Genomic DNA, 56,543 nt, shown 5'->3' with positions numbered 1-56,543 from the left:
GACCACCAGCCCAGGCGCGTGGCCTGGCGCTTGAAGAATTCGTCTCGATTCGTCGCGATCACGAGCGGAAAGCGGCGGGACTGGTCGATGGCCAGAGCTACGAGGCACATGCGTCGAACACCTCCACGTGCCGCTCGCCGACGATCCAGCCCGAGAGGGCGGCCCGGGCTTCGTGCTCGATCTGCGTGCGCAAGGCATCGCCGATTCCGTTCGAAGCCGCGCCGTTCGCGGGCAAGGGGGGCAGGGCGTAGGTTTCCATCCAGGTGTGCATTCCATCCACCACATCGGGCCGGCGCAACAAGCGCGCCTGAAGACCGACGAAGCGACTCTGCAAACGGTGTTGCAGCGCGGTCGCGGCGGCCTGCAAAGCAGGCGCGTCCACGACCTTCGCTCGATAGTAGATGAACAACTCACGCACTGGGATGCCGCCGGCGGGGTGGTGTGAACTGTTGCCGTGACGGGCGACGCTTACTTCGTGGCGGCGTGCGCGGCGGGTGGTTTTCTCGCGCCCGCGGGGGTCATGCAGAGACTTCCGTCGGCACCTCGTAAGGCAGATCGACCTGCCTGAGCACGGGCCCGTCGGCCGCGCCCAGGTGCAGGCTGCCCTCGTGCAGCGCCGCGAGCTTCACCTCGACCAGCAGCGCGCAGCCTGCAGGGCCGAGGCTCGGTGCGGCGTTGGCCACGAGGCCGGCGGGCTGGCCCGGGTCACCGCTGTGGAAGACCTCTTGCCCGGCCTGCGCCGGCACGCCGCTCTCGAACAGGAACACGCGCCGCTTCGTCGTGCCCCGGTACTGGCTGCGGGCGACGATTTCCTGGCCGGGGTAGCAGCCCTTCTTGAAGTCCACGCCGCCGATCAGCTCGTAATTCACCATCTGAGGCACAAACTGGTCGGCCGTGGCCGCTTCGATGCTGACCACGCCGCTGTGCACTTCGCCCCACTGCCAGGCCTCGGGCGACAGCGCCTGGATGGGCGGCGCGGCGACCGAGGCATCGGCCAGCCACAGGTAGCGCTGGGTGCCGGCCGCGTCGGGCAGGCGGACCACGGTGGCCTCGCCCAGCTCGGTCTTGCCCCACACCGAGAGTTCGTCGGCCAGGTGGCCCAAGAGGCCGCGGGCCGAGGCGCCGGCCAGGCCGTAGAGGCGCACTTCGCCGCTCGCGTCGCTCAGCTTGCACTTGGCGCGCAGCACGAACATCGACAGGCGCTTCAATGTTGCTGCCAGCACGTCGCTGCGGCAGGCAAGCAGCACTTCTTCGGCGCCTCGCTTGCAGCCGATGAAGCTCGCGAGCAATCGGCCCTTGGGTGAGCAGTAGCCGGCCAGCCGCGCGCGGTCGGTGCCGAGCAGGGCGAAGTCGTTGGTGAGCTGGCCGTGAAGGAAGGCCGCGGCGTCTGCGCCTTGTGCGCGAATCACGCCCCAGTGAGGCAGCGCCACGGCGCCGTCGAGCAGGTTTTGCGTCGTCATGCGGCGATTATCATCAGCGCCCATGTTCGCGTTCACCCCAGGGGCGTTGCCGCACCCGCTCAACCCGTGAGAGCCCTGCGCCGCCTGATCCTGCTGGCCGTGCTGGTGCTGGCGGCGCTGGCCGGCGCCACGGCCTGGTGGTTGCAACGGCCGCTGCCGCTGGCGGCTACCTCGGTCGAAGTCTCGATCGAAGCCGGCGCCACGCCACGCGATGTCGCGCTGCTGTGGACGCAGGCCGGTGTGCAGACCCACCCGCGCCTGCTGTTCGAGTGGTTTCGCTGGTCGGGCCAGGACCGAAAGATTCGCGCCGGCAGCTACCAGATCGGCCAGGGCGCCACACCGCGTGACCTGCTCGACAAAATGGTGCGCGGCGATGCCCTCATGGCCCGCGTGCAACTCATCGAAGGCTGGACCTTCCGGCAGTTTCGCGCCGCACTCGCCAACGCCGACAGCCTGAAGCAGACCACCGCCGCTTTGAGCGATGCCGAGTTGATGGCCGCCATCGGCGCGCAGGGCCTGTCGCCCGAGGGGCGCTTCTTCCCCGACACCTACGCCTACAGCAAGGGCGCGAGCGACCTGGTTGTGCTCAAGCGCGCCTTCCACACCATGCAGCGTCAGCTCGAAGACGCCTGGGCGCAGCGCGCGCGAGACCTGCCGCTCAAGTCGCCCGACGAGGCCTTGATCCTGGCGTCCATCGTCGAGAAGGAAACCGGCACGCCGAGCGACCGCGCCATGATCGCCGGCGTGTTCATCAACCGCCTGCGCATCGGCATGCCCTTGCAGACCGACCCGACGGTCATCTATGGCCTGGGCACGGCCTTCGACGGCAACCTGCGCAAGCGCGACCTGCAAACCGACGGCCCCTACAACACCTACACCCGGGGCGGGCTGCCGCCCACGCCGATTGCGATGCCCGGAAAGGCCGCGCTGCGGGCCGCGGTGCAGCCGCAAGCCACGCGGGCGCTGTACTTCGTGGCGCGGGGCGACGGCAGCAGCCAGTTCAGCGACACGCTGGACCAGCACAACCGTGCGGTCAACCAATACCAGCGCTGAATGGCAATGAGCGGACGTTTCATCAGCTTCGAAGGCATCGACGGCGCCGGCAAGTCCACGCACATCGAGGCGCTGGTCGAACGGCTGCGCCAGCGCGGGGCCGAGGTCGTGTCCACCCGCGAGCCGGGCGGCACGCCGCTGGCCGAGTCGCTGCGCGAGCTGGTGCTGCACCGGCCCATGGACGCGCTGACCGAGGCGCTGCTGGTCTTTGCCGCACGGCGCGACCACATCCAGGCCGTGATTGCGCCAGCGCTGGCGCGCGGGGCGACGGTCGTGTCTGACCGCTTCACCGATGCCAGCTTCGCCTACCAGGGCGGGGGCCGGGGCTTCGATGCCCAGGTGCTGGGCACGCTCGAAACCTGGGTGCAGGCCGGCCTGCAGCCGCACCTGACCTTCTGGTTCGACCTGCCCGCCGAGGTGGCGGCCGAGCGCCGCGCCGCCGTGCGTGCGCCCGACCGCTTCGAGCAGCAAGACACCGCCTTCTTCGAGCGCGTGCGCGCCGGCTACCAGGCGCGTTGCGACGCCGCCCCGCAGCGCTTCGCGCGCATCGACGCCCTTCAAGCGCGCGAGGCCGTGTGGGCCCAGGTGCTGGCCGTGCTGGAGCAGCGCGGGTGGTAGCCGTGCCAGGCGTGGTCCACGCCGACGGCCAATTGCCGCTGCCCTGGCTCGCCGAGCCGCTGGCGCGTGCGCTGCACACGCAGCGTGGCCATGCGCTGCTGGTGCACGGGCCGCAAGGCATCGGCCAATTCGAGCTGGCGCTGACGCTCGCGCAAGCCTGGCTGTGCGAAACCCAGGCTGAAACCCAGGCGAGCCGACAGCCCTGCGGCCAGTGCGCGAGCTGCAAGCTGGTACAGGCCCGCTCGCACCCCGACCTGCTGGTGCTGCTGCCCGAGGCCTTGCGCGCGACGCTGGGCTGGGGCGAAGAAGCCGAAGCCAGCAGTGACGGCGAAGGCAAGTCGAGCAAGGCCAAGCCCAGCAAAGAGATCAAGGTCGAGGCCGTGCGCGCGGCCGTGCTGTTTGCGCAGACGACCTCGGCGCGTGGGCGCGGCAAGGTGGTGTTGATCCACCCGGCCGAGCGCATGAACGCCATCGCCGCCAACACCTTGCTGAAGACGCTCGAGGAGCCGCCCGGCGAAGCCCGCTTCGTGCTCAGCTGCGGCGCACCCGATGGCCTGCTGCCGACCATCCGCAGCCGTTGCCAGGCCGTTCCGCTGGGCCTGCCGCCGGTCGAGGCCGCCACGGCGTGGCTCGCCTCGCACCAGGTGGCACAGCCCGAGGTGATGCTGGCCGCAGCCGGCGGGCAGCCGCTCGATGCACTCGACTGCGTGCAAGAGGGCATCGACGCGGTGGCATGGTTGCGCTTTCCGAAGCAGGTGGCGGCCGGTGACGCCAGCGGGCTGGCGGCCTGGGCCTTGCCGCGCCTGCTCGATGCCTTGCACAAGCTCTGCCACGACGCGATGTGCGTGGCCTGCGGGGCGGCGCCGCGCTACTTTCCGGCGACGGTTGTGCCCACCGGCGCGTCGCTGGCCGATCTGAACAACTGGGCCCGGGCGCTCGCGCGCACCAGCCGCCACGCCGAGCACTCGTGGAATCTGCCGTTGATGGCCGAGTCGCTGGTGCAGCAGGCGCGCGCAGCGTTGAATCCTCCTCGTCAACCCGGGTCTTTGGGCAAAAGGCTGCCGGTACACTCGCGCGAATGAGCGAACCCACGGCACCCAGTACGCGGACACCGAGCCTGACCCCCGCCGCTTCGACGCCCCGGCCCAGCGTCATCCAACTGGTGTTTCGTGAGAAGGGGGCGCTCTACGCGGCCTACATCCCGCTCTTCTCCGACGGTGGCCTGTTCGTGCCGACCACGCGCGAATACCGGCTGGGCGAAGACATCTACCTGCTGCTTTCGCTGCCCGAAGACCCGCAGCGTTACCCCGTGGCCGGCAAGGTCGCGTGGATCACCCCGGTGAACGCCTCGGGCGGCCGCACGCAGGGCGTCGGGGTGCGCTTTCCGGCCGACGAGAAGACCCGGCTGCTGAAGATCCGCATCGAAGAAATCTTGGGCACGTCGATCTCGTCGTCCAAGCCCACGCAAACGATCTGAGCTGATCACTTCGATCGCTGTTCGATCACCACCGGCAACTTGGCCGGTGAGGCCTGGGCCGGCACGGCCCTTGATACGCTGCTTTCCATGTACGTCGATTCGCATTGCCACCTGAGCTTTCCTGAACTGCGCGCGCGCCTGAGCGAGATCCGCGCCGACATGGCCGCTGCCAAGGTGGACCGCGCGCTGTGCATCTGCACCACGCTCGAAGAGTTCGACGACGTGCATGGGCTCGCGATGGCGCACGACAACTTATGGGCCAGCGTGGGCGTGCACCCCGACAACGAAGGCGTGCGCGAGCCCGGCGAAGACGAACTGGTGGCGCTCTCGCAGCGCCCGCGCGTGGTGGCCCTGGGCGAGACCGGGCTCGACTACTACCGGCTCAACGGCCGCACGGTGGCCGACATGGAATGGCAGCGCGAGCGCTTCCGGGTGCACATTCGCGCAGCGCGGCGCACCGGGCTGCCGTTGGTGATCCACACCCGCAGCGCGTCGGGCGACACAGTGGGCATCTTGCGCGACGAAGGGCAGGGCCGCGTGGGCGGTGTCTTCCACTGCTTCACCGAAACCATGGACGTCGCGCGCCAGGCGCTCGACCTGGGCTTCTACATCTCGTTCTCGGGCATCCTGACCTTCAAGAACGCAGCCGACCTGCGCGAGGTCGCGCGCTTCGTGCCACTCGACCGTTGCCTGATCGAGACCGACAGCCCCTACCTCGCGCCCGTGCCCTATCGCGGCAAGACCAACAACCCTTCGTACGTGCCCTTCGTGGCCAAGCAGATCGCCGAGCTGAAGGGCTGCGAGGTCGAGGCCGTGGCCCGCCACACCAGCGACAACTTCGAGCGCTTGTTCGCCCGCGTGCTGGCGGCTTGAACTCGCGGTCGGGCGTAAAAAGCGCGGCCTCAGGGTTCACCCGAAAGGCGTGAGCAAAGGTGTCCCGGGGATGACATCCTGACCTGTGGCGACGGGCACAAACGCGGGCAAACCTCACGAACCGCGCGTTTTGTCCGACAGTCGTGTCAGTGAACTTCTGATGCCGCTTATGGCGCGGCCCCGACTGTCGGCCTTGAAGGTCGGCTCCTACAGTGCAACGCATCGACAGCTTCTTCTGGAGACCGACATGCAAAGCACCGAGACCGTCGTCAACAACCCGTTTGCGTTGATGCTGAACCCGGACCAGGTCTTCCAGGCCATCGGGCGTTCTGAGCGCCTGGAGCGTCTGCAGCGCCGCGTGTGCCGCCCGCTCGACAAGCCGGTGCTGCCGCGTACGCCGGCCGACCTGAGTGACTTCGACAAGGCGCTCGACGGCGAAGCCGACTCGCTCGAATAAGACATCGCAGAAGCCTTCGGCTTCTGAGCGACCGGCCCCCTCGGCTCGTCGCTACTTCAAGCCTTCTCTCACCCGCACCCGCAAGGGCGCCGCAATGGCGCCTTCGTCCGCGGGGGTATTCACCGGGGCAGCGGTCGGTCTCACCGAGACACCGCCTGCCGCAGGTGCCGCGCCGCCACCGTTCGATGTGGCCAGGCGCTCCAGCAAACGATCGAGTTCCACGCGTGCCTGCGCTTGCGCCGGATCGGTGGGCCCTTGCGCCATCTCCATCGGGTCGGTCGTGTCGACGGGCTCGTCGCTAGGCACGGCGTTCGGCGGTTCTTGCGGCAGGGGCCGTTCGTCGGCTGTGTCTTCATCGACCCAATCTTGGGGAGGCGGTGCATCGAAGCGCCGCGTGGGCGACAGGGCCGACTGCGGGAAGCTCGCATTGGCATCGACCGCCTTCGACTTGAGCGCGTCGCGGAAGAAGTCGCCCACCAGCAGCACTGCGTTGTGCCCGCCCTGGCCCCAGTGGTTGCTGCGCATCGTGACGCGCGAGTCGTTGAAGCCCACCCACGCGCCCACCACCAGTTGTGGGTGCATCAGGATGAACCACCCATCGGTGTTGTTTTGCGTGGTGCCGGTCTTGCCGGCGATGTCGGCCACGATGCCGAAGCGCGAGCGCACCTGCGCGCCGGTGCCGCGCTGAACCACGCCTCGCATCATGTCGGTCAGCTCGATGGCCGAGCCGGGTGACAGGGCCCGCTGGCTCTTACCGCCGAAGACCGCGAGCGCATGGCCGTGGCGGTCGCTGATCTTGTTGACGAAGATCGGGGGGTGGTAGGTGCCTTGCCGCGCGATGGTGGCGTAGCTGCTGGTCATCTCGAGCAGGGTGACGGGGCTGGTGCCCAGCGCGAGCGAGGGCACGGGGTCGAGCTTGCTGAGGTTCACACCCATCGCCTGCGCGAGCGTGGCGACGCGGTGGATGCCCACCTCTTGCATCACCTGCGCGGTGATGGTGTTCTTTGAATGCACGAGCCCGTCCCGCAGGCTCATGGGCTGGCCACTGAAGCCCTGCATGTCGGTCGGCTTCCAGGTCTTCCCGCCGCCCAGGGCCACCTCGACCGGTTCATCGACGTAGGTGCGCAGGGGCCCGATGCCCGCTTCGAGCGCGGCGCCATAGACGAAGGGCTTGAAGGTCGAGCCCGGCTGGCGCTGGGCGCGGGCCACGTGGTCGTACTGGCCTTGCGCGAAGTCGCGGCTGCCCACCCACACGCGCACTTCGCCGGTGGCGGGGTCGATGGCCACGAGTCCGGCTTCGAGCCGCGTCTTGCGGGCCTTGGCCGCGGCCAGCGATTCGGGCTGTGCGGCCACCTGGCGCAGGGCGTCGTCCGGTGCCGTGCCTTGTTCGACGAGCTGGCGGTAAGGCGTGCTGTCGCGCAGTGCGGCTTCGAGCAGCCGGGGCCGCTGCCGCCACCAGTGGGCAAAGGGCTCGATGCGCGGATGTGCCGCCGCGTACGCCGCGATCGAGCGGCTGGCCACGGGCATCGACGCGGCACTCCATTCCACGTCGGCCACGCGCTGCAGTGCGAGCGTCTGTTCTTCGACCGCGCGCGTGGCGGCCTGCTGCAGGCCGGCATCGAGCGTCGTGTGGATCACCAGACCGTCGGCGTAGAGGTCGTGGCCGTGGGCCTCGGCCCAGTCGATGAGCCAGCGCCGCGCGTGGGCCGCGAAGTGCGGCGCCATGCCCAGACTCTCGCTCTCGCGGTTGAACTGCACGCGCAGCGGCGTTTGCGACAGGCGCTCGACCTCGTCGCGCGTGAGCAGGTCTTGTTTGGCCATCTGCGCGAGCACCACATTGCGCCGCTCGCGCGCCCGCTCGGGAAAGCGCACCGGGTTGTAGTAGTGCGTGCCCTTGAGCATGCCCACGAGCGTGGCCGCTTCCAGCGTGTCCAGTTCGGCCGCGCTCTTGTCGCAGTAGGTCCGTGCGGCCATCTCGATGCCCACCACGTTGTAGAGGAAGGGCACGGTGTTGAGGTAGGTTTCGACGATCTGCTGCTTGCTGTAGACGCGCTCAATGCGCATCGCCGTGAACAGCTCTTTCAGCTTGCGGTGCACCGAGCGCGCGCGGCCGATCTCTTCAGGAAAGAGGTTGCGCGCGAGTTGCTGTGTGATCGTCGAGCCGCCTTGCGTGTTGCCCTGCAAGGTGTGCACGACCGCACCCAGCGTGCGGTAGACGTCCACGCCCTTGTGCTCGAAGAAGCGGTGGTCTTCGGTGGCGATCAGCGCTTCGACCACGCGCGGCGAGATGCGGTCGAGCGGCACAGGCTCTTGCTGGTCGCGGCGAAAGGTGGTGAGCGTCTGGCCGTCGCGCGAGAGCATCACGCTCGGCTGCGCCGATTGCATGGCGCGCAGTTCGCCAAGGCTCGGCGTTTGCAGGTAGACGGTGCCCACATAGCCCGCAAGCCCCAGCACCCCGAGCACGCTGGCGCCCAGCAGCCACAACAAAGCGCGCCGCAGGCGCCAGCGCCTGGGGCTGGGTGGCACGGCCGGCTCAGCCACCGAAGCCGTCGTTGCGCTTGACCACCCACTCGTTGCCGACCTCGGCCTGCACTTCGAGCACCAGGTCTTCGATCACCTCTGGCGGCACGCAGCCCGCGAAGCGCTCGGCGAGGATGTGATCGGCCAGGCAGGGCCCGTCCTCGGGGAAGAGGTAGTTGCCTTCGTCGTCGTGCGGGACCAGGTCTTCGGGATCGGCATAACGCGTGGCGAACCACCGCCACATGGCGAGCTTTTGCAGGCGCGGCGCCGCCGTGCGCAGCCAGCGCTCGTTGGGCTCGAAGCGCGGGGCGTTGACGTCGCCGGCCTCGGCAGGCAGGGGCACGAGCTTTCCATCGGTGATGCGATCGGCCACGGTCATGACAGCCTCCTGGTGGGGTGGTCGTGTCTCTGGCAAGCGGCGTGCCCTGGTGCCCCAGCCGACACGCCCGTCCGGCCCGACCTTCTTGCAGCAAAAACTACCTGTCGTGAAGGGTTATTGGCGGGCCGCAGTGCGCGCGCCCGGCGGCGCCTGCGCGGGCTTGGGCACGGCGATTGCCACCCCAGTGGGGCTGTCGCCGGCACCCGGAGTACGTACCAATGACGAACCGCAGGATGAGTTGGGGAACGATGTGCGTGCGGCCTTGAGCACCGGTGCGATGGGCGCCGTGTCTTGGCGAGAACTCGCGGTGCACGACCCGCACCGCGTGGTGGACGCTGCCACGGGCTGCACCCGCGACGATTTGCGCCATTTCGCTGAGCTGGCCGCCCCCTGGTTGATGCCTCAACTGGCCGGGCGCGCACTCGCCCTGGTGCGCGCGCCGGGCTCACCTCTGGGCCCGGCCACCGAAGTGCACACGGCGTGGTCCGGCGAACTGCTCGGGGTGCGACGCCGCCCGGGGCCCGGCGTAGGGCTCGAGATCGACGCCGAAGAAGGCCTGCTGCATGCACTGTTCAACGACTTCGTCGAATTTCGAACCGGCCACGGCCTGCCCGACCCGGAGGCGCGCGCAGCCGGCGAGGCCCAGCCCGACCGCATGGTCTTGAGCCTGGCGCCCGGTGCACGTGGCGGCTGGGACGACGTCGCCGAGGCGGCGTTGCTTGCGCGCCAGGCCTTGCTCGACCTGGGGCTGGCGTGCCACGCCAAGACCAGCGGCGCCGAGGGTCTGCACCTGCAACTGCCCCTCTTGCCGCGCTGGCCTTGGCCGGTGGTGCACGCCGCCGCCGAAGCGCTGGCGGCGCACCTGTGCCGGCAAGGGGCAGGGCGGCTCGGCTTGCACGCCGATGCGCCGGGGGTGCGTGTGGACTGGCGCGCCAATGGTCGCGGGTCACGCCTCACGGCTGCGTACTCACCCTGTGCGCAGCCCGGTCTGGGCGTGTCAGTGCCGATCGCTTGGTCTGAGCTGGCGCACCTCAACGGCGGTGACCACTGGAACGTGTTTTCCCTCGCGCATCGACTGACCGCGCTCGAGGGGGCGGACCCGTGGGCCGCGCCGGCCTTGGCGGGGCAGCGGCTCGACGACGCGCTGCGGGCCTTGGGCTTTCCGCTGCCCTGCGCGGGCTGACACGCCGCTGCGCAGGCGGCGCGGCCTCGGGGCTTCAGGCCGCCCGGCGGCGGGCGCCTTTGGGGCTGGCCGGTGCTTTGGTCGTGGCCTTGGCGGACGGCTTGCTGCTGCCCTTGCGCGAGGCTGGCGGGGCATTGCCGCGGGCAACGCGCGGCTCGGTCGCTGCTGCTGCGCGCGAGTCCGAGGCCTGGCCTTTGACGCGGGCGGTCGCACCGCGCGGACGATCGGCGCTGCCGCGGTCGGCGACCTCGTTGGCGGCCGCACCGGTGCGGCCCTTGCCCTTGAGGCTACGGCGCAGCAGGTCGGTCAGGTCCACGATCTCGGCGCTTTGGGGGGCGTCTTGCGGGGTCGTCGTGACGTTGAGTGTCTGCGTCTCGCCCGCTTCGATCTTGTGTTTCGCCAGCGCCATGATCTCGTCGCGGAACGAGTCTCGGTGCTCATCGGGCTTCCAGTCGCTGCGCATGTCGGCCACCAGCTCGGCGGCCATATGGCGTTCTTTGGCCGACAGCTTGGTGCCGCTGGGCAGGCTCAGCTCGTCGGGCGAGCGGATCTCATTCGCCCAGCGCAAGGTGTTGACCATCAACATCGGCCCCACGGGAACGAGCGCCGCGAGGTGTTGCTTGGTCTGGATCACGAGCTTGGCCACACCCACCACGCCGGCTTCGACGAGCGTGTCGCGCAGGAGCGCGTAGACCTTCTGGCCTCGGCCCACCGGGGCCAGAAAGTAGGGCGTGTCGAAATAGAAGAACGGGATCTGGTCTGCCGGCACGAAGCTCTCGATCTCGAGGGTCTGCGTGCTCTTGGGCAGTGAGGCCTTGATCTCGTCCTCGCTCAGCAGAACGTAGGTGTCGTCTTCGCCCTTGATGCCCTTGACGATGTTGTCCTGGTTGATGGCTTTGCCGGTCTCTTTGTTGATGCGGCGGTAGCCGACCGGTTGCATCGACCGCTTGTCGAGCCAGTCGAAGTCGATGTGGTCCTGCCGCGCGGCGGGGTACAGCGCCACGGGAATGTGCACCAGCCCGAAGCTGATGGCGCCTTTCCAGAGGGCTCGCGGTGTGGCCATGGCGGCCGTTTGGCAAGTGACGTGCCGGCCCGGCTCAATCGCGCTAGACCATGTCGCCCGGCCGCACCCAGCGGTCGAAGTCGTCGCCGCTCACGTGGCCGAGCGCGAGCGCCGCTTCGCGCAGCGAGCTGCCCTCGGCATGGGCCTTCAGCGCGATCTTGGCCGCCTTGTCGTAGCCGATGTGCGGCGCCAGCGCGGTCACCAGCATCAGCGAGCGCTCGACCAGCTCGCCGATGCGCGCGGCATTGGCCGTCATGCCGCGCACACAGTGCTCGTCGAAGCTCATGGCGGCATCGGCCAGCAGGCGGATGCTCTGCAGCAGGTTGTGCGCGATCAGCGGCTTGAACACGTTCAGCTCGAAGTGCCCCTGCGCTGCGCCCATGGTCACCGCCACGTCGTTGCCGATGACCTGGCAGCACGCCATGGTGAGCGCTTCGCTCTGTGTCGGGTTGACCTTGCCCGGCATGATCGAACTGCCCGGCTCGTTGGCCGGCAGCGTCAGCTCGCCCAGGCCGCTGCGCGGCCCCGAGGCCAGCCAGCGGATGTCGTTGCCGATCTTCATCAGCCCGACCGCGGCCGACTTGATCGCCCCATGCAGCGTGACCAGCACGTCGTGCGCGGCGAGTGCCGCGAACTTGTTGGCCGCGCTCGTGAAGGGCAGACCGAGTTGCTGCGCCAGCGCCGCCGCCGCGCGCGCGCCGAACTCGGGGTGGGTGTTGAGCCCGGTGCCCACCGCCGTGCCGCCCACGGCCAGCTCGAACACCGGCTGGCGTGCAGCCTCGATGGCGTGCTCGGCCTGCGACAGCTGCGCGACGTAGCCCGACAGCTCTTGCCCCAGGGTTAGCGGCGTGGCGTCTTGCAAGTGGGTGCGGCCGATCTTCACGAGCTGCGCGTACTCGGCCGACTTGGCCGCCAGCGACTCGCGCAACGCGGCCAGCGCGGGCAGCAGCCGCGTGCTCACCGCCACGGCCGCGGCCACGTGCATCGCGGTCGGAAAGATGTCGTTCGACGACTGCCCGAGGTTCACGTGGTCGTTCGGGTGCACGCGCCGCGCCATGCCGCGTGCGCCGCCCAGGCGTTCAGACGCCAGGTTGGCCAGCACTTCGTTCATGTTCATGTTCGTCTGCGTGCCCGAGCCGGTCTGCCACACCGACAGCGGAAAGTGCTCGGCCCATTCGCCTGCCGCAATTTCAGCAGCGCACTGCGCAATGGCCTGGCCCACGTCGGCCGGCAGCAGCCCGAGCGCCACGTTGACCTCGGCGCACGCACGCTTCACGCTGGCCAGCGCGCGGATCAGCTCGGCCGGCATGCGCTCGGTCGAGATGCGAAAGTGCGCCAGCGAGCGCTGTGTCTGCGCGCCCCAGAGCCGGTCGTCGGCGACCTGCACGGCGCCCATCGAATCGCGCTCTTCGCGGCTGCCTGCGGCGGGTGTAACGGGTGCGAGGGTCACGGTGCCGTCCTTTCGAGCTGTGGTGTCGGGCGCTGTTTTTTTGCAAGTGGTGCCGGGTTCATTTGTAAAACTTGCCGACCAGATGAGCCTTGAGGCGGCCGAAAGGCGCAAAAAGTCCTGGCGAGCCCCGTGCCTGAAGGGGCGTTCGATCGCGGGCCTGGGCATGCCGATTGCCCGAATTCGAGATCGGAGCTTTGCACGCACACACCATGACTGCCTCGGCCGCCCCACTCGACCCGCACCCCATGCGCGTGTTGTACGTCGAAGACCAGGAAATCAACATCCTCGTCATGCAAGCCCTTGTCGCGATGCGGCCCGGCGTCGAATTGCGCATCGCCATGAACGGCGAGGAGGGCCTGCGCGTGGCGGCCGATGGCAGCTATCGCCTGCTGCTGCTGGACCTGCGCCTGCCCGATTGCCACGGCACCGACTTGCTGTCGCGGCTGCGTGCGCTGCCCGCGTTGGCGCACGTGCCGGCCGTGGCGGTGACGGCCGACGTCTCGACCGACATCGCGGGCTCAGGCTTCGTCGAGCTGTGGCCCAAGCCGCTGCATGTGCCTGACACGCTGCGTGCCCTCGACCGGCTGCTGAGCGGTCCGCCCGGGGCGACGACCTGCGAGCCCGGTGGTTCCTTGCGCGAGACCGACACCGACTTCGGCCACTTCCCGGGGGCGAGCTCGTTGCGGCGGTCTTTGGCGCGAGGCGCCTCGATGTCGATCGCTCAGATCGCCTGACACGCCAGGCCCGAGACGCTGCCTGAGCCAACGCCTCCGACATGACTTGAACCGCGCAGACCTGCTGCCGCGCAACGCGACCGCCATGCCCGTCATCTTCGATATCACCCACACCACGCATTACCGCTACGCCACGCCCGTCCAACTGGGCGAACACACCTTGCTGTTTCGACCGCGGGGCAGCCACGACCTGCGGGTGCTCGCCAGCGACCTGCAAGTCACCCCGCCTGCGCAGGACATCCGGCTCATCCAGGACGTGTACTCGAACTCGGTCGCCATCGTGCGCCCGCAGCCCGAAGCGAGCGAACTCAAGTTCGTTGCCAGCTTCACCGTCGAGCACACCGGCACGCGGGCGCTCGACCTGCCGCTCGATGCCGCGGCCGAGAAGTACCCGTTCGACTATTCCCCCGAAGACCGCATCGCGCTGCAGCACTACCTCATGCCGTTCTACGACGACCCGCAAGGGCGACTGGCCGAATGGGCGCAGCAGTTCATGTCGGCACCCGGCGAGACCGGCAGCCGCGACCTGCTGGTGAAGATGAACGCCTTCATTCGCGACACGATGCGCTACGAGGTGCGCAACCAAGAGGGCGTGCAGACGCCCTACGAAACGCTCGACCGCCAATGCGGCTCGTGCCGCGACTACGCGACGCTGATGATCGAAGCGGCACGCTGCCTGGGCTACGCCGCGCGTTTCGTCTCGGGCTATGTGCACACCCCGTGGCTCGATGACGACAACGCGCCGGGCGCAGGGGCCACCCATGCCTGGCTGCAGGTGTACCTCCCGGGGGCCGGGTGGATTCCCTTCGACCCCACCAACAACCTCGTCGGTGGCACCGACCTCATCCGTGTCGGCGTGGCTCGGCATGCGAGCCTCGCGTCACCGGTCACCGGCACTTGGACGGGGCGGCCCGGGGATTTTTTGGGGATGGAGGTGGATGTGCAGGTGAGGAAGACCTGAGGCTCGCGCGCCCCAATCCGTTCACCTTGTGGCGCTCACCCGCTCCTCAGGGGGCACACGTGGGTTCGTTCTTCGCCTCACGGGAGTCGGCGCCGGGTGTGCGCCCGGCCGCGCACCTGAATGCGGATGGGGCTTTGCCCCTTGCCCCCAAGTTGCGCGGACTCGATCAGCCCACCAGACGCGCGAGCCGCTGCTGAATGATCCCGTGCGCTTCGGCCATGATCCGGTCGATCAGTTCCTTCACCGTCGGCACGTCGTGGATCAAGCCCGCGACCATGCCGCACGACCAGGCGCCGGCGTCCATGGCGCCTTCTTTCATGATCTTCGGGTAGACGCCGGCGACCTCGGGGAGGATGTCTTCGAACTTGATGTTCGCGCCCAAGGCCTTCTCTTTTTCGAGCAGGCGCTCGACGGCCGCGTTGGTCAGCACGCGTTCGGTGTTGCGCAGCGGGCGCATCACGAGGCGGGTGTCGAGTTCGCTGGCGGCGACGATGGCGTCTTTCACGTTCTGGTGAACGGGCGCTTCTTGGGTGGCGATGAAGCGCGTGCCCATGTTCATGCCGTCGGCGCCCAGCGCGAGCGCGGCGACGAGCGAGCGGCCGTCGGCCATGCCGCCCGAGGCCACGAACGGGATCTTCAGCTCTTCGGCCGCGCGCGGCAGCAAGATGAAGTTGGGCACATCGTCTTCACCGGGGTGGCCGCCGCACTCGAAGCCGTCTACGCTGACCGCGTCGCAGCCGATGGCTTCGGCCTTCAGTGCGTGGCGCACCGAGGTGCATTTGTGGATGACCTTGATGCCGGCTTCTTTCAGCGCGGGCATCCACTTCTGCGGGTTGTTGCCGGCGGTCTCGACCGCCTTCACGCCGCCGTCGATGATGGCTTTCACATAGCCGGGGTAGTCGGGCGGCGTCACCGAGGGCAGGAAAGTCAGGTTCACGCCGAAGGGCTTGTCGGTCATCTCGCGGCAGCGGGCGATCTCTTGGGCCAGCAACTCGGGCGTGCGCTGCGTGAGGCCGGTGATGATGCCCAGGCCCCCGGCGTTCGACACGGCGGCGGCCAGCTCGGCGAAGCCGACGAAGTGCATGCCGCCTTGGATGATGGGGTGCTCGATGCCGAAGAGTTCGGTGATGCGGGTCTTCATGGGGTGGGTCCTGTTTCGACTGTTGGAATGAGAGCGGTTGCAAGGTGATGAAGGGCGGGTATGGCAGGCCATCGCACACCCTCATCCGGTCCTCGGTCCACAAGGCGCGAGGGCGGGTTGGCTTCGGTTGGCTGGGGTCAGGCCGGTGGCTTCATCGCCGCCACGGCCGCGGCGCGAATCTGCCGCTTGAATATCTTGCCCGATGGCGTGCGCGGCAGGGGCGCGTCGGCCTTCACCAGGTAGCGTGGCATCTCGAAGCGTGCGAGGTGGCCCTCGAGAAAGCGGCGCAGCTCGTCGAGGTCGAGCGTGGGGCTGCCGTGCACGGTGGCGCCGACCTCTTCGCCCAGGCGCTCGTCGGGCACGGCGTAGACCGCGGCCTCGTGCACGTCGGGGTGCAGCAGCAGGGCGGCTTCGACCTGGCCGCAGCCGATGTTCTCGCCGCCGCGAATGATGATGTCCTTGAGGCGGTCGACGATGTACACGTAGCCCTCGGCGTCGATGATGGCCCCGTCGCCCGTGCGAAACCAGTCGCCGTCGAAGACCTGGGCGTTGGCTTCGGGCTGGTTCCAGTAGCCGGTGAACACCGCGGTGCCGCGGACCCACAACTCGCCTTGTTCGCCCGGGGGCAGGGTTCGGCCGCGCTCGTCGGTGACCTTCAGTTCGAGCACCTGCGAGCAGCGGCCTGAGCTGGTGGGGTGGGCCAGGTAGTCGGGACCGGCAATGCCGGTGCCGATGGCGTTGGTCTCGGTCATGCCCCACCCAATGTTGGGCGCGGCCTGCGGGAAGCTGGCGTCGATTTGGCGCACCTGCTCGGGCGCGCGCGGGGCCCCGCCGCCGCCCACGATGAGCAGTGTGGCGAGGCTGTACTTGCCCGACTGCGCCACGCGCACCAGGTCGCCCGTCACCGCGGCCGGGCCCGCCACCGAGGTGAGGCGTTGCCGGTCGATCAGCTCGGCGGCGCGCTCGGCGTCCCAGCGGTACATGCTCACCAGGCGGCGCTGCCCACGGTAGCTCGCGAGGTACGAGTTGTGCAGCCCGGTCACGTGAAAGAGCGGCACGGCGAGCAAGGTGCCGGGTTGCTCGGCCGGCACCGGCGGTGTGGTGCCATCGACGGTGTTGCGGATGGTGATGTCGAGTTCCCACGAGAGCAGGGCCGACAGCACCATGCGGTGCGTCGAAGGCACGCCCTTGGGCCGGCCGCTGGAGCCCGAGGTGTACAGCATGATGGCCAGATCGTCGGGGGCGATGCCGACCGGCGGCATGGGCACGTCGCCGATGGCGTCGGTCAATGCACGCAGCGACCGTGCGCCCTCGGGCAGCTTGTCTGCGCGCACCGCCAGCACCTGCAGGCCTTCGATCGGCGGGCGCTGCGTCAGGCGGTCGAGCCGTTCGGCGTCGGCGATCAGCACTTTCGCGCCGCAGTCGGCCAGGCCGTGGGCCATCTCGTCGGCTTGCCAGTGCGCGTTCATCGCGACGGCGACGGCGCCGACCGAGGTGGCCGCGCAGAACGACAGCATCCACTCGGGGTAGTTGCGCATGGCGATGGCCACGCGGTCGCCGGGGCGCACGCCGCAGTCGTGCACCAGCACATGGCCGATACGCGAGGCCGCCTGCCACGCCTGCCGGTAGGTGTAGCGCGTGTCGTCCTCGCTGTAGGCGAGGAAGGGCAGGTCGCTCAGCGTCGATTCGAACAGCCCACGCAGCGAGGCCGGCGCGTTCTTGAAGGCGCGCAGGCGGCGGCCTTGCACCACCACGTCTTCCAGCTCGAAGGGCTGGCCGGGGGCGGTGAGGAGGGCAACCGCCTCGGGTCGGGTCATGGCTTGCATCGGCGCCTCGGCGTGGGTGAACGGGACGGTCGGCGGCTGGGGCGGGGCGCTTCAGCGGCCGGTGAACACCGGCTCGCGCTTCTCGACGAAGGCGCGCGCGGCGTTGCGGTGGTCTTCGGTCTGCGCGCAATGGATGTGGTGCGTGGCTTCGAGGTCGAGGCACTCGTCCACCCCGCCGGCCATCGCGCGGTTGAGGTTTTCTTTCATGTAGCGGTAGGCCACGGCCGCGCCCTTGGCCAGGCGCTGGGTGATTTCGCACGTGCGCTCGGCCAGTTGCTCGGGCTCGGCCACCCAGTTGGTCAGGCCCAGGCGCAGGGCTTCGTCGGCGCTGACGCGGTCGCTCAGCATGTACAGCTCGCGGGCCTTGGCGGCGCCGATGAGTTGCGTCATGAAGTAGGTGCCGCCGTAGTCGCCCGCGAAGCCGACCTTGGCGAAGGCCGTGGTCAGGATGGCGCTGCTGGCCATCAGCCGCAGGTCGCAGGCCATGGCGAGCGACAGGCCCGCACCCGCCGCCGGGCCGGGAATGACGGCCACGGTGGGCTTGGGCATCTTGAAGAGGCGGCCCGCCGTTTCGCGCTGGCTGTGGCGCTGCTGGTGGATGGCTTCGTCGATGGTGCGGTTGCTGGCTGCGCCGCCGGCCATCGCCTTCACGTCGCCGCCGGCGCAGAAGGCCTTGCCGGTGCCGGTGAGCACGATGCAGCGCACGGCCGGGTCGAACTCGGCTTCGACCAGTTGCTTCTGCATGGCCTGCAGCATGGGCCGCGACAGCGCATTGCGTGCCTCGGGGCGGTTCATCGTGAGCGTGAGCACGCCGTCTTCAAGCGAGGCGAGCAGGTCAGGGGTGCCGGTGTCGAGGGGGGTCATGGGTGAGTCTCTTGAGAAATTGGATTCGTGGGGCTGCGTCGATGGGGAAGGTGACCGCACCCGGTTTGGGCCGGCGTCGCCGCCACCGGTGGCGCAGCTCAGGCGAGCAAGCCCAGCTCGCGTGCTTCTTTTTCGTAGTGGGCGTACGAGTTCTTCAGCGTCGCGCCGTTCAGGATCATTTCGGCCGCCAGCGTCTTCGTGCCCGCTTCATAAACCCGCGTGCGCACCCAGACCGACTCGGTGCGGGCGCTTTCGCTCAGCGCGACGATTTCGCGTTCAAGGTCGTAGCTCTGGCCGACGAAGAGCGGGCCCTTCACCAAGCGGATCTGCTGCCCCGCGAACAGGCCCACGGCCGGTCCGCGGCCTTTGAGCGCCGCGCGGTTGACGGTGCTGCCGAGCAGCACGCTGATCATCTCGATCGGGATGATCGCGCGGCCCCAGGGCGACGAGGCACCGCCTTCGGGCGTGTACCAGGGCGAGGGCTCGGTGATCACCTTCAGCTTCGAACCCAGCGTGAACGGGTAATAGTCGCCCATGTGCTGCTCGTGGCCCATCGAAATGGTCTCGGGCGCGGCGCCGCGCTGGCCGACCTTGAGGTCGCGGTTGATCACGAGGCCGGTGGTCGGGCGCAGCTTGGCGATGCGTTGCGGAATCTCATGCGCCGAGTCGGGCACGTCGCCCACCGACGCGGTACCGGTCAATACCGGCGTGCCGTCGCGCTTTTCAGCCCAGATTCGCACCACGCGTTGGCCGTTGGCAGGCGGCTGCACGAAGGCCCGCACCTCTTCGCCTTCGACCACCATGTTCTGGTAGTGCGCGCTGATGCAGCCGGTCTCGAACCAGTCTTTCCCGAAGAGCTTGAACAGCAGCGGGTCGAACTGGCTGAAGTGCGTGGGGCCTTCGATGGGGCCGGCCTTCAGGCCCAGCTCTCCGGCGGTCTTGTCGTCGTGGATCGACAGGTGGCCGTCGTAGGTCTGCTCGGCCAGCATCTGGCGCGGCTGGCGCAGCGGGCCACAGAGCGCCGGGACGGGAAAGTCGGGAAACGCAACGGTCATCAAGGGCCTTTCGGTCGAAGAACGGGCGAACACAGCGCCCGGCGAGAGGCAAGGCACGGGCGACAGTGGAGCGGCAGCATAGCCCCGAGTCCCGGGTGACGCAGTCGCGTTGGGGGCAGCATTTCGTGGCGCGCTGAGAGATGATCCGCAGTGGTTCGGCCGGCACATTCGCCACCCGGCTTCTTCACATCCACACGACGCACAAGACCATGCAAATCAACGTCACCACGCCCCCGCCCGAAGGTTGCATCGAGACGCAAGTCGTCGGCCACGTGCTGCTGATCGGCCTCAACCGACCCGCCAAGCGCAACGGCTGGACGCCGCAGATGTTTTTGCAACTCGCCGAGGCCTACACCCGCCTCGAAGACGACCCCGAACTGCGCGTGGGCGTGCTGCATGCCTTCGGCGACCACTTCACCGCCGGCCTCGACATGCCCTCGGTGCAGGCGCACCTGGAAAAGGGCCTGAAGATGATCCCCGAGGGCCTGGTCGAGCCGCACGACTTCGGCAAGCCCGGCTACCGCCGCCGCAGCAAGCCCGTGGTCGCCGCGGTCAAGGGCATCTGCTTCACGGTCGGCATCGAGCTGATGCTCGGCGCCGACATCGTGGTCGCGGGTGAAGACTGCCGCTTCAGCCAGAAAGAGGTGCAACGCGGCCTGATGCCCGGTGGCGGTGCCACGCTGCGCATGTCCGAGCGCGCGGGCCTGGGCAACGCGATGCTGCTGCTGCTGACCGGCGACGAGTTCGACGCACCCACGGCCTATCGCCTCAACTTCGTGCAAAAGCTCGTGCCCAACGCCCAGGTGCTCGACGAGGCCCTGGCCATCGCGCAGCGCATCGCCGAGCAGGCCCCGCTGGCCGTGACGGCCACGCGCCTGAACGCGATCAAGGCCGTCGAAGAAGGCCCGGCCGCGGCGGTGGCCGATTTCGCCGCCATTCAAAAGAAGATCTACGCCAGCGAAGACTGGGCCGAAGGCGTGCGCTCGTTCGTCGAGAAGCGCGCGGCGGTGTTCAAGGGCCGCTGAGCGGGCCCCGGGCGGGTGGAGCGCGAGGGCCGGGAGGTTACTTGCGCGCCCGCACCACGTTTCGCGCCTGCACGAACTCGAACGCGTACTTGACCGCCTGCGCGAGCTGAACGGTGTTCACCTCGCGCTCTTGTTCGGTCAGGTAGAAGGCGTAATCGACCTCGTGGCGGATGTACCTCGGCGGCAGCCGGTTCAAGGCCACGCAGGCCACGTCGGCCAGCAGGTCGGTGGGCACGCTCGGGTAGTCGGCCCGCGCGGCGAGCACGGCTTCGAAGACCGCCCGCTCGTGGTGGTTGTGGATGGTTTCGAACTCGGCACTCATGGGTGGGCTCCCGCACTGACGCGTGCCCTGCCACTTTAGGCTTCTGCCGCTGCGGCGGGGCGTGCGAATTTCGCACCCCACCACGCCGCGTTCACGTTCAGTCCTCGATCAGGGCCCCATCGTACATCTCGACGGCGTGGCTGACCATCTTGAAGACATCGGCGTTTTCGAGGCTCAGGTACAGCATGATGCTGATGCGGTCTTGCGTGCTCGGGTTGAACACGTTGTGAAAGTGGTAGCTGTTGAAGCACGTCGCCCGACCGACTGGGTAATGCAGGATGTGCTGGTCGCTCGCCTTGGGCTCATAGCCGTTCAGCAGGTCGGGGTGCACCACGTTGTAGGTGAAGCCTGGCGGCATCACGATCGGCACGTGCACCGTCAACACGTGCTTGGGCTGGTGGTGCTGCCGCACGTGCGAGTGCCAGATCAGCGACTTGCCACCCTTGATGCGCATCACGCGGGCGCGGTGGTTGCTGCCGCGCAGGGCCTTGACCGTGTCGAGGATGTACGGGCACTGCTCGCCCAGTTCGGTGGGCACGATCTGCCGCTTCTCTGCGCGGATCATCTGCTCGTACTCGCGGGTGTGCTCGTGCATGCCCTCACGGCTGTCCGTCCCGTAGCCCAGCAGGGCGCGCCCGCCCCAGGCTTCGGCGTAGCGGCGGCGCACCTCGCCATCGGCGTACTTGGTCTGGTAGGGCTCGAAGTCGGTGATCAGCCCGGCCTCGGCACGGAGTCGTTCGATGTCGAAGCCCATCTGCAGGTCGAGGTGCGGGATCTGCAACACGCGTTGCATCAGGGCGTCGTAGCTGGTGGTCATGGCGGGCGTTGCGTGGTGCGAAATCAGAAGCAGGTGTCGGGGCCGGTGGGCGTCAGTTCAGAGCCGCTCGAGCACCCGCATCGAGTAGTCCACGGCCTTCACGTCCTTGGTGAGCCGGCCGATCGAGATGCGGTCCACGCCAGTGGCCGCGATGGTTTGAATCTGGTCGAGCTTCACGTTGCCCGAGACCTCCAGCAGCGCACGGCCCTGCGTCACGGCGACGGCCTCGCGCATCAGCGGGGGTGTGAAGTTGTCGAGCAGCACGCTCTTGGCGCCGGCCCCGAGGGCTTCTTTCAGTTGCTCGATGGTTTCGACCTCGATCTGGATGTCCACGCCCGCATTCAAGGCTTGGGCGTTGCGCAGCGCTTGGGCCACGCCCCCCGCGGCGGCGATGTGGTTCTCTTTGATGAGGATGCCGTCCCACAGCGCCATGCGCTGGTTCTTGCCGCCGCCCACGCGCACGGCGTACTTCTGCGCCTGGCGCAGGCCGGGGATGGTCTTGCGCGTGTCGAGCACGGCGCAGCCGTTCGGATTGGGTGATGCGCCACCGATCGCATCGACGTGCCGGCGTGTGAGGGTGGCGGTGGCCGACAGCAACTGCAGGTAGTTGAGCGCCGGGCGCTCGGCCGAGAGCAGGGCGCGGGCGTTGGCTTCGATGTGGCACACCAGGGTGTCGGGGGCCATCTTCGCGCCTTCGTCCACATGCCAGTCGATGCGGGCGCTGGCGTCGAGCGCGCGGATGCAGCCGTCGAACCACTCGCGCCCGCACAGCACGGCCTCTTCGCGCACCAGCACGCGGGCTTTGACGCGCTGTTCGCCGGGCACCAGCAGGGCCGTCCAGTCGGCGCGGCCGATGTCTTCCATCAGCGCGTCGCGGATGTTGCGTTCGCGGGCTTGGGCGAGGGTTTCGTTGTACTCGTACATGGCGTCGGTGGGCAGCAAGGCGGGTCGATCGGGCCCGCGATTGTCGCGCCACCGGCTGGGGCGGTTCAGCGCGGCTTCACCTGGTATGTCGCCCGGGCCTCACTTGGGCATCCACACCCGGCACAGCGAGACCAGCTTGTCGATGTCGATGGGCTTCGCGACGTAGTCGTTCGCGCCGGCTTCGAGGCAGCGCGAGCGGTCGTCGGACATCGCCTTGGCGGTGAGGGCGATGATGGGCAGCGCGCTCCAGTGGGGCTTCTCGCGGATGCGCTGCATCGCGGTGATGCCGTCCATCTCCGGCATCATGATGTCCATCAGCACGAGGTCGATGTTGGCAGTCTGGTCGAGCCGTTCGAGCGCTTCGCGGCCGTTGCGCGCGATCTCGAGCTTGGCGCCCAACGGCTCGAACACGCTGCTGAGCGCGAAGATGTTGCGCACGTCGTCTTCGACCAGCAGGATGCGGCGCCCGTCGAGCACCGCGTCGCGCTGGCGGCCTTGCAACAGCAGGCGCTGCTGCTCGGGCGGCAGGCTCGATTCGACGCTGTGCAAGAAGAGCGTCACCTCGTCGAGCAGGCGTTCGGGCGAGCGTGCACCCTTGACGATGATCGACTTCGAATAGCGCCGCAGCCGGTGCTCTTCGTCGCGCGTCAGCGCACGGCCGGTGTACACCACCACCGGTGGGAAGGCGTACTGCTCATTGGCCGACATCTTCTCCAGCAGCTCGTAGCCCGAGCCGTCCGAGAGCGACAGGTCCATCACCATGCAGTCGAAGGTGTGGGTGGCCAGGCACTCCAGCGCCTCGGCCACACCGCCCACGGCATCGATCGCGACATGCTCGCCCTTGAGCAGCAGCACGAGGTTCTGGCGCAGGGCTTCGTCGTCTTCGACCACCAGCACGCGGCGCATTTCGCGCTGCAGCCTGTCTTGCAGGCGCTCGATGGCGGCGACCAGCTCTTCGCGCGCGGCCGGCTTGAGCACATAGCCCACCGCGCCGAGTTCGAGTGCCGTCTGCGTGCGTTCGTGCGCCGACATCATGTGCACGGGGATGTGCCGCGTCTCGGGATCGCGCTTGAGGCGTTCGAGCACCGTGAGGCCCGACTGGTCGGGCAGCCCCACGTCGAGGAGGATGCCGTTCGGCCGCAGTTCTCGCGCGAGCTGCAGCGCTTCGGCGCCCGAGCTTGCGATCGCGCAGTCGAAGCCCAGCTCGTCAGCCAGGTCGCACAGCACCTTGGCGAAACGGGTGTCGTCTTCGACGGCGAGGATCAAGCGCCCCGGGTAGCGGCCCGAGGGGCGGGCGGGCGGTGGGGCTGCGGCCGGTTCGCCTGCAACGGGGGCCGGTGCCGCTGCCGGCATGGCCCGTGCGGGTGTGGCGTGCACGCTCGCCGGCGGCGCGACCGGCGCCTGCGGCAACTGGGCCGGGTCCAGCTCGGTGGGCAGCTCGACGGTGAAGGTGCTGCCGCGGCCGGGCTCGCTGTCCACGCGAATTTCACCGCCCAGGCGGTGTGTCAGCTCGCGCGAGATCGACAGCCCCAGGCCTGTGCCGCCGAAGCGCCGGCTGGTGCTGCCATCGGCCTGGCGAAACGCCTCGAAGATGACCTCTTGCTGGTGCTGCGGAATGCCCACGCCACTGTCGATCACCTCGAACAGCACCCGGCCGCGTGCGCCGGGGCGGATGCGCAACTGCACGCTGCCGCGCTCGGTGAACTTCACCGCATTGGCCAGCAAGTTCTTCAGCACCTGCTGCAGGCGCTGCGCGTCGGTGCCCAGGTGCGCGGGCACGGCCTCATCGACGACGATGTCGAAGGCGAGGGCCTTGTGTTTCGCCAGCGGCTCGAAGGTCGCGCGCAGGCGCTCGACCACCTCGTGCAGCGCCACCGGCTCGATGTGCAAATCCACATGGCCAGCCTCGATCTTCGACAGGTCGAGGATGTCGTTGATGAGTGTCAGCAGGTCGTTGTTCGAGGCCTGGATCGCCATCGCGTACTTGACCTGCTCGCCGTTCAGGTTGCCCTCGCGGTTGTCGGCCAGCAGCTTCGACAGGATCAACGAGCTGTTCAGCGGCGTGCGCAGCTCGTGCGACATGTTGGCGAGAAATTCCGACTTGTAGCGGCTCGCGGTCTCGAGCCGGTCGGCGTTGTCCTTGAGTGCCTGCTGGGCGGCGAGCAGGTCGAGCTTTTGCCGCTCCAGCGTCTGCGTCTGCTCTTCGAGGCGCACGTTGGTCTGTTCCAGCTCGACCTGCTGCGTTTCGAGTCGGGCCTGCGATTCACGCAGCACACGGCTTTGTTCTTCGAGTTCTTCGTTCGACACGCGCAGCTCTTCTTGCTGCTGCTGAAGCACCTCGCTTTGCTGCTGCGTCTCTTCGAGCAACTGCTGCAGCCGCTCGCGGTACAGCGCCGCGCGCAGCGCCACGCCGATGCTTTCGTTGACGAGCTCGAGCAAGGCCAACAGTTGCTCGAAATCGGCCTCGGTGCCCAGAAAGCCCAGTTCGACGACGCCGGCCACGGTGCCGTCGATGCGCAGCGGCGCCACCACCACGTGCCGGGACGCGCTGCCGCCAAGCGCAGAGCGCACGGGAAGGTGCGCTGCGTCCACGCCGCTCAGCACCTGCGCCTTGCCATCGCGCGCCACCTGGCCCGCCACGCCGTGGCGCAAGGCAATGCGCGCCGGCGACGCCTCGGGGTCGAAGGCGTAGCCGCCATCGCGCACCAGCTCGTCGCGTTCGAGCCGATAGATCACGGCCACTTGTGCGCCGACGAACTCACACAAGGCGTGCGCCGCGTTGCCGGCGATCTCGACCAGCGATTGCTCGCCCAGCAGCCGCTGCGCCACGGCCGATTCACCGCGCTGCAGCCACAGCACGCCGTGCAGGTGCCCGCGCGTGGCCAGCACCTGGCGAATCACCGCCGCCAGCACCCAGACCGAAACCGCGCCGGTCGAGCGGTTGAGCGCGGCGATGGCCGGTGTGATGCCTGGGGGTGACAGCAGGTGCCCGAAGACGGTCAGCACCGTCGCGATCGCGGCCACCGCCACCGGCACCCAAGGCCGAGTCTGAAACAGGCCCAGCGCCACCGGCACCAGGTACAGCGCCCACTCGGCGTAGCCCAGCGGCGTCTGGATGTCGATCAGAAAGATCAGCGCCAGCAGCGACAGGCTGGCAAACAGCATGGAAAGCTCGCGCGGTTCGCGGGGAATGACGTTCTGCATGGGCAGTGATGAGGCGCAACAGGCCACTGCAGCTCACCGAACGGTGCGGCGGCTCGTGGACCGGGGACATGCGGCGATGGCTCGACGCGACGGGCCGCGAATGGTAGTGGCCCCCGGCCCAGGACGGCGGATAGCACGGGAACAGGCCCGGCGCTTGTGCGGGAAGGGTGCGTGCATTCCCTCTTCGAAGGGGGCTCGTTCCGTCGGCAGACTTCGCCCGCACGCCGTGCTCGTCGTTGCCTTCAGCGCCGCCGGGCAGCCGTGCGACATAAACCTGGAGACAAACATGGACATCCGCAGCTTGACCTGCACCTCGATTCGAACCCTCGCCGCCTGCCTGGCCTTGGCAGGAGCCTTTGGCACGGCACAGGCGCAGCTCGCCGCGGGCAAGCCGAAGTTCCTGGGCAACATCATCGCGGGCAGCGTGCCCTCGAACTTCAGCGCCTATTGGAACCAGGTCACGCCTGAGAACTCGGGCAAATGGGGCTCGGTCGAGTCCACGCGCAACCAGATGAACTGGAGCCAGCTCGACACGGCCTACAACTACGCGCGGGCCAACGGCTTCCCGTTCAAGCAGCACACCTTCGTGTGGGGCGCGCAAGAGCCGGGGTGGATCGGCTCGCTCAGCAGCTCGCAACAAGCCTACGAGGTCGAGGAGTTCATTCGCCTGTACTGCCAGCGTTACCCGCAGACGCAGTACATCGATGTGGTCAACGAACCGCTGAGCCAGCCCGCGAGCTTCCGCAACGCGCTGGGCGGATCGGGCTCGACCGGCTGGGACTGGATCGTCTGGTCGTTCCAGAAGGCGCGCCAGCACTGTCCCAGCTCGAAGCTGCTGCTCAACGAGTACGGAATCATCAACGACATCAACAAGCTCAACCGCTACAAGGGCATCGTCAACATCCTCAAGGCCCGCGGGCTGATCGACGGCGTGGGCATCCAGGCCCACCACTTCAGCATGGACAACCTGTCGGCTGCCACGATGAAGTCGAACCTCGACGCGCTGGCGCAGACGGGTGTGCCGATCTACGTGTCCGAGCTCGACATGACCGGCGACGACTCGACCCAGCTCGCGCGCTACCAGCGCCTGTTCCCGGGCCTGTGGACGCACCCTGGCGTGGCCCACGTCACCCTGTGGGGCTACATCGAGGGCCAGACCTGGGTCAACAACACCCACCTGGTGCGGCGCGACGGCAGCGAGCGCCCGGCGATGACCTGGCTGAAGACCTACGTGCGCAACACGCAGCTCGGCGGCGGCACCGGCACCAGCAAGAACATCGTCGTGCGCGCCCGCGGCACCACCGGCCAAGAGAGCGTCACGCTGCGCATCGGCAACACCACCGTGCGCACGTGGACGCTGAGCACCACGATGACCAACTACACGATCAGCACCACCGCTGCGGGCGGGGCCACCGTGTCGTTCACGAACGACGCCACCGGCCGCGACGTGCAGATCGACTACTTGAGCGTCAACGGCTCGGTGCGCCAGGCCGAAGCCCAGGCCTACAACACCGGCGTCTGGCAGAACAGCGCCTGCGGCGGCGGCAGCGGTCTGAGCGAATGGCTGCACTGCAACGGCGCCATCGGCTTCGGCGACCTGTGACCGCCCAGAGGTGAAGGAACCCACATGAACACCACCCTCTGGCTGCGCCGCGCGATCTCGGCGCTGGCGACCCTGGCCCTCGCCCTCGGCGCCCTCACGACGGTTGGCGTGCGCTCGGCGCACGCGGCCATCACCATCGACACCAACGCCTGGTACGTCCTCGTCAACGCCAACAGCGGCAAGGCGCTCGACCTGTACAACTGGGTCACCACCGATGGCGGGGAATTCCGCCAATGGACCCGCGCCGACGGCAACAACCAGCAGTTCCAGTTCGTGGCCTCGGGCAACGGCTACTACCGGCTGAAGAACCGCCATTCGGGCAAGGTGGCGGGCGTGGCCAACGCGTCGACCGCCAACGGCGCGGCCATCAACCAGTACACCGACCAGAACACGAGCAGTCAGCAGTTTCGCCTGGTCGGCAACGACAACAGCGCGGTGCGCGTCGTCAATGCCAACTCGGGCAAGGCGCTCGACGTGGTGGGAGCGTCCACGGCCGACGGCGGCGACATCCAGCAATACACCGATTGGGCGGGCAGCAACCAGACCTGGCGGCTGGTGCCGGTGACCACCACCTCCACGCCGCCGCCCACCGGCACGGTGCGGCTGCCCACCAGCTTCCGCTGGACATCGAGCGCCCCGCTGATGGTCGCCAAGCCCTCGACGCAGTATCCCGAGGTGGCCATCAAAGACCCGACGGTGGTGTTCCACAACGGCCGCTGGCATGTCTTCTCGACGCAGGCCAAGGGCAACGGCTGGGGTCTCGAATACCGCTCGTTCACCGACTGGTCGAACGCCGGCTCGGCCAACCCGTACTTCCTCGACTCGACCCGGATCGGCGCGGGTTACCGGGCGGCGCCGTTCGTCTTCTTCCACACGCCTTCGCAGCTCTGGTACCTCGTGTTCCAGAACGGCAACGCGGCCTACTCGACCAACCCCGACATCAGCAACCCCGGCGGCTGGAGCGCGGTGAAGACGTTCTACAGCAGCGTGCCGAGCAACATCCAGGCGGACATCCGCGCGGGCGCCAACTGGCTCGACTTCGCGGTCGCGTGCGACACGGTGAACTGCCACCTGTACTCGGCCGGAGACAACGGCAAGATCTACCGCTCGCAGACCACGCTGGCGAACTTCCCGAACGGTTTCGGCAGCACGGTGGTGATGCTTCAGGACTCGAACCGCAACAACCTCTTCGAGGCGCCGCAGGTCTACAAGGTGCGCGAGACGGGTCAGTACCTGATGATCGTCGAGGCCATCGGCAGCAGCGGGCGCTACTTCCGCTCGTTCACGTCGAGCAGCCTCAGCGGCCCGTGGACGGTCAACGCCGGCACCGAGAGCAACCCCTTCGCGGGCGACGCCAACGTCACCTTCCCGACCGGCAAGTGGAGCCAGGGCATCAGCCACGGCGAGATCCTGCGCACCGGCTACGACCAGAACCTCGAGATCAGCGCCTGCAACATGCGCCTGCTGTACCAGGGGTTGACGCCCGGAGCCAGCGGCAGCTACGACCGGCTGCCGTATCGGCTGGGCCTGCTGACGCAGACCAACTCGCCCTGCTGAGCGGTCCCTGCCGCACGGGCCGTCTGCGCCCGTGCGGCCCAAGGTTGGGGGCCGGATAGCGACCGCTGCGCGCACCGCAGCGGTCGATGCACGCCCGCACCTCACGACTGAGGCGCGGGCGTTCGCCGTACGTCGGCAAATTCCGACAACACGACGAGACAGGCGATGCTGGTGTTTGCGTCGCCGACCTGCCAGTATTGCTGCGCCGCAACAACGGAGGCCGCAATGCTCCCCAAACCCACTGAGCTTTCCGCGCTGCCCCTGGTGAGCGAACGCGCGGGCGCGCCGGCGTGGTCGCTGCTCGGCGTCGAGCCGATGCGTGCGGCGATGGAATACGCCAGCATGAAGCTGATGGACAGCGACGCGCTGCCCCGCGGCGACGGCCACCCGGTGGTGATCTTCCCGGGCCTGGCCACCGACAAGGCCAGCATCCGCCCGCTCAAGGGCCTGTGCCGCCGCCTTGGCTACCGCGCCACCGACTGGGGCCGGGGCCTCAACACCGGCCCCACGGGCGACGTCGATGCCTGGCTGGCCGAACTGGCCGAGCACGTGCACCAACGCACCCGCCACCACCGCCGCCCGGTCAGCCTGGTAGGTTGGAGCCTCGGCGGCATCTACGCCCGTGAACTGGCGCGTCTGATGCCCGAAGGTGTGCGGCAGGTCATCACGATCGGCACGCCCTTTGCAAGCCAGGGCGACGACACGAACGCCGCGTGGCTGTTTCGCTGGCTCAATGGCGGCGAGCCGGTGGTCGATGAGGCGCTGGCCTCGCGGCTGCGCGAAACGCCGCCGGTGCCCACCACGTCGATCTACAGCCGAAGCGACGGCGTCGTGGCCTGGCGGGCCTGCCAGGAGCGCGGAGATTGCGCGCACGCCGAAAACGTCGAAGTCGAAGGCAGCCACATGGGCCTGGTCTGGAACCCCATGGTGATGGCCGTCGTGGCCGATCGATTGGCCCAGCCCGAGCGGGGCTGGCGACCGTTCAGCCCGAAGCAGCCCCAGGACGGCTGGTTCGGCACCGCCCGCTGGGCGGCTTGATGGCTGCCTGCGGCCACGCCCGGCAGTCCCAATTCATTTCTTGCACAGGAGCGAGCAGACCATGACTTCACCGAACGAACATGCAGTCGATGTCGAATCGGCCGGCCCGTCCGCGGCACGCGAGTCCAGCGGCGACCAGCCCGCCTCGCAACCGGCCCCCCGTGCGGGCGACTACTGGACGCGCACCTGCGGCGTGCCCTGGGAGCGCATCTCGAAGGCCGTGCAGGCTGTGGGAAAGCGCAACCTCAGAACGCCCCGCGACGGGGCCTCTTGAAGGGGCGATCCGAGGGGCGAGCCCCAGGGTGAACCGCGGCTCGTGCTTTCAGGTGCCTGGTCAGCGCAGCCGGCGCTGAGAAGAGGGTAGGCTCCACGCGGCTTTGACGGCGTGGTGCGTCACGCTGCGCGCCGCGCGCACGGCGGCGCTCGGGTCGGCCGTTTCGCGCGCGATCTGGTAGATCCACTCGGCCAGCAGCGGGTTGCGATGCGCCAGGGCGTCCCAGCTCGTGCGCCAGCAACGCGTGAGGTCGGCGTAGGGCAGCAGTTGCGGGCGGGTGCCGCGCGGGCGGTCTTTGCCGCTGCGCGGCGAATACACCTTGCCCATGTCGAACAGAAAGGCCACGGCGGAGCAGACCTGCTGCAACTCGTCCACACGCCGCGGCAGCGGCTCGAACGCGTGCGCGTCGTGGTCGGCGTCGAGCGCCAACTCGGCGGCGGTGATGCTCGCTTCGAGCAGGCCGTGGGCGTGGTTGTGGTGGTCGGACGCCGCGGGCTGCGTCAGGAAGTGGTCGAGGTTGTGGGTGCGCTCCAGCGCCTGCGCCACGAACATCTGCAGGTCGGGCGACCACCGGCTGCACAGCACCGCCCAGCGGTACACGAGCGGTGAAGGCACCTTCAGGTGCGCGAGGTTGCCGCCATTCACCCGGGCGATCAGGTCGGTGAGCAGATCGCGGGCGTAGCGCCCGCGCCCCATGAAGCCCTTGGTCGGCAGTTGCGCGGCCGGCACGGCACGGCGGAAACGGTCGGTCGAGTCAGAGTTCACGGCGGTCTCGCATCCAGGCATGAGGGGCCCGGTCGAATCCATTCTGCGAGCACAGGGTTGCGCCCAATGCCCGGAAAAACGCTTCCAATGGCCTGCCAGTTCGATGGATCGAGGCATCCGTCACGATTTGCAGCCTGCCTTGACTTTGCCTCGAGGGGCGTCGGAGATGTCCGACCGTCGATCCGGCCATTGGCTGCTTCACCGACGATCGGGTGCGTGTGACGCTCCCGGGCATCGACGCATGGAGGATTGCTATGAGCAAGCGAATGACCAAGGCCGATCTGCCCACCTCGCTGGGTGCCTTCAAGCCGGTGGACCACGTGATGCTGGCGGTGGCCGACGACCAGCAGGCCGAGCAGACCGTGCGGGCGTTGCACGAAGCAGGCTTCCGCGAGGCCGACGTGCTGCGATTCAGCCCCAACGAGGGCGGGTCCGAGATGGCCCACATGATCGAGCGCAGCAGCGAGTTCGCTGGCTTCGGCTACGAGATCACGCTGATGCGGCGTTACCTCGACCTCGCGCGCCAGGGCTACCAGTGGGTGCTGGTCTATGCACCCGACGACACCCGCGCGACCCGCGTGCGCGAAGTGGCCGAGCAGATCGGCCTGCCGATGGCCGTGCGCTACCACCTGCTGGCGGTCGAAGACCTGGTGTGAGCGCCCGGCCGGCGGCCCTGTGGCGCCGCCGCGCGCTGCGTGATCTGGCGGTGTACGCGGATTTGTTCGCGCTCTTCGTGCGATGAAGCGGCGGCATCCCCGATCCAATCGGGGGCATGTGGAAAGCATTGCCTGGGTCTTCGGCGTGCGTCGGCGTGGCGCTCGTCACCGCCGCGTGTTCGGCTCTTGCCGATGGGGGGCTCACGCCGCTTGAAAACCAGTGGCTGCAGGCCGGCTCGCCGGTCATCCACTACGCACGCCTGCAGAAATTGCCGCTCGATGTGGTCGTGCAGCCCACCGACCAGCCCGGCCGCGCGCCCCTGGCCATGGCTTACGTCGAGGGGCGCTGCAAGCTGGTCTTCTCGATGCGCGGCAACCCCCAGGCCGAGACCACCTTGAGTGGCGTGCCGCCCGAGTTGGTTCAGCCGGTGATCGAGGCGGTGACCGCACACGAAATCGGCCACTGCTGGCGCTACGTGCAAGGCGCCTGGCACCGGTTGCCCTCGGGCGTCAGCGAAGCGGCGTTCGCTGCCAGCGGCGACCGCGAGCTGGACGACGCGCAGCGCAGCATGCGCGACACCCGGCATGAAGAAGGCTTCGCCGACCTCGTGGGCCTTGCCTGGGCGCTGAACCGCCACCCGGCGCACTACGCGCGCGTGCACGCCTGGTTCACCCAGGTGCGCGACGACCCGCACGGCAACGGCCACCACGACACCCGGGTGTGGCTGCGCCTGGTGCGCGACCCGTCCGCTTTTGCCGAGGGCGCCACGCCCTTCGAACAGGTCATCGCGCTGTGGCAGCGCGGGCTCGCCGCCAGCGCGCGTCACACCGAGCCCTGATGGCGCCGCCGGCCCGAGCGCCGGCGAGCATCTCAACCGCGCCATGGGAACGCGGCTTGCCGGTTTCGACCACCAGTCGAACCGCGTGTGAGCAACCCATTTGGCGAGGTGGCCATGACCAAACCCGAAAGCAAGAACCCACGCCGCGCGGCCGATTCGGCGACCGGCGAGCGCACCGCCGAGAAGCACCGCAGCCTTCAGCGCGAGCAGGACGCCCGCGACGCGCAACGGCCCGCGCCTGCGGCCGGCGAATCCCGCACCGCGGTGCAGGCCGGGGCGCGCCCGCAGCCGAGCGAGTTGCCCGCCCAGCACATTGAAAAGCCGGGCTTCGAGCACGTGCTCGACCTCGAACCCCGCTTCATGGCGCCCGACTACCGGGGCAGCGGCAAGTTGGACGGCATGAGCGCGCTGATCACCGGTGGCGACTCGGGCATCGGCCGGGCGGTCGCGGTGCTCTATGCGCGCGAAGGCGCCGACGTGGCCATCGTCTACCTCAGCGAGCACGAAGACGCACAAGCCACCCAGCGCTGCGTCGAGGCCGAGGGCCGGCGCTGCGAGCTCATCCCCGGCGATGTGAAGGACAGCGCCTTCTGCAAGCAGGCGGTCGAGCAGACGGTGAATGCCTTCGGCCGGCTCGACATCCTCGTCAACAACGCCGCCTTCCAGGAGCACGTGGCCTCGCTCGAAGACGTCTCGGACGAGCGCTTTGACGAGACCTTTCGCACCAACGTCTACGGCTATTTCCACATGGCGCGCGCGGCCCTGCCGCACCTGAAGCCGGGCGGCTCGATCATCAACACCGGCTCGGTGGTGGGCCTGCAGGGCAGCCCGCAACTGCTCGACTACTCGACCACCAAGGGTGCGATCCACGCCTTCACCAAGTCGCTTGCGCACAACCTCATCGACAAGGGCATCCGCGTCAACGCGGTCGCGCCCGGGCCGGTGTGGACGCCCCTCAACCCGGCCGACGCGCCGGCCGAGAAGGTTGCCGAGTTCGGCAAGAAGACCCACATGAAGCGCGCCGCCCAGCCCGAAGAGCTGTCGCCGGCGTATGTGTTTCTCGCCGCGCCGAGCTGCGCGGGCTACATCACAGGCATCGTGCTGCCGGTCACCGGCAGCGTGGGTGCGATCTGATTGAAAGGGACATCGACATGAGGACCGACACCCACCACCCGGCTGCCCGGGCCCAAGCGATCGAAGACGTCTACCGCCAACTTGTGAAGGGCCTCGGGCACGAGCACGTCAACGACGACAACGTGTCCGAACTGATCCGCAGGGCCGAGATGGATGGCCACACCGTGCTCGCACAAGAGCTGCGCGAGTGGCAGGCGTCCTGCGGCGCCGAAGCCCCCAGCACCATCGCCCCCACGCCGGGCTTTAACCGAGGCAACGTCAAGCACCGCTGAGCCATCCCGACATGCGGGGTGAGTGATCGGCGCCGGTGACGATTGGCAGTTCAGCCCGCGAACAGCTTCGCGGTGATCTGCGCCACCCGCCGGCCCTGCACGCGTGCGATGCCCAGCTCGGCGCTGCTCGGCTGGCGTTTGCCGTCGCCGCCGGCAATGGTGGTCGCCCCGTAGGGCGTGCCGCCCATCACTTCGGAGATGTCGTTCAGGCGCTGCTCCGAGTAGGGCACCCCGACGATGACCATGCCGAAGTGCAGCAGCGTGGTGTGAAAGCTCGTGATCGTGGTTTCCTGCCCGCCGTGCTGGGTGGCCGTGCTGACGAACACGCTGCCCACCTTGCCTTCGAGGGCACCCTTGGCCCACAGGCCGCCGGTCTGGTCGAGGAAGTTGCGCATCTGCGAGGCCATGTTGCCGTAGCGTGTGGGCGTGCCGAAGATGATCGCGTCGTAGTTCACCAGTTCGGCCACGGTGGCCACCGGTGCTGGCTGGTCGAGCTTGTAGTGCGACTTGCGCGCCACCTCGTCGGGCACGAGTTCGGGCACGCGTTTGATGTCCACCGTGGCGCCGGTTTCACGCGCACCTTCGGCAACCGCCTGCGCCATCTGCTCGACGTGGCCGTAGGTCGAGTAGTAGAGAACCAGAACTTTTGCCATGTGTCGCTCCTGTGTGGACGGGAGTTCGCAGAAGCAGGCATTGTTCGGCGGCTCGCCGGCCTTGCCCGGGCGGGGCCATTCGCCCCTGCACCGATCAGGGTGTCATGGTCGTGCGCGTGGCGCGGCCGGGGTCGGACGGCGCGACCCCGTGGCTGGCCATCGATTCGCCCAGCCGCACGCCGAGCTCGGCACGCCACGACGGGTTGAAACGCAGGTCGCCCTTCGGAAAGAGCATCACCACGGTCGAGCCGAGCAGAAAGCGGCCCATCTCGTCACCCTGCTTCAGCTGCACGGGCGAGTCGGCGTATGTCCATTCGCGCAGCGTGCCCGGGCGCGGCGGGTTGACGACGCCATGCCACACAGTGGCCATGCTGCCGACGATGGTTGCGCCGACCAGCGCCAGCACGAAAGGTCCGCTCGGCCCGTCGAACACGCAGACGACCCGCTCGTTGCGCGCAAACAGACCCGGCACGCCGCGCGCGGTGGTCGGGTTCACCGAGAACAGCGCGCCTGGCACGTGGATCATCCGCCGCAGCCGGCCGTCGCAGGGCATGTGGATGCGGTGGTAATCGCGCGGGCTGAGGTAGATGGTGGCGAAGTGGCCGTCGTCGAATTGCTTGGCGAGTTGGGCGTCGCCGCCGACCAGGGCGGTGGTCGAGTAGTGGTGGCCCTTGGCCTGGAAGATCTGGTCGCGCTCGATGCGGCCGAACTGGCTGATCGCGCCATCGACCGGGCACACCAGGTCGGCTTGCGCCAGCGGCCGCAAGCCGGCGCGCAGCGGGCGCGTGAAGAACTCGTTGAAGCTCTTGTAGGCCGTGATGTCGGGGTTGGCCGCTTCGTCCATCGCCACGCGATAGCGCTTGACGAAGGCGCGGATGACGCTCGTCGTGAGTGCACCGCCTTCGAGCGATGCAGCCCAGCCCGCAAGTTGCGTCAGCGCCTGCTTGGGCAAGAGGTATTGGGGCAGGACGGCAAGGCGCGACACGGCAGGGCAGGGGAGTCCAAAGGGCCGTGAGTGTAGCCAGCGGGCTTTGCCCGCCGAAGCGGCTGCGGATTTCACGCCAGCGCGTCGGGCAGAATCCCGACCCTCATGTTGACCCTCCACGAGCTCGCCTGCATGAAAGGTGAGCGGCTCCTCTTTCGCGGCGTGCAATGCACCTTGGACCGTGGCGCCTGGCTGCACGTCACGGGTGCCAACGGCCGGGGCAAGACGAGCCTGCTGCGCATCGTCTGCGGCCTGTCCCCCGCGGCGTCGGGCGAGGTGCGCTGGGGGGGCGAGCCGATCCAGCGCTTGCGTGAGGCCTACCGCCGCGAGCTGCTGTACGTCGGTCACGACAGCGGCCTGCAGGCCATGCTGAGTGCGCGTGAAAACCTTGCCACGGCCGCCGCGCTGTCGGGCGTTCGCCTGTCGCCCGAGGCCATCGACGACGCGCTGGGCCAGATGGGCCTCGCGGGCCGCGAAGACCTGCCCACGCGCTACCTCTCGCAAGGCCAGAAGCGCCGCGTCGCGTTGGCCCGGCTGGTGTTCAGCCCGGCCGCGCTGTGGGTGCTCGATGAACCCTTCGTCGCCATGGACGCCCATGCGCTGGGCGTCTTGTCGGGCCTGATCGCCGCGCACCTGGCGCGGGGCGGCCTGGCCGTGATGACCAGCCACCAGGCGGTGGACATCGGCGGCATCGCGCCGCGCACGCTGGAGTTGGGTGCATGAATTCGCCCACCTCGCTTGCCGCAAGTGCCGCGCCTGCTATCGGCGCACAGCCGGCCGTCGGTGACTGGGCGGTGTTCGTCGCCGTGCTGCGCCGCGACCTGCGCGTGGCCATGCGCCAGAAGAGCGAGGTGCTGCTGTCGCTGGTGTTCTTCGTGATCGTCGCGGCGCTCTTTCCGCTGGGCATCGGCCCCGAGTCGGCTTTGTTGCAGCGCATCGCGCCGGGCATCCTGTGGGTGGGGGCCCTCCTGGCGGCGGTGTTGTCACTGCAGCGCATGTTCGCCACCGACCACGCCGACGGCAGCCTGGAGCAGATGATCCTGTCGCCCGCACCGCTGTGGGTGTCGGTCGCCGCCAAGGTGCTCGCGCACTGGCTGCTGACCGGCCTGCCGCTGGTGCTGGTGGCGCCGCTCCTGGGGCTGCAGTTTCACCTCGATGGACGCGCGCTGGCGATCCTGTGCGGCTCGCTGCTGCTGGGCACGCCGGTGCTCAGCCTCATCGGTGCCATCGGCGCGGCACTCACGCTGGGCGTGCGCGGCGCGGGGGTGCTGATGTCGCTGCTGGTGCTGCCGCTGTACGTGCCGGTGCTGATCTTCGGCGCCGGGGCGGTCGAGGCCGACGGGGCGGGGCTCGACCCCTCGGGGCACCTGTCGCTGCTGGGGGCCATGCTGGCCGTGTCGCTGGTGTTCGCGCCCTGGTCCACGACGGCTGCGCTGCGGATTTCGGTCGAGTAAGCCGGCCGCGCAGCACTGTTACGGCCTGACAAACCTATGGCGTTTCCACCCAGATTCGCCCCTTCCCGGTGCTTGTACAGTGCCGGGTTGGCCTTTTTGCACGCAAGTGCGTCGAGCCGAACGGCCCGTTTCACGCAATCCGCATGACCTCCCGCTCGATCAACTGGTTCAAGTTCGCGTCGCCCCAGACCTTCTACCCGCTCGCGGGCAGGCTGTGGCCGCTGTTCGCCGTGCTGGCGCTCGCGCTCACGCTCGTCGGTCTGTGGATCGGCTTCTTCGTCGCGCCCACCGACGCGCAGCAGGGCGAGGGCTACCGCATCATCTTCGTGCACGTGCCGGCAGCGTGGATGGCGATGTTCATCTACGTCGTGATGGCCTTCTGGGCCGGCATTGGCCTCGTCTTCAACAGCCGGCTGTCGGGCATGATGGCCTCGGCCCTGGCGCCGACCGGTGCGATGTTCGCCTTCTTGTCGCTGTGGACCGGCGCGCTGTGGGGCAAGCCGATGTGGGGCGCCTGGTGGGTGTGGGACGCACGGCTCACCTCCACGCTGATCCTCTTCTTCCTGTACCTCGGCTTCATGGCCTTGCAGGCGGCCATCGACGACCCGCGCCGCGCTGACCGCGCCGGTGCCGTGCTGGCGCTGGTGGGCGTGATCAACGTGCCGATCATCTATTTTTCGGTCAAGTGGTGGAACACATTGCACCAAGGCGCCTCTGTGTCTCTGACCAAGTCGCCTTCGATGGCGACGACCATGCTCTGGGGCATGCTGATCATGGCGCTGGCGTTCTGGATGTACGCCATCGCCGCCGCGTTCTCGCGCGTGCGCAGCATCATCCTCGAGCGCGAACGACACACCGAATGGGTTCGACATGCAGTGGCACAGTCTCAATGATTTCTTGGCGATGGGCGGCTACGGCGGCTACGTCTGGGGCAGTTTCGGCGTGACCGCCGTGGCGATGGCCGGTGAAGCCTGGCTGTTGCGGCGCCGCCGCGCGCAGGCGCTGGCGCAGGTTCGCCGGCAGGCGCTGATCGACGGGCGCGATGAAGTGCGCGGGGTGCAGGCATGAAGCCGCGTCACAAACGGCTGGCGATCATCGTCGGCGGCGTCGCCGCGCTGGGCGTCGCCGCGGCCCTGGTGCTCAATGCCTTCCAGAGCAACCTCGTCTTCTTCTTCACGCCCTCGCAGATCGTCGCCGGCGAGGCGCCGAAGGACCGCACCTTCCGCATCGGCGGCATGGTGAAAGAGGGCAGCGTCAAGCGCCACGACATGACTGTGAGCTTTGTCGTCACCGACACGGCGCGCGAGATCCCGGTGTCGTACACGGGCATCCTGCCCGACCTGTTTCGTGAAGCGAAAGGCGTGGTCGCGCAGGGCAAGCTCGACGCGCGCGGGCATTTCCAGGCCACCGAGGTGCTCGCCAAGCACGACGAAAACTATATGCCGCCCGAGGCGCAGCATGCGGTGGACCAGGCCAAGGCGGCTGCACAAGCTGCCAAGACACTCAAGCAGCCTTGACGCGATAGGGGCGACACATGATTCCTGAGCTGGGCCACTTTGCCCTCATCCTCGCCCTGTGCGTGTCGATTGCGCAAGGCTTTCTGCCGCTGATCGGGGCACACCGCGGCCACGGCGACTGGATGCGCCTGGCGCGTCCGTCGGCGCAGGTCTTCTTCCTGCTGATCGTGGTGTCGTTCGCTTGCCTGGCTTATGCCTTCATGGCCAACGACTTCTCGGTGCTCTACGTGGCGCAGCACTCGAACTCGCAACTGCCCGACCTGTACCGCTTTGCCGCGGTGTGGGGCGGCCACGAAGGTTCGTTGCTGCTGTGGGCGTTGATGGCGGCCACGTGGGGCCTGGGCGTGGCGCTGTTCTCGCGCCAGTTGCCGCTCGACATGGTGTCGCGCGTGCTCGGCGTGCTGGGGCTCTTGAACATCGGCTTCTTGCTGTTCATGCTGACCACCTCGAACCCGTTTGAGCGCCTGCTGCCCGCCGCCGCCGACGGCAAAGACCTGAACCCGCTGCTGCAAGACCCGGGGCTCGTGTTCCACCCGCCGATGCTCTACATGGGCTATGTGGGCTTCTCGGTGGCGTTCTCGTTCGCCATTTCGGCGCTGCTGTCGGGCCGGCTCGATGCCGCCTGGGCGCGCTGGTCGCGCCCGTGGACGACCGCGGCGTGGATCTTCCTCACGCTGGGCATCGCCCTCGGTTCGTGGTGGGCCTATTACGAACTCGGCTGGGGCGGCTGGTGGTTCTGGGACCCGGTCGAGAACGCGTCCTTCATGCCCTGGCTCGTGGGCACGGCGCTGATCCACTCGCTGGCCGTGACCGAGAAGCGCGGCAGCTTCAAGAACTGGACGATCATGCTGGCGATCAGCGCCTTCTCGCTGTCGCTGCTGGGCACCTTCCTCGTGCGCTCGGGCGTGCTGACCTCCGTGCATGCCTTCGCCACCGACCCGAAGCGCGGCATCTTCATCCTCGCGTTCATGTGCGTGGTGGTGGGCGGCTCGCTCGCGCTCTTCGCCTGGCGCGCGCCCAAGGTGCATCGTGGCGGGCAGTTCGCGCTCGTGTCGCGCGAAACGCTGCTGCTGCTGAACAACATCGGCCTCATCACCGCGGCAGCGTGCGTGCTGCTCGGCACGCTGTACCCGCTGGTGGTGGACACCCTCGGCCTGGGCAAGATTTCCGTCGGCCCGCCTTACTTCAACGCTGTGTTCGCACCCTTGATGGTGCCGCTGCTGATGCTGATGCCCTTCGGCCCGATGGCGCGGTGGAAAGAAAGCACCGTCAAAGAGCTGCTCGGCCGCCTGAGCCCGGCCCTCGTCGGCGCCGTGCTCGTCGGTGTGGCCGTGCCCTTCGCGCTGGGCCGCTTCGCGCCGCTGGCGGCGTTGGGCGTGGCGCTGGCCGCGTGGATCTTCTTCTCGGCCCTGCTGCACATCTGGCGCCAGACGCGCGCCGGCAAGGTGTCGGCCCCGCGTTCGTTCTGGGGCATGCACCTCGCGCACATCGGCATCGCGGTGTTCGTGGTCGGCGTGACGCTGGTGAACACCTACGAAACCGAACGCGACGTGCGCATGGCCCAGGGCGACACCGTGGCGATGGGCGGCTACACCTTCCGCTTTCTCGGCGTGAACGAGGTCGCCGGCCCGAACTACCGCGCCCAGCGGGGCGACGTCGAAGTGTTGCGCGACGGCCAGGTGATCGAGACCATGCACCCGGAGAAGCGCCACTACCAGTCGTCGCAGATGCCGATGACCGAAGCCGCCATCGACGCCGGGGTCACGCGTGACCTGTACGTCGCCCTGGGCGAGCCGCTCGATGGCATCGGCTCGACCGCGTCGTGGAGCGTGCGCGTCTATCACAAGCCGTTCGTCGATTGGATCTGGTTCGGCTGCCTGCTGATGGCCCTGGGCGGCCTGCTGGCCGCAGCCGACAAGCGCTACCGCCTGCGGCGCGAAGCCGCCACGCAAGCGGCAGTGCAGGGGGCTGCGGCATGAAGAAGTTCGTCTGGCCGCTGGTCGTCTTTCTGGCGATCGTCGTGGTGCTCGGCGTGGGCCTCACGCGCAACCCGCGCGAGGTGCCGTCACCGCTGATCGGCAAACCCGCGCCCGCGTTCGAGCTCTCGCGCCTGGTGGGCAACCAGGCGGTCGCGCAGACCTTCACGCCGAAAGAAATGCTTGGCAAGGTCTGGCTGCTCAACGTGTGGGCCTCGTGGTGCGTATCGTGCAAGTACGAGCACCCGCTGATGGTCGAACTGGCCAAGAGCAACATCGCTCCCATCGTCGGCCTCAACTACAAGGACCAACCCACCGACGCCGGCGACTGGCTCAAGCGCAACGGCGACCCTTACCTGCTGTCGGTGGTGGACATCGATGGCCGCGTCGGCATCGACTGGGGCGTCTACGGCGCGCCTGAAACCTACGTGATCGACAAGGCGGGGGTCATCCGCTTCAAGCAGATCGGCCCGGTGACCCGCGAGGTGCTCGACCAGAAGATGCTGCCCCTGATCAAGGAACTGCAGCAATGAAGCGCTTCCTGTTGTTCCTGATGGTTGCCTGGCTGGCCGCTTGGGTTCAGGCCAAGGAAGCCGTGCCCATGGCCGACGACCCGGTGGTCGAGCAGCGCCTGATCGACATCTCGGAAGAAGTGCGCTGCCTGGTGTGCCAGAACGAATCGCTCGCCGGCTCGCGCGCCGGCCTGGCGGACGACCTGCGCCGCGAGATCCGCAACCAGATCAAGGCCGGCAAGACCGACGCCGAGATCACCACCTTCCTGGTCGATCGCTACGGCGACTTCGTGCTCTACCGTCCGCCGGTCAAGCCCGTCACCTGGGCGCTGTGGTTCGGGCCTTTTGCGCTGCTGGTGCTGGGCGTGATCTTCCTCGTGCGCTTCCTGCGCCGTCGCCCGAAGGCCGACGCCACGCCACTCACCGACGCCGAGCGCCAGCGGGCGCAATCCCTCATCGACGACGCCAACGGCGCACGACCATGACCGCCTTTCTCCTTGCCGCCGCCACACTCACCACCGTGGTGTTGGTGCGCCTGCTCTTGCCCCTGGTGCGCTCGGCGCGCCAGCGATCGACGCTGTCGCTGCAGCAACTCAACGCTGCCGTGTACCGCGAGCAACTGAAAGAGCTCGAACGAGACCTCGCCAACGGCCAGCTCTCGCAAGACCACTACGAGGAAGCGCGCGACGAACTGCAGCGCCGCTTGTTGCAAGACGTCGTCGAGTCGGGCGGGCCGGTGGCCGCTGTGGCCGCACCGGGCGGTGGCCGACGCAGCATGGCCACGCTGGTCGTGCTGGCGCTGACCCTGCCGCTGGGGGCCGGGGGGTTGTACGCCGCCCTGGGCAACGCCCAGGCCATCAATTACCAGCCGCCCGAAGACTCACCTCAGCAACAAGCGCAGCGTGCGATCGAAGAGCTGGGCGCTGCTCTGAAGAAGCCCCCCACCTCGCCCGATGAATGGCTGCGCGTGGGTCGGGCCTTTGCTCGCGTGGGCCGCTTCAACGAAGCGGTGCGCGCATTCGGCCAAGCGCAAGAGGTCATCGACAAAGACCCCGACTTGCTGATCGAGCTGGCCGACCTGATGTCGGTTGCCGCCAACGACAACCTCGAGGGCCGCCCGATGCAACTGGTGCAACAGGCGCTCGCCCTGAACCCGAAGCACCCGATGGGCTTGATGCTGCTGGGCACCTCGGCCTACCGCAAGGGCGACCACGCGACGGCGATCGCCGAGTGGGAAAAGCTGCTGACGGTGCTGCAACCCGGCAGCCGTGACTTCCAGCTCGTGCAGTCGCACATCGAGCAGTCTCGCCAGCAGATGGGCAGACCCGCTGTGGCCGCGACCACGCCCTCGGCGCAGGGCGATGGGGCTTCGTCCACGACCGCCGCAGCCGCATCCACGCCCGCGCCCACCGCGCCGGCGGCAGGTGCCGTCAGCGGCGAGGTGGTGATCTCGGCAGCGCTCGCCTCGAGTGTCGGCCCTGGCGACACGCTGTTCATCATTGCCCGGGCCGACGACGGCTCGCGCATTCCCATCGCCGTGCTGCGCCGCAGCGCGAGTGAACTGCCGCTGAAGTTCGTGCTGGACGACAGCATGGCCATGGTCCCCCAACGCACCATCTCGAAAGCCCAGTCGGTGGTGCTGCTTGCACGCGTGTCCAAGTCTGGGCAGGCCGTCGCTCAGCCCGGTGATCTTGTCAGCGAAACCGGCACACCGGTCAAGCCGGGAAGCACCGGTTTGCGCCTCGTCATCGACCGCCAACTCTGACGACGCTAATCTTCTTTTTGCGCTGTCAAGGGACGCCGGGCGTCCCCTTCGTGACAGCTAGCACAAACGAACGGGGCTCGATAGATCAGAGCGACCGGGGAAAGTGCGGATCGCAATATTTGGACGCCAGTCCAAATATAGGAAGGTGGGCGAGCCCCCCCCGGAATCTGCTGTGTTGGCGGCTTCCAGGGACTCATACCCCGACCGATTCAAGTCTTGCCTGACCGCGTTACCGACGCTCGAGGGTGCGGCCTGTACGGTGCCGCGCGCCTCGGGGCAACCTGGGTGCCGGCTTTCGCGAGCACTCTCAGGAAGACGTGGACCCCCGCCCACGCGTTCATGACCCTCGATGGGTCCGGTGCCAAGCATCGGACATGAGTCGCTCGCACGAGTTCAACACAAACGTTGCACGACAACGAGGAGACGCCAATGAAGAGATCCATCCGAGAGGCGGTGTTCAGGCACCTGCCCAGCGCCGCGACGGCGCTGTGCATGAGTGTCTGTGCGCTGTCTGCGTCCGCACAGACGACCACCACCGTCCTTCAACAGAACTTCGCCAGCGGCCTGGGCACCTTCGTGTCGGCCGGCACGGTCGCCACCAGCAGCGCTGGCGCGCGCATGACCGCCGCCCTGTTGAGCACCGACGGCAACATCACCTCGCCGGTGTTCAGCACCACGGGCCTGAGCAACCTGAGCCTGACCTTCACGCGCGTGACGGCCGGCCTCGACTCGGGTGAAGCCGGCATCGCCGAAATCTCGGTGAACGGCGGCACCAGCTACACCGCGATCGACTCGACCACCGTCACCAGCAGCAGTGCCGTGACCGTGGCCCTGCCGGCCTCGGCCGCCAACCAGGCCAGCGTGCGCCTGCGCTTCCGTGTCAACGCCAACAGCTCGACCGAGACCTACACGGTCAGCTCGTTCACGCTGACGGGCACCACCGGCGGCGGCGGCGATCCGGGCTGCACGACCAACTGCAATGCGTCCGTCCCGGCGCGCGGTAGCTTCACCACGTTTGAGAGCGGCCATGTCCGCCCGATGGCGCTGTCGAGCAACGGCCTGCGCCTGTTCGTGGTCAACACGCCCGACAACCGCGTCGAGGTCTACAACACCCAATCCGGCACGCCGGTGCTGACCGAGTCGATCCCGGTCGGCCTCGAGCCCGTCGCCGTGGCGCTGGCCTCCGACGGCCAGTTGTGGGTGGTCAACCACCTGTCCGACAGCGTCAGCATCGTCGACGTGTCCGTCTCGCCCGCCCGCGTGGTCAACACGCTGCTGGTCGGTGACGAGCCGCGCGACATCCTGTTCGCAGGCACGGGCAACAAGTGGGCGTTCATCACCACGGCACACCGTGGCCAGAACACCGGCTTCGACCCGCGCCTGACGACCCCTGGCATCGGCCGCGCCGACGTGTGGGTGTTCGACCGCAACAACCTGGGCACCCGCCTGGGCGGTCAGGCCGCGACGCGCCTGAACATGTTCGGCGACACGCCGCGCGCGCTCGCCAAGAACGCTGCCGGTACCCGCGTCTATGCCGCGATCTTCCACTCGGGCAACAAGACCTCGGTCCTGACCGACGACATGGAAGAAGGTGGCATCGCCAAGGCGCCGCCGACCACCGACGCCGGTGGCATCACCCAGCCGCAAACCGGCCTGATCGTGCAGAAGAACGCAGCCGGCCGCTGGATGGACAGCGGCGACTCGTTCAACGGCACCGCGCCGCGCGACTGGACCAGCCGCATGCGCCTGAACCTGCCCGACTACGACGTGTTCACCATCGACACCACCGGCACCCTGCCGACGTTGACGACGCGCACCTCGGGCGTGGGCACGACGCTGTTCAACATGGCGGTCAACCCCTCGTCGGGCAAGATTTACGTCAGCAACCAGGAAGCGCTGAACGTGAACCGCTTCGAAGGTCCGGGCAACCGCTCGAACACCGTTCGCGGCCACTTCATCGAGCAGCGCATCACGGTGATCGACGGCACCAGCGTGCTGCCCCGCCACCTGAACAAGCACATCACCAGCTACTCGGCTGCCACCGGCACCGCCGCTGAAAAGGCCGCCGCCCTGGCGACCCCGCTGGAAATGGCTGTGTCGCCGGACGGCTCGATGCTGTACGTGGCGGCGATGGGTTCGAACAAGCTGGCTCGCATCCCGACCGCCCAGCTCGAAGCCAACACCTTCACGCCTTCGGCCAGCAACCACCTCACGCTGACCGGCGGTCTGCCGACCGGCGTGGTGCTCGACCCTGCCCGCAACCTGGCCTTCGTCACCACCCGTGGCGACAACGGCATCTCGGTGGTCAACACCTCGACGTGGCAGCAGACCGCGCACGTCACGATGTTCAACCCCGAACCCGCCATCGTGAAGAACGGCCGCCGTTTCATGTACGACGCCGACTACACGTCGAGCCGCGGCGATTCGTCGTGCTCGGGCTGCCACATCTTCGGTGACGTGGACCACCTGGCCTGGGACCTGGGCAACCCGAGCGAGCGCCGTGTGTCCAGCCCCAACACCTACAACGCGGCGGTTCCGCGCCTGATCCGTCAGGCCACGTTCCACCCGATGAAGGGGCCGATGACGACCCAGAGCTTCCGCGGCATGAAGGGCCAGGGCCCGCTGCACTGGCGTGGTGACCGCACGGGCCAATCGCGCTCGACGGGCGAAACGCTGGAGCACCAGGCCTTCGAAGACTTCAACGTCGCGTTCACGGGCCTGCTCGGCCGTGGCAGCCAGTTGACGGCTTCGGAAATGGCGGCTTTCGCCGATTTCGCGCTCGAAATCGTGTACCCGCCCAGCCCCATCGGCAACCTGGACGGAAGCTTCACCTCGGCGCAATCGGCCGCGTTGACGCTGTACAACAACACGACCTCGGACACGATCTCGACCTGCAACGGCTGCCACCGGTTCGCTCCGGCTGAAGGCCGCTTCGGCACCGACGGCACCATGTCGGCCGAAGGCAATGGCACCGACGAGGACTTCAAGATCCCGCACCTGCGCAACATGTACACGAAGGTGGGCATGTTCGGCGAGAACACGCAAGTGACCTCGCAGCCGAATGTCGGTGACCAGATCCGTGGTTTCGGCTTCGACAACGCCGGTGCTTCGGGCACGGTCGACGAGTTCCTGAGCGCCCCGGTGTTCACGTTCTCGGCGGCCCAGCGCGCCCAGGTCGAGCAGTTCGTGTTGGCCATGCCGTCAGAAATGGCCAACATCGTCGGCCAGCAGGTCACGGTGACGCCGACCAACTCGGCCCAAAGCGACATCACGACCCGCCTGAACCTGCTGACGGCGCGTGCCCGTGTGACCAGCCCCCGCAAGGAATGCGAAGTGGTGGCCAAGTCCGTGTTCGGTACCACCGCACGCGGCTGGGTCTACAACGGTTCGCTGTTCGTGCCGGACAAGGCCGGTGAAGCCGCTGTGTCGCAAGCCGACCTGATCAGCCAGGCGGTTGCCGCCAGCGCGCCGATCACGTTCACTTGCGTGCCCCCGGGCAACGGCACCCGCATCGGCGTGGACCGCGACGGCAACGGCACGCTGGATCGCACCTGATCAAGACCCCGGGCCTCGGATTCGTCTGAGGCCTGGTTGAAAGCAAAGCCCACGTGGCCGCGCAAGCGGTGCACGTGGGCTTTTTTCATGGGCGGGTGAAAACGTGCCCCGCTGCCGCTGTCAGTGCGGGGTGGGTGGGCGAGGCGCCCGCCCGAGCGGACGGAAGAGGGCGGCGCGGCGGCCGGGCCGGGTCAGGGCGCGATGGCGTCGAGCAGTTCGCTCTCGATCTCGATCTGCGTCTTGTTCTGCTGCAGCGCCGAGCCGTCGATCAGGAAGGTGTCTTCCACCCGCTCGCCGAGCGTCGTGATCTTGGCGAGTTGCAGGTTGATGTGGTGGCGCGCCAGTACGCGGGCGATGGCGTACAGCAGGCCCGAGCGGTCACTGGCCGAGATGCCCAGCAACCAGCGCTGCGCGCGTTCGTCGGGCCGCAGCGTGACGCGCGGCGTGACCGGGAACGACTTCACCCGCCGCGAGATGCGGCCGCGGCTGGGTTGTGGCAGCGGCCCATCGGCCTTCAGCGCGAGCGAGGCCTGGGTTTCGACCAGCGAGATCAGGTCCCGGTAGTGGTGGTCGTGCTGCGGGCTGATGACCTGGAAGGTGTCGAGCGCATAGCCGGCCTTGGTCGTGTGGATCTTCGCGTCGAGGATGTTGAACCCCGCGCCGTCGAAGTAGCCGCAGATGCGCGCGAAGAGGTCGGGCCGGTCGGGTGCGTACACCAGCACCTGCAGCCCTTCGCCGATCGACGACAGCCGCGCGCGCACGATGGGCTCGGTGCTCGTGACATGGCGGAACAGCGAGCGCGCATGCCAGGCGATGTCGGCCGCGTCGTGTCGCGCGAAGTAGCTCAGTTCGAGCGTCTTCCACAGCTCGGTTTCGGTGCCGGGCAGCAGCGAATAGAGGTTGAGCGTGTGCCGCGCCTCTTGCTTGCGTGCTTCGATGTCGGCATCGACGTTCGGCTTGGCGCCGCCCAGTGCCCGCAGCGTCAGGCGGTACAGGTCTTCCAGCAGCTTGCCCTTCCAGGCATTCCAGACCTTGGGGCTGGTGCCGCGGATGTCGGCCACGGTCAGCAGGTACAGCGCGGTCAAGCGGCGTTCGGTGCCCAGCAGCTTGGCGAAGTTTTCGATGACCTCGGGGTCGCTCAGGTCTTCTTTCTGGGCGATGCGCGACATGGTCAGGTGCCCCTTGACCAGAAACTCGATCAGCGAGGTGTCTTCTTTCTCGATGCCGTGCTCGCGGCAGAAGCGCCGCACCTCGACCGCCCCCAGGTCGGAGTGGTCGCCACCACGGCCCTTGGCCACGTCGTGGAAGAGCGCCGCGATGCACAGGATCCACGGCTTGTCGAAGGTCGAGGCCAACTGCGAGCAGAACGGGTACTCGTGCGCATGCTCGGGGATGAAGAATCGCCGCACGTTGCGCAGCACCATCAGGATGTGCTGGTCCACCGTGTACACGTGGAACAGGTCGTGCTGCATCTGCCCCACGATGCGGCGGAACACCCACAGGTAGCGCCCCAGCACGCTGGTCTGGTTCATCAGCCGCAGCGCGCGAGTCTGCCCTTCGGGCTCTTGCAGGATGCGCATGAACATCGCGCGGTTCGCCGGGTCGCGGCGGAAGTCGCTGTCCATCACCTCGCGGGCGTTGTAGAGCGCGCGCAGCGTGCGCGCCGACAGGCCCTCGATGCCCGGCGTGCGCTGGAAGACCCAGAAGGTTTCAAGGATGGCGTGCGGCTCGCGCACGTAGAGGTCGTCGCTCGCCACTTCGAGCATGCCGCCCCGGTCGAAGAACCGGTCGTCGATGGGTTGCATCGGCGCGTCTTGCGAGCCGTTGACCCGTTCGCCGATGTTGAGTACCAGGATCTGGTTCAACTGCGCCACCGCCTTGGCCGCCCAGTAGTAGCGCTTCATCAGCACTTCGGACGCGCGCTGCGCCTTGGTGGCCTGGTAGCCGAAGCTTTCGGCCACCGCGGTCTGCAGGTCGAACACCAGCCGGTCTTCGCGGCGGCCCGCCACCATGTGCAAGCGGGCGCGGATCAAGCGCAGCAGCCCTTCGTTGCGCTGCAGCTGCTTGACCTCGAAGGGCGTGATGAGCCCCTTGGCGGCGAGCTCGCTCCAGTTCTTGCCCAGGCCGGCGGCACGCGCCACCCAGATCACCATCTGCAGGTCGCGCAGGCCGCCGGGGCTCTCTTTGCAGTTGGGTTCGAGCGAGTAGGGCGTGTCTTCGTACTTCTGGTGGCGCTGGCGCATCTCGAGCGTCTTGGCGCGGAAGAAGGCCACCGGGTCCATCGCGCCTTGGTTGGCGCGCTTGAAGCTGTTGAACACACGCTTCGAGCCGGTCAGGTAGCGCGATTCGAGCAGGGCGGTCTGCACCGTCACGTCGCGCTCGGCCTCGGCCACGCATTCATCGACGGTGCGCACGCTGGAGCCGATCTCCAGGCCGATGTCCCAGCAGGCGGTGATGAAGCCTTCGACCGACGAGCGCAGCGCGTCGTTGGCCGTGCCCTCGGCCACCGTGGCCGACGGGGTACCCCGCGCCGGGTTGGGCAGCAGCACCAGCACGTCCACGTCGGAGTGCGGGTACAGCTCGCCGCGCCCGTAGCCGCCCACGGCCACCAGGGTGGCGCCGGGCGGCATCATCGCGTGGGCCCAGAGTTCGCTGAGGGTGTGGTCCACGTGGCGCGCGAGCGCGCGAACCAGCTGGGTCGCGGCCGGCGCCGTGGCGCGCGACTGCCGGAAGGACTCCAGCAGCGCCGCCTTGCCTTCACGAAAGCGAGCGCGCAGCTCGCCGATGTTGCGGGCGGGTGCGTTCAGGGTCTCAGGGACGGCCGCCACGGCAGGTCAAGCCGCCGACACCGCGGCACCCACGGTCACGAAGGCCGGCGGCGGGGGGCTGCCGGCCGACACGGTCAGCACCTCGTAGCCGGTCTCGGTGACGAGCACGGTGTGCTCCCACTGGGCCGACAGCGAGCGGTCTTTGGTGACGATGGTCCAGCCGTCGCCTGTCTCTTTGATGTGGCGGGCGCCGGCGTTGATCATCGGCTCGATGGTGAACACCATGCCCGGCACCAGCTCTTCGAGGGTGCCCGGGCGGCCGTAGTGCAGCACCTGGGGTTCTTCGTGGAATTTCTTGCCGATGCCGTGGCCGCAGAACTCGCGCACGATCGAGAAACCCGCGTTCTCGCCGAAGGTTTGAATGGCATGGCCGATGTCGCCCAGCCGCGCGCCGGGCTTGACCTTCACGATGCCCTTCCACATGGCCTCGTAGGTGAAGCTGCACAGGCGCCGCGCGGCGATCGAGCCTTCGCCGACCACGAACATGCGGCTCGTGTCACCGTGCCAGCCGTCCTTGATGACGGTGACGTCGATGTTGACGATGTCGCCGTTTTTCAGCGGCCGGTCGTTCGGGATGCCGTGGCACACCTGATGGTTGATCGAGGTGCAGATCGACTTGGGGTAGGGCGTGTAGCCGGCCGGCTGGTAGTGCAGCGGCGCGGGGATGGCCTGCTGCACGTTCACGATGTGGTCGTGGGCCAGTTTGTCGAGTTGCTCGGTGCTGATGCCCGCCTTCACGTGGGGGGTCAGCATGTCCAGCACTTCAGAGGCCAGGCGGCCGGCGACGCGCATGCCTGCAACGTCTTCGGCGGTTTTGATCGTGATCGTCATGGGGCGGAATTATCGAGGGCGCGGCGGCTGTCCCGTCACGGGCGGCGCGGCAAAGGCGGGATTCTCTCACTCGACCTCTAAAATTGCTGGTTTCCGCCGGGCTGCCCCCGCCCCGGTGTCCCCGACTCCCACCGACCGGCCCCCTGGGCTTTTTCAGCGTGACTTCCACTCCCAAGCATCTGCTGCATTTCGAGGGCGGCAACGCCTTGTCGGCCTTCCGTGCGCAAGCCCTGCTGCCGAAACTCCAGGCGGTCAGCCCGCGCATCACTGGCGTGCACGCACGCCACGTGCACTGGGTGTGGAGCGAAACCCCGCTGGCCGAGGGCGCGAAAAACACCCTCGAAGCGCTGCTGCGCTATGGCGACCCGTACAGCGGCCCGGCCGCCGAGGGCGCGCTGATCGTCGTGGCGCCGCGCCTGGGCACCGTGTCGCCCTGGGCCTCGAAGGCGACCGACATCGCCCACAACTGCGGCCTGGCGATCAAGCGCGTCGAGCGCGTCACCGAATTCCGCCTCGTGCTCAAGAGCGGCCTGCTGGGCGGCCTGACCGGTGGTGCGAAGCCACTCGACGCCGCCGAGCTGCAGGCCGCCGCCGCGCTGCTGCACGACCGCATGACCGAAAGCGTGCTGCTGGCCCGCGACGAGGCCGCGCACCTGTTCGACGAGCAGCCCGCCAAGGCGATGGAACACGTAGACGTGCTGGGCCACGGCCGCGCCGCACTCGAATCCGCCAACAAGACCTTCGGTCTGGCCCTCAGCGACGACGAGATCGATTACCTGGTCAACGCCTTCACGGGCCTGAAGCGCAACCCGACCGACGTCGAGCTGATGATGTTCGCCCAGGCCAACAGCGAGCACTGCCGGCACAAGATCTTCAACGCGCAGTTCACCATCGACGGCGTGGCGCAAGAGAAGTCGATGTTCGGGATGATCCGCAACACGCACCAGCTCGCGCCACAGCATACCGTGATCGCCTACAGCGACAACGCCTCGGTGATGGAAGGCGGTGAGACGGAGCGCTGGCTGCCGCAGGGCTACACCAACGCGCCGCAATACGGCGCGAAGCGCGAGACGGTGCATGTGCTGATGAAGGTCGAGACGCACAACCACCCGACGGCGATCTCGCCGTTCCCGGGTGCCTCGACCGGCGCGGGCGGTGAGATCCGCGACGAAGGCGCCACCGGCCGGGGCTCGAAGCCGAAGTCGGGCCTGACGGGCTTCAGCGTGTCGAACCTGCACCTGCCCGGCACCAATGAGCCGTGGGAGCAATCGCCCATCGGCAAGCCCGAGCACATCGCGAGCCCCTTGCAGATCATGGTCGAGGGCCCGCTGGGCGGCGCGGCCTTCAACAACGAGTTCGGGCGGTCCAACCTGGGCGGCTACTTCCGCGTCTACGAGCAGCAGGTCGGCGAGGTGGTCCGCGGGTACCACAAGCCCATCATGATCGCGGGCGGCCTGGGCACGATCAGCGACAGCCAGACGCAGAAGGTGCAGTTCCCGGCCGGCACGCTGCTCATCCAGCTGGGTGGCCCCGGCATGCGCATCGGCATGGGCGGCAGCGCGGCCTCGTCGATGGCCGCCGGCGCGAACGCGGCCGAGCTCGACTTCGACTCGGTGCAGCGCGGCAACCCCGAAATCCAGCGCCGCGCGCAAGAGGTCATCAACCACTGCTGGTCGCTGGGTGAATCGAACCCGATCCTGGCGATTCACGACGTGGGCGCGGGCGGCATTTCGAACGCCTTCCCCGAGCTGGTCGATGGCGCGGGGCAGGGCGCCCGCTTCGACCTGTCGAAGGTGCCGCTCGAAGAAAGCGGCCTGGCGCCGAAAGAAATCTGGTGCAACGAAAGCCAGGAGCGGTATGTGCTGGCGATCTCGCCCGACACGCTGCCGATCTTCGAAGCGATGTGCACGCGCGAGCGCTGCCCCTTCGCCGTGATCGGCCAAGCGGCGGGCGACAAGCACCTCGTGCTCGAAGACGGCGGGGCAGGCGAGCGCGCCATCGACATGCCGATGGACGTGCTGCTCGGCAAGCCGCCCAAGATGCACCGCGACGTGAAGCGCGTGGCCCGTGCGTTCGAGCCGCTGAAGCTCGACGACGTGTCGCTCGACAAGGTCGCCTTCGACGTGCTGCGCCACCCGACGGTCGCCAGCAAGCGGTTCCTCATCACCATCGGCGACCGCACCGTGGGCGGCTTGAACAGCCGCGACCAGATGGTCGGCCCCTGGCAGGTGCCGGTCGCCGACTGCGCCGTGACGCTGGCCGACTACAGCGGCTTCCGCGGCGAGGCCATGAGCATGGGCGAGCGCACGCCGCTGGCCGCACTCGACGCGCCGGCCTCGGGCCGCATGGCGGTCGGTGAGGCCATCACCAACCTGCTGGCCGCGCCCATCGAGCTGCCGCGCGTCAAGCTCAGCTGCAACTGGATGGCCGCGTGCGGCGAGCCCGGTGAAGACGCCGCGCTGTACGACACCGTCAAGGCCGTCGGCATGGACCTGTGCCCGGCGCTGGGCATCAGCGTGCCCGTCGGCAAAGACAGCCTCTCGATGCGCACGCGCTGGTCCGACCAGGGCGAGGCGAAGCAGGTCACCGCGCCGGTCAGCCTGATCGTCAGCGCCTTCGTGACGCTGGCCGATGTGCGCCCGACGCTCACGCCACAACTGCAAGCCGGCGACACCACGCTCGTGTTGATCGATCTCGGCAACGGCAAGAACCGCATGGGCGGCTCGATGCTCGCGCAGGTGCTGAACCAGTTCGGCCACGAAGTGCCCGATGTCGATGACGCGCAGCAGCTCAAGTCGCTGGTCGCGGCGATCAACCAGCTGCGCACTGAGGGCAAGCTGCTCGCGTACCACGACCGCAGCGACGGCGGCCTGTGGGCCAGCGTCTGCGAGATGGCTTTCGCCGGCCACTTGGGCGTGAGCCTCAACGTGGACATGCTCGTCACCGAAGGCGACGGCATCAGCGACAGCCGCGCCGAGTACGGCGACTCGAAGAACTGGGCCACGCAGGTCAGCGCGCGTCGCCACGAGCTGACGCTCAAGGCGTTGTTCAACGAAGAGCTGGGCGTCGTCATCCAGGTGCCCACCGCCGTGCGCAACGAGGTGATGCAGACCCTGCGCCAGCACGGCCTGAGCAAGCACAGCCACTTCATCGGCAAGACCAACGAGCGCGGCGTGGTCGAGGTCTGGCGCGATACCAAGACCGTGTTGGCGGCCCCGCTGCGCGACCTGCACCAGGCCTGGGACGACGTGAGCTGGCGCATCGCCCGCCTGCGCGACAACCCGGCCTGCGCCGACGCCGAGCACGACGCCGTGGGCCGCGAAGACGACACCGGCCTGCACGTGCACCTCACGTTCACGCCCGAAGCGCCGGCCGTTCACACCTCGCGGCCCAAGATGGCCATCCTGCGCGAGCAGGGCGTCAACAGCCACGTCGAGATGAGCTACGCGATGGCGCAGGCCGGCTTCGACACCTTCGACGTGCACATGAGCGACCTGCAATCAGGCCGCGCGCGGCTCGACCAGTTCCAGGGCTTCGTCGCCTGCGGTGGCTTCAGCTACGGCGACACGCTGGGCGCCGGCGAGGGCTGGGCGCGCTCGGTGATGTTCAACCCGAAGCTCGCCGAGCAGTTCGCGGCCTTCTTCGCACGCCAGGACACGCTGGCCCTGGGCGTGTGCAATGGCTGCCAGATGATGGCGGCGCTGGCGCCGATCATCCCGGGTGCGCAGGCTTGGCCGAAGTTCACGCGCAACAAGAGCGAGCAGTTCGAGGCGCGGCTGAGCCTGGTCGAGGTGCTGGAGAGCCCGTCGGTCTTCTTCACCGGCATGGCCGGCAGCCGCCTGCCGATCGCGGTGGCGCACGGCGAAGGTTTCGCCGACTTCTCGCAGCGCGGCGACGCCAAGCAGGTTCAGCGGGCAATGCGTTTCGTTGATTCGAAGGGCCAGCCTACCGAGGCTTACCCGGCCAACCCGAACGGCAGCCCCGACGGCCTGACCTCGGTGACCACCGCCGATGGCCGCTTCACCGTGCTGATGCCGCACCCGGAGCGCGTCTTCCGCAACATCCAGACGAGCTGGACCTCGCTCGACAAGAGCGCGCAAAGCCCGTGGATGCAGATGTTCATCAACGCACGGCGTTGGGTGCGTTGACCGTTCGCGTGATGCGAACACCAACGCGGACCTCGGTCCGCGGTGTCGAAGCCTGAGAATCCAGGCGCGGCCTGGGTGGTGAAATCGGTAGACACAGCGGACTTAAACTCCGCCGCTCGCTGAGAGGCAGCGTACGGGTTCGAGTCCCGTCCCAGGCACCAACCGAGCCATGGCACCGCCCTGGCGCATCGTGATCTTCACAGGCAGTGCACTCTGGCCTGAACAGGGCGCGGCAACGTCTGCTGCGCCGGGCGGCTTGCCTGAGCCGGGCACCGGTCAAACCCTCTGACCTGGATGCGCCGGCCCAGGCACCGGGCGAGTCGAGCTGCATTCGGTGCTCGTGTCGAGCCTGGCACCGTTCACTTCTCTTCGATGGCGACGTGTCGCAAGGCGACCGTGCCGTTCTTGCTGCTGTTGTCTCCTCCAGCCCCTCTCGCATTCCGCTTGTTCGCAAGGTATCGCGACCCGCTGCGCAGCCGCTACCCCGTGAGCTGGCGGCCGGGAAAACACGAGTCCACCGAGGGGGCATCGCACACAAATGCCCCGACCGTGACCTGCGTCACATGCATACAAGGGGGCGTCCCGCAGTCGCGGGGTTCTTGCCGGGGCCCAGGCTTCGTACAACCCTACCTCATACAAATCGTCACAGGTCGGGGTCGCCATGAAGTCTCTTGTTCTCGCGCTTGCTTTGCTCGTTCCTGCCTGGGCAAACGCCCAGAACCTTGTCCGCAATGGCAGCTTCGAAGACACGAACCAGCCCAGCGGCACATGGAACGTCTACTCCAGCGTCAACGGCTGGAACACGCTGCAAGGCGCCGGGCTCGAGATCCGCGACAACGTCGCCGGCCAGGCCTACGACGGCAGCAATTTCGTCGAGCTCGACTCGCACAACAACAGCTGGATCGGGCAGACCGTGGCGACCACCAGCGGGCTCGACTACATCCTCTCGTTCTTCTACGCGCCCCGCGCCGGTGTGACCGCCGAGTCGAACGCCATCAATGTCTACTGGGGCGGCTCCCTGCTCAACCCGGCGCCCATCACGGCCAGCGGCCTGGGCCTGTCGTCCAACCTCTGGACGCGCTACAGCTACACCGTCCGGGGCACAGGCAGTGACCTGCTGAGCTTCCGCGGCGTGGGCACGAACGACAGCTACGGCGGTGGCATCGACGCCGTTCACCTGGTGGCGGCACCCGTGCCCGAGCCCGAGACCTACGCGATGCTGTTCGCGGGCCTGCTGTTCATCGGCTTCGTGATGCGCCGTCGCCCGGTCTGAGCGATCGGCGACCCGGGGCGGGGTGGCTCAAAGCCCGGGACGGGCTTCCACCTCGCAGGCGAAGGGCAGCCAGCGTGCGGCGAGTCGCCGCAAAGAATCTTCGTCACCCGTCGTGACCAGCCGCACCCGCGGCGCCTCGGCCGAGGGTGAGCCCGCGAACAGGCGCGCAGCCTGGCGCGCCACCGCATCGGCGGTGTCGATCAACAGCACCTCCGGCCCCAGCGCCTGCTGGATCAGCTCGCGCACGAAGGGGTAGTGCGTGCAGCCAAGCACCACGGTGTCCACGCCGGCGTCTTTCAGCGGCTGGCAATATGTGCGAATCAGCGACAGCAGTTCCGGGTCGTCCAGGGCGCCACGCTCGATCACGCCCGCCAGGCCAGCGCAGGGCTGTGGCAGCACGGTGGTGTCGGCCGAATGGGCTTCGAGCAAGTGCTTGAACTTGTCGCTGCGCAAGGTCATCGGCGTGGCCATGACGCCCACGCGGTGGTTGCGCGAGGCCTTGACCGCCGGCTTCACACCCGGTTCGACGCCGACCACCGGCACCTCGGGCCACCGGGCGCGCACCGCGGCCACCGCCACCGCCGTGGCGGTGTTGCAGGCGACGACCAGCATCTGCGCGCCCTCGTTCAACAAATATTCCGCGATCCGCAGGGTGCGACCGGCCACGTAGTCATCGCTGCGTTCGCCGTAGGGCGCGTGCGCCGAGTCGGCGACGTACAGCAATTCGGAGCCGGGCAGGGCGCTGTGCAGGGCCTTCAGCACCGAGAGCCCTCCCACGCCGGAGTCGAACACGCCCACCACGGGGACGCGTTGCGGCGCAGGGATGGATGGGAGTGCGGCGTGCCCGTCGGTCATGGCGGCGGCAGTCTAGCAGTGGCCTTTTTGGCGCTCGGGGCTGCTCGAAACCCTTGCGCCGCGAAACGATCGTTCTACAATCGCCGCCGAAAAGCGAACGATCGTTCGTTTTATTTCGCCCCGTGTCGCCGGCCCGCCGGACACGCCCCCGCATCCAAACCCAGCAGTCGCGCAGACCGACTCCAGGAGATTCCGCATGAAAGTTCTCGTACCCGTCAAACGCGTGGTGGACTACAACGTCAAGGTTCGTGTGAAGAGCGACGGCTCGGGCGTGGACATTGCGAACGTGAAGATGAGCATGAACCCCTTCGACGAGATTGCCGTCGAAGAGGCGGTTCGCCTCAAAGAGAAGGGCCTGGTGACCGAAGTGATCGCTGTCTCGGCCGGCCCCACGCAGTGCCAGGAGACCCTGCGCACCGCGATGGCCATCGGCGCCGACCGCGGCATCCTCATCGAATGCACCGACGAACTGCAGCCCCTGGCCGTGGCCAAGCTGCTCAAGGCCCTGGTCGATAAAGAAGGCCCGTCGCTCATCATCCTCGGCAAACAGGCCATCGACGACGACTGCAACCAGACCGGCCAGATGCTCGCGGCCTTGGCCAACCTGCCCCAGGCCACCTTCGCCAGCAAGGTCGAACTGACCGCTG

Annotated in this window: 52 protein-coding genes and 1 tRNA gene (1 of these 53 running past the window's edge); 32 read left to right on the top strand and 21 right to left on the bottom strand. The window is 68.1% G+C overall.

Features of this window, described 5'->3' with window-relative positions:
- From AC1KAT_RS00265 to ygfZ, 3 genes are all read right to left on the bottom strand, one after another.
- Positions 1 to 110, bottom strand: the 5' end (the start) of a protein-coding gene (locus tag AC1KAT_RS00265; protein ID WP_480321582.1) for an NRDE family protein. It extends 865 nt beyond the left edge of the window; 110 of the gene's 975 nt are visible here — the first part of the coding sequence; the start codon lies at positions 108 to 110; the stop codon falls past the left edge of the window.
- Positions 98 to 409, bottom strand: coding sequence for a DUF4936 family protein (locus AC1KAT_RS00260; protein WP_480321581.1), 312 nt, complete (start codon positions 407 to 409; stop codon positions 98 to 100). Before AC1KAT_RS00260 ends, AC1KAT_RS00265 begins: the two co-directional genes overlap by 13 nt.
- 109 nt (positions 410 to 518) lie before the next feature.
- Positions 519 to 1,460, bottom strand: a complete 942-nt coding sequence (ygfZ, locus tag AC1KAT_RS00255) for a CAF17-like 4Fe-4S cluster assembly/insertion protein YgfZ (RefSeq protein WP_480321579.1) — start codon at positions 1,458 to 1,460, stop codon at positions 519 to 521.
- Positions 1,461 to 1,526: 66 nt separating this feature from the next.
- Between ygfZ and mltG the strand changes: the two genes are divergently transcribed.
- From mltG to AC1KAT_RS00225, 6 genes are all read left to right on the top strand, one after another.
- A complete protein-coding gene (gene mltG, locus AC1KAT_RS00250; RefSeq protein WP_480321577.1) occupies positions 1,527 to 2,513 on the top strand; it encodes an endolytic transglycosylase MltG in 987 nt (328 codons plus the stop codon).
- Positions 2,514 to 3,131 (top strand): dTMP kinase, encoded by a 618-nt coding sequence (tmk, locus tag AC1KAT_RS00245; RefSeq protein ID WP_480321575.1) that lies wholly within the window; start codon positions 2,514 to 2,516, stop codon positions 3,129 to 3,131.
- Positions 3,125 to 4,213, top strand: a complete 1,089-nt coding sequence (gene holB, locus AC1KAT_RS00240) for a DNA polymerase III subunit delta' (RefSeq protein WP_480321573.1) — start codon at positions 3,125 to 3,127, stop codon at positions 4,211 to 4,213. Before tmk ends, holB begins: the two co-directional genes overlap by 7 nt.
- Positions 4,210 to 4,608, top strand: coding sequence for a PilZ domain-containing protein (locus AC1KAT_RS00235; protein ID WP_480321571.1), 399 nt, complete (start codon positions 4,210 to 4,212; stop codon positions 4,606 to 4,608). Before holB ends, AC1KAT_RS00235 begins: the two co-directional genes overlap by 4 nt.
- Before the next feature lie 87 nt (positions 4,609 to 4,695).
- On the top strand, positions 4,696 to 5,481 hold the full coding sequence (locus tag AC1KAT_RS00230) for a TatD family hydrolase (protein WP_480321570.1): 786 nt from the start codon (positions 4,696 to 4,698) through the stop codon (positions 5,479 to 5,481).
- 247 nt (positions 5,482 to 5,728) lie between these two features.
- The gene (locus AC1KAT_RS00225; protein WP_480321569.1) at positions 5,729 to 5,938 is read left to right on the top strand and encodes a hypothetical protein; all 210 of its coding nucleotides are present in this window, start codon (positions 5,729 to 5,731) and stop codon (positions 5,936 to 5,938) included.
- Between the two features lie 51 nt (positions 5,939 to 5,989).
- Here the strand turns inward: AC1KAT_RS00225 and AC1KAT_RS00220 are convergent, their stop codons facing one another.
- The gene (locus AC1KAT_RS00220) at positions 5,990 to 8,479 is read right to left on the bottom strand and encodes a penicillin-binding protein 1A (RefSeq protein ID WP_480321568.1); all 2,490 of its coding nucleotides are present in this window, start codon (positions 8,477 to 8,479) and stop codon (positions 5,990 to 5,992) included.
- On the bottom strand, positions 8,472 to 8,837 hold the full coding sequence (locus tag AC1KAT_RS00215) for a hypothetical protein (RefSeq protein ID WP_480321566.1): 366 nt from the start codon (positions 8,835 to 8,837) through the stop codon (positions 8,472 to 8,474). Before AC1KAT_RS00215 ends, AC1KAT_RS00220 begins: the two co-directional genes overlap by 8 nt.
- Before the next feature lie 277 nt (positions 8,838 to 9,114).
- Between AC1KAT_RS00215 and ligD the strand changes: the two genes are divergently transcribed.
- A complete protein-coding gene (gene ligD / locus AC1KAT_RS00210; protein WP_480321564.1) occupies positions 9,115 to 10,020 on the top strand; it encodes a non-homologous end-joining DNA ligase LigD in 906 nt (301 codons plus the stop codon).
- Positions 10,021 to 10,054: 34 nt separating this feature from the next.
- Here ligD and ku read toward each other — a convergent pair whose 3' ends face one another.
- The gene (ku, locus tag AC1KAT_RS00205) at positions 10,055 to 11,083 is read right to left on the bottom strand and encodes a non-homologous end joining protein Ku (RefSeq protein ID WP_480321562.1); all 1,029 of its coding nucleotides are present in this window, start codon (positions 11,081 to 11,083) and stop codon (positions 10,055 to 10,057) included.
- Between the two features lie 43 nt (positions 11,084 to 11,126).
- A complete protein-coding gene (gene fumC / locus AC1KAT_RS00200; RefSeq protein ID WP_480321560.1) occupies positions 11,127 to 12,533 on the bottom strand; it encodes a class II fumarate hydratase in 1,407 nt (468 codons plus the stop codon).
- Positions 12,534 to 12,742: 209 nt separating this feature from the next.
- Here fumC and AC1KAT_RS00195 point away from each other — a divergent pair, with 209 nt between their 5' ends.
- Both AC1KAT_RS00195 and AC1KAT_RS00190 read left to right on the top strand, forming a co-directional pair.
- Complete coding sequence (locus tag AC1KAT_RS00195; RefSeq protein WP_480321558.1) at positions 12,743 to 13,267, top strand: response regulator; 525 nt, start codon at positions 12,743 to 12,745, stop codon at positions 13,265 to 13,267.
- Between the two features lie 46 nt (positions 13,268 to 13,313).
- A complete protein-coding gene (locus AC1KAT_RS00190; RefSeq protein ID WP_480321556.1) occupies positions 13,314 to 14,228 on the top strand; it encodes a transglutaminase family protein in 915 nt (304 codons plus the stop codon).
- Positions 14,229 to 14,394: 166 nt separating this feature from the next.
- Here the strand turns inward: AC1KAT_RS00190 and AC1KAT_RS00185 are convergent, their stop codons facing one another.
- The 4 genes from AC1KAT_RS00185 to AC1KAT_RS00170 form a co-directional block, all read right to left on the bottom strand.
- Positions 14,395 to 15,369 carry an NAD(P)H-dependent flavin oxidoreductase gene (locus AC1KAT_RS00185; protein ID WP_480321554.1) on the bottom strand — a complete coding sequence of 325 codons (975 nt, stop codon included), beginning with the start codon at positions 15,367 to 15,369 and terminating at the stop codon, positions 14,395 to 14,397.
- A 137-nt stretch (positions 15,370 to 15,506) separates the two neighbouring features.
- Positions 15,507 to 17,195, bottom strand: coding sequence for a class I adenylate-forming enzyme family protein (locus AC1KAT_RS00180; RefSeq protein WP_480321551.1), 1,689 nt, complete (start codon positions 17,193 to 17,195; stop codon positions 15,507 to 15,509).
- 51 nt (positions 17,196 to 17,246) lie between these two features.
- On the bottom strand, positions 17,247 to 18,059 hold the full coding sequence (locus tag AC1KAT_RS00175) for an enoyl-CoA hydratase (RefSeq protein WP_480321549.1): 813 nt from the start codon (positions 18,057 to 18,059) through the stop codon (positions 17,247 to 17,249).
- A 98-nt stretch (positions 18,060 to 18,157) separates the two neighbouring features.
- On the bottom strand, positions 18,158 to 19,114 hold the full coding sequence (locus AC1KAT_RS00170) for a hypothetical protein (protein WP_480321547.1): 957 nt from the start codon (positions 19,112 to 19,114) through the stop codon (positions 18,158 to 18,160).
- 209 nt (positions 19,115 to 19,323) lie between these two features.
- On the opposite strand from AC1KAT_RS00170, the gene AC1KAT_RS00165 reads away from it, so the two are divergent.
- Complete coding sequence (locus tag AC1KAT_RS00165; protein ID WP_480321545.1) at positions 19,324 to 20,139, top strand: crotonase/enoyl-CoA hydratase family protein; 816 nt, start codon at positions 19,324 to 19,326, stop codon at positions 20,137 to 20,139.
- 37 nt (positions 20,140 to 20,176) lie between these two features.
- Here AC1KAT_RS00165 and AC1KAT_RS00160 read toward each other — a convergent pair whose 3' ends face one another.
- From AC1KAT_RS00160 to AC1KAT_RS00145, 4 genes are all read right to left on the bottom strand, one after another.
- On the bottom strand, positions 20,177 to 20,461 hold the full coding sequence (locus tag AC1KAT_RS00160; RefSeq protein WP_480321543.1) for a late competence development ComFB family protein: 285 nt from the start codon (positions 20,459 to 20,461) through the stop codon (positions 20,177 to 20,179).
- A 97-nt stretch (positions 20,462 to 20,558) separates the two neighbouring features.
- A complete protein-coding gene (locus AC1KAT_RS00155; RefSeq protein WP_480321541.1) occupies positions 20,559 to 21,278 on the bottom strand; it encodes an aspartyl/asparaginyl beta-hydroxylase domain-containing protein in 720 nt (239 codons plus the stop codon).
- 57 nt (positions 21,279 to 21,335) lie between these two features.
- Entirely contained in the window at positions 21,336 to 22,202 is an 867-nt protein-coding gene (gene nadC, locus AC1KAT_RS00150; RefSeq protein ID WP_480324276.1) for a carboxylating nicotinate-nucleotide diphosphorylase, read from the bottom strand.
- Positions 22,203 to 22,301: 99 nt separating this feature from the next.
- A complete protein-coding gene (locus AC1KAT_RS00145; protein WP_480321539.1) occupies positions 22,302 to 25,367 on the bottom strand; it encodes a response regulator in 3,066 nt (1,021 codons plus the stop codon).
- Positions 25,368 to 25,692: 325 nt separating this feature from the next.
- On the opposite strand from AC1KAT_RS00145, the gene AC1KAT_RS00140 reads away from it, so the two are divergent.
- The 4 genes from AC1KAT_RS00140 (at position 25,693) to AC1KAT_RS00125 (ending at position 29,878) form a co-directional block, all read left to right on the top strand.
- Positions 25,693 to 27,009 (top strand): endo-1,4-beta-xylanase, encoded by a 1,317-nt coding sequence (locus AC1KAT_RS00140; protein WP_480321537.1) that lies wholly within the window; start codon positions 25,693 to 25,695, stop codon positions 27,007 to 27,009.
- A 24-nt stretch (positions 27,010 to 27,033) separates the two neighbouring features.
- On the top strand, positions 27,034 to 28,566 hold the full coding sequence (locus tag AC1KAT_RS00135; RefSeq protein WP_480321535.1) for a non-reducing end alpha-L-arabinofuranosidase family hydrolase: 1,533 nt from the start codon (positions 27,034 to 27,036) through the stop codon (positions 28,564 to 28,566).
- A 225-nt stretch (positions 28,567 to 28,791) separates the two neighbouring features.
- Entirely contained in the window at positions 28,792 to 29,604 is an 813-nt protein-coding gene (locus AC1KAT_RS00130; protein ID WP_480321533.1) for an esterase/lipase family protein, read from the top strand.
- 61 nt (positions 29,605 to 29,665) lie between these two features.
- On the top strand, positions 29,666 to 29,878 hold the full coding sequence (locus tag AC1KAT_RS00125) for a hypothetical protein (RefSeq protein ID WP_480321531.1): 213 nt from the start codon (positions 29,666 to 29,668) through the stop codon (positions 29,876 to 29,878).
- 60 nt (positions 29,879 to 29,938) lie between these two features.
- Here AC1KAT_RS00125 and AC1KAT_RS00120 read toward each other — a convergent pair whose 3' ends face one another.
- Positions 29,939 to 30,643 carry a hypothetical protein gene (locus tag AC1KAT_RS00120; protein WP_480321529.1) on the bottom strand — a complete coding sequence of 235 codons (705 nt, stop codon included), beginning with the start codon at positions 30,641 to 30,643 and terminating at the stop codon, positions 29,939 to 29,941.
- 254 nt (positions 30,644 to 30,897) lie between these two features.
- Between AC1KAT_RS00120 and AC1KAT_RS00115 the strand changes: the two genes are divergently transcribed.
- From AC1KAT_RS00115 to AC1KAT_RS00100, 4 genes are all read left to right on the top strand, one after another.
- Positions 30,898 to 31,299, top strand: a complete 402-nt coding sequence (locus AC1KAT_RS00115; RefSeq protein ID WP_480321527.1) for a hypothetical protein — start codon at positions 30,898 to 30,900, stop codon at positions 31,297 to 31,299.
- Positions 31,300 to 31,415: 116 nt separating this feature from the next.
- Positions 31,416 to 32,138 (top strand): hypothetical protein, encoded by a 723-nt coding sequence (locus AC1KAT_RS00110; protein WP_480321525.1) that lies wholly within the window; start codon positions 31,416 to 31,418, stop codon positions 32,136 to 32,138.
- Between the two features lie 114 nt (positions 32,139 to 32,252).
- Positions 32,253 to 33,272, top strand: a complete 1,020-nt coding sequence (locus tag AC1KAT_RS00105; protein WP_480321523.1) for an SDR family oxidoreductase — start codon at positions 32,253 to 32,255, stop codon at positions 33,270 to 33,272.
- Between the two features lie 17 nt (positions 33,273 to 33,289).
- Positions 33,290 to 33,544 (top strand): hypothetical protein, encoded by a 255-nt coding sequence (locus tag AC1KAT_RS00100; protein ID WP_480321521.1) that lies wholly within the window; start codon positions 33,290 to 33,292, stop codon positions 33,542 to 33,544.
- 50 nt (positions 33,545 to 33,594) lie between these two features.
- On the opposite strand, the gene wrbA is transcribed toward AC1KAT_RS00100, so the two are convergent.
- On the bottom strand, positions 33,595 to 34,197 hold the full coding sequence (wrbA, locus tag AC1KAT_RS00095; RefSeq protein WP_480321519.1) for an NAD(P)H:quinone oxidoreductase: 603 nt from the start codon (positions 34,195 to 34,197) through the stop codon (positions 33,595 to 33,597).
- Between the two features lie 94 nt (positions 34,198 to 34,291).
- Positions 34,292 to 35,182, bottom strand: coding sequence for an archaetidylserine decarboxylase (asd, locus tag AC1KAT_RS00090; RefSeq protein ID WP_480321518.1), 891 nt, complete (start codon positions 35,180 to 35,182; stop codon positions 34,292 to 34,294).
- Positions 35,183 to 35,287: 105 nt separating this feature from the next.
- On the opposite strand from asd, the gene ccmA reads away from it, so the two are divergent.
- The 10 genes from ccmA (at position 35,288) to AC1KAT_RS00040 (ending at position 45,961) form a co-directional block, all read left to right on the top strand.
- Positions 35,288 to 35,905 carry a cytochrome c biogenesis heme-transporting ATPase CcmA gene (ccmA, locus tag AC1KAT_RS00085; RefSeq protein WP_480321516.1) on the top strand — a complete coding sequence of 206 codons (618 nt, stop codon included), beginning with the start codon at positions 35,288 to 35,290 and terminating at the stop codon, positions 35,903 to 35,905.
- Positions 35,902 to 36,636, top strand: coding sequence for a heme exporter protein CcmB (gene ccmB / locus AC1KAT_RS00080; RefSeq protein ID WP_480321514.1), 735 nt, complete (start codon positions 35,902 to 35,904; stop codon positions 36,634 to 36,636). Before ccmA ends, ccmB begins: the two co-directional genes overlap by 4 nt.
- 143 nt (positions 36,637 to 36,779) lie before the next feature.
- On the top strand, positions 36,780 to 37,529 hold the full coding sequence (gene ccmC, locus AC1KAT_RS00075; protein ID WP_480321512.1) for a heme ABC transporter permease CcmC: 750 nt from the start codon (positions 36,780 to 36,782) through the stop codon (positions 37,527 to 37,529).
- Complete coding sequence (gene ccmD, locus AC1KAT_RS00070; protein WP_480321510.1) at positions 37,507 to 37,704, top strand: heme exporter protein CcmD; 198 nt, start codon at positions 37,507 to 37,509, stop codon at positions 37,702 to 37,704. Before ccmC ends, ccmD begins: the two co-directional genes overlap by 23 nt.
- Positions 37,701 to 38,153, top strand: coding sequence for a cytochrome c maturation protein CcmE (gene ccmE, locus AC1KAT_RS00065; RefSeq protein WP_480321508.1), 453 nt, complete (start codon positions 37,701 to 37,703; stop codon positions 38,151 to 38,153). Before ccmD ends, ccmE begins: the two co-directional genes overlap by 4 nt.
- 17 nt (positions 38,154 to 38,170) lie before the next feature.
- Complete coding sequence (locus AC1KAT_RS00060; RefSeq protein WP_480321506.1) at positions 38,171 to 40,132, top strand: heme lyase CcmF/NrfE family subunit; 1,962 nt, start codon at positions 38,171 to 38,173, stop codon at positions 40,130 to 40,132.
- Positions 40,129 to 40,662 carry a DsbE family thiol:disulfide interchange protein gene (locus AC1KAT_RS00055; protein WP_480321504.1) on the top strand — a complete coding sequence of 178 codons (534 nt, stop codon included), beginning with the start codon at positions 40,129 to 40,131 and terminating at the stop codon, positions 40,660 to 40,662. The genes AC1KAT_RS00060 and AC1KAT_RS00055 overlap by 4 nt, the downstream gene beginning before the upstream one ends.
- Entirely contained in the window at positions 40,659 to 41,126 is a 468-nt protein-coding gene (locus AC1KAT_RS00050; protein WP_480321502.1) for a cytochrome c-type biogenesis protein, read from the top strand. Before AC1KAT_RS00055 ends, AC1KAT_RS00050 begins: the two co-directional genes overlap by 4 nt.
- Positions 41,123 to 42,406 (top strand): c-type cytochrome biogenesis protein CcmI, encoded by a 1,284-nt coding sequence (gene ccmI, locus AC1KAT_RS00045; RefSeq protein WP_480321500.1) that lies wholly within the window; start codon positions 41,123 to 41,125, stop codon positions 42,404 to 42,406. Before AC1KAT_RS00050 ends, ccmI begins: the two co-directional genes overlap by 4 nt.
- 429 nt (positions 42,407 to 42,835) lie before the next feature.
- Positions 42,836 to 45,961: a YncE family protein gene (locus tag AC1KAT_RS00040; RefSeq protein WP_480321498.1), complete on the top strand. Its 3,126-nt coding sequence runs from the start codon at positions 42,836 to 42,838 to the stop codon at positions 45,959 to 45,961.
- A 191-nt stretch (positions 45,962 to 46,152) separates the two neighbouring features.
- Here the strand turns inward: AC1KAT_RS00040 and AC1KAT_RS00035 are convergent, their stop codons facing one another.
- Both AC1KAT_RS00035 and map read right to left on the bottom strand, forming a co-directional pair.
- Complete coding sequence (locus AC1KAT_RS00035; RefSeq protein WP_480321496.1) at positions 46,153 to 48,789, bottom strand: [protein-PII] uridylyltransferase; 2,637 nt, start codon at positions 48,787 to 48,789, stop codon at positions 46,153 to 46,155.
- Positions 48,790 to 48,795: 6 nt separating this feature from the next.
- Positions 48,796 to 49,620 (bottom strand): type I methionyl aminopeptidase, encoded by an 825-nt coding sequence (map, locus tag AC1KAT_RS00030; RefSeq protein ID WP_480321494.1) that lies wholly within the window; start codon positions 49,618 to 49,620, stop codon positions 48,796 to 48,798.
- A 158-nt stretch (positions 49,621 to 49,778) separates the two neighbouring features.
- Here map and purL point away from each other — a divergent pair, with 158 nt between their 5' ends.
- From purL to AC1KAT_RS00015, 3 genes are all read left to right on the top strand, one after another.
- A complete protein-coding gene (purL, locus tag AC1KAT_RS00025) occupies positions 49,779 to 53,768 on the top strand; it encodes a phosphoribosylformylglycinamidine synthase (protein WP_480321492.1) in 3,990 nt (1,329 codons plus the stop codon).
- A 69-nt stretch (positions 53,769 to 53,837) separates the two neighbouring features.
- Positions 53,838 to 53,929 (top strand) — tRNA-Leu (locus AC1KAT_RS00020).
- A 500-nt stretch (positions 53,930 to 54,429) separates the two neighbouring features.
- Entirely contained in the window at positions 54,430 to 55,041 is a 612-nt protein-coding gene (locus tag AC1KAT_RS00015; protein WP_480321490.1) for a PEP-CTERM sorting domain-containing protein, read from the top strand.
- Positions 55,042 to 55,068: 27 nt separating this feature from the next.
- Here AC1KAT_RS00015 and murI read toward each other — a convergent pair whose 3' ends face one another.
- On the bottom strand, positions 55,069 to 55,896 hold the full coding sequence (gene murI, locus AC1KAT_RS00010; protein ID WP_480321488.1) for a glutamate racemase: 828 nt from the start codon (positions 55,894 to 55,896) through the stop codon (positions 55,069 to 55,071).
- 196 nt (positions 55,897 to 56,092) lie between these two features.
- Here murI and AC1KAT_RS00005 point away from each other — a divergent pair.
- Positions 56,093 to 56,543 (top strand): electron transfer flavoprotein subunit beta/FixA family protein (locus tag AC1KAT_RS00005; protein WP_480321486.1); only part of this gene is annotated, 451 nt, incomplete at its 3' end.

This window comes from Piscinibacter sp. PDB5-1 (genome assembly GCF_056676035.1).
The sequence above is the reverse complement of the archived record's forward strand: the minus strand, read 5'-3'. Positions and strand labels throughout refer to the sequence as shown.

Bases quoted from the DNA above. Each gene is read 5' to 3' on its own strand.
- ygfZ (WP_480321579.1), bottom strand. From the start codon at position 1,460: ATGACGACGCAAAACCTGCTCGACGGCGCCGTGGCGCTGCCTCACTGG.
- tmk (WP_480321575.1), top strand. From the start codon at position 2,514: ATGGCAATGAGCGGACGTTTCATCAGCTTCGAAGGCATCGACGGCGCC.
- AC1KAT_RS00235 (WP_480321571.1), top strand. From the start codon at position 4,210: ATGAGCGAACCCACGGCACCCAGTACGCGGACACCGAGCCTGACCCCC.
- AC1KAT_RS00230 (WP_480321570.1), top strand. From the start codon at position 4,696: ATGTACGTCGATTCGCATTGCCACCTGAGCTTTCCTGAACTGCGCGCG.
- AC1KAT_RS00225 (WP_480321569.1), top strand. From the start codon at position 5,729: ATGCAAAGCACCGAGACCGTCGTCAACAACCCGTTTGCGTTGATGCTG.
- AC1KAT_RS00215 (WP_480321566.1), bottom strand. From the start codon at position 8,837: ATGACCGTGGCCGATCGCATCACCGATGGAAAGCTCGTGCCCCTGCCT.
- ligD (WP_480321564.1), top strand. From the start codon at position 9,115: ATGGGCGCCGTGTCTTGGCGAGAACTCGCGGTGCACGACCCGCACCGC.
- ku (WP_480321562.1), bottom strand. From the start codon at position 11,083: ATGGCCACACCGCGAGCCCTCTGGAAAGGCGCCATCAGCTTCGGGCTG.
- AC1KAT_RS00195 (WP_480321558.1), top strand. From the start codon at position 12,743: ATGACTGCCTCGGCCGCCCCACTCGACCCGCACCCCATGCGCGTGTTG.
- AC1KAT_RS00185 (WP_480321554.1), bottom strand. From the start codon at position 15,369: ATGAAGACCCGCATCACCGAACTCTTCGGCATCGAGCACCCCATCATC.
- AC1KAT_RS00180 (WP_480321551.1), bottom strand. From the start codon at position 17,195: ATGCAAGCCATGACCCGACCCGAGGCGGTTGCCCTCCTCACCGCCCCC.
- AC1KAT_RS00175 (WP_480321549.1), bottom strand. From the start codon at position 18,059: ATGACCCCCCTCGACACCGGCACCCCTGACCTGCTCGCCTCGCTTGAA.
- AC1KAT_RS00170 (WP_480321547.1), bottom strand. From the start codon at position 19,114: ATGACCGTTGCGTTTCCCGACTTTCCCGTCCCGGCGCTCTGTGGCCCG.
- AC1KAT_RS00165 (WP_480321545.1), top strand. From the start codon at position 19,324: ATGCAAATCAACGTCACCACGCCCCCGCCCGAAGGTTGCATCGAGACG.
- AC1KAT_RS00160 (WP_480321543.1), bottom strand. From the start codon at position 20,461: ATGAGTGCCGAGTTCGAAACCATCCACAACCACCACGAGCGGGCGGTC.
- AC1KAT_RS00155 (WP_480321541.1), bottom strand. From the start codon at position 21,278: ATGACCACCAGCTACGACGCCCTGATGCAACGCGTGTTGCAGATCCCG.
- nadC (WP_480324276.1), bottom strand. From the start codon at position 22,202: ATGTACGAGTACAACGAAACCCTCGCCCAAGCCCGCGAACGCAACATC.
- AC1KAT_RS00145 (WP_480321539.1), bottom strand. From the start codon at position 25,367: ATGCTGTTTGCCAGCCTGTCGCTGCTGGCGCTGATCTTTCTGATCGAC.
- AC1KAT_RS00140 (WP_480321537.1), top strand. From the start codon at position 25,693: ATGGACATCCGCAGCTTGACCTGCACCTCGATTCGAACCCTCGCCGCC.
- AC1KAT_RS00135 (WP_480321535.1), top strand. From the start codon at position 27,034: ATGAACACCACCCTCTGGCTGCGCCGCGCGATCTCGGCGCTGGCGACC.
- AC1KAT_RS00130 (WP_480321533.1), top strand. From the start codon at position 28,792: ATGCTCCCCAAACCCACTGAGCTTTCCGCGCTGCCCCTGGTGAGCGAA.
- AC1KAT_RS00125 (WP_480321531.1), top strand. From the start codon at position 29,666: ATGACTTCACCGAACGAACATGCAGTCGATGTCGAATCGGCCGGCCCG.
- AC1KAT_RS00115 (WP_480321527.1), top strand. From the start codon at position 30,898: ATGAGCAAGCGAATGACCAAGGCCGATCTGCCCACCTCGCTGGGTGCC.
- AC1KAT_RS00110 (WP_480321525.1), top strand. From the start codon at position 31,416: ATGTGGAAAGCATTGCCTGGGTCTTCGGCGTGCGTCGGCGTGGCGCTC.
- AC1KAT_RS00105 (WP_480321523.1), top strand. From the start codon at position 32,253: ATGACCAAACCCGAAAGCAAGAACCCACGCCGCGCGGCCGATTCGGCG.
- AC1KAT_RS00100 (WP_480321521.1), top strand. From the start codon at position 33,290: ATGAGGACCGACACCCACCACCCGGCTGCCCGGGCCCAAGCGATCGAA.
- wrbA (WP_480321519.1), bottom strand. From the start codon at position 34,197: ATGGCAAAAGTTCTGGTTCTCTACTACTCGACCTACGGCCACGTCGAG.
- ccmA (WP_480321516.1), top strand. From the start codon at position 35,288: ATGTTGACCCTCCACGAGCTCGCCTGCATGAAAGGTGAGCGGCTCCTC.
- ccmB (WP_480321514.1), top strand. From the start codon at position 35,902: ATGAATTCGCCCACCTCGCTTGCCGCAAGTGCCGCGCCTGCTATCGGC.
- ccmC (WP_480321512.1), top strand. From the start codon at position 36,780: ATGACCTCCCGCTCGATCAACTGGTTCAAGTTCGCGTCGCCCCAGACC.
- ccmD (WP_480321510.1), top strand. From the start codon at position 37,507: ATGCAGTGGCACAGTCTCAATGATTTCTTGGCGATGGGCGGCTACGGC.
- ccmE (WP_480321508.1), top strand. From the start codon at position 37,701: ATGAAGCCGCGTCACAAACGGCTGGCGATCATCGTCGGCGGCGTCGCC.
- AC1KAT_RS00060 (WP_480321506.1), top strand. From the start codon at position 38,171: ATGATTCCTGAGCTGGGCCACTTTGCCCTCATCCTCGCCCTGTGCGTG.
- AC1KAT_RS00055 (WP_480321504.1), top strand. From the start codon at position 40,129: ATGAAGAAGTTCGTCTGGCCGCTGGTCGTCTTTCTGGCGATCGTCGTG.
- AC1KAT_RS00050 (WP_480321502.1), top strand. From the start codon at position 40,659: ATGAAGCGCTTCCTGTTGTTCCTGATGGTTGCCTGGCTGGCCGCTTGG.
- ccmI (WP_480321500.1), top strand. From the start codon at position 41,123: ATGACCGCCTTTCTCCTTGCCGCCGCCACACTCACCACCGTGGTGTTG.
- AC1KAT_RS00040 (WP_480321498.1), top strand. From the start codon at position 42,836: ATGAAGAGATCCATCCGAGAGGCGGTGTTCAGGCACCTGCCCAGCGCC.
- map (WP_480321494.1), bottom strand. From the start codon at position 49,620: ATGACGATCACGATCAAAACCGCCGAAGACGTTGCAGGCATGCGCGTC.
- AC1KAT_RS00015 (WP_480321490.1), top strand. From the start codon at position 54,430: ATGAAGTCTCTTGTTCTCGCGCTTGCTTTGCTCGTTCCTGCCTGGGCA.
- murI (WP_480321488.1), bottom strand. From the start codon at position 55,896: ATGACCGACGGGCACGCCGCACTCCCATCCATCCCTGCGCCGCAACGC.